This window comes from Alistipes sp. 56_sp_Nov_56_25 (assembly GCF_001915285.1).
GTDB classification, from domain to species: domain Bacteria; phylum Bacteroidota; class Bacteroidia; order Bacteroidales; family Rikenellaceae; genus Alistipes; species Alistipes shahii.
The window spans coordinates 1-57,671 of record NZ_MNQF01000001.1; the positions used below are offsets into that span (position 1 = coordinate 1).

The window sequence follows — 57,671 nt, forward strand, 5'->3', positions numbered from 1 at the left end:
TTTGCCGTCGAAGAGCAGCTGCCAGCCGTCGGCGATTTCGGCCTGGGTGAGGGTGTTGTGTTTGGGGCAGCAGGAGCAGAGGCCGGCTGCGAGGAGGCCCGTCGCGAAGAGCGTGCGGAACAGGGTGCGGCTTGGGTTCGATTTCATTAAGATAGAAATTTAAGTAGTAATTCTTTATCTCGTCTCGCGAAGTAAAAATAGATGAAAAGTTTTCCGCTGTACGATAAAATAGTACATATCGAGGCCAATAATCTGAATGGAAAGGAAAAATCGAATTGTCGCGTCATGAAACGTCGTCTTGCAACACCGAGATGTACGAAATTGGCCTTTTTCTGCATCATATTATCTTTGTAGAAAGTCCTGCATTTATTACATTTGTCAATAATCCAAATTTCTATGAAACGAATTTTCCGCTGTATTGCTGCATTTTTGTTTCTACTCTATATCTTGTTTCTGCCGGGGCGTGCCGAATCGGCGAACGCCTCTGTTTATCATAATCTGCGTAACTATACTGTGGATGACGGCCTGTCATCCAATCACGTCTATGGCATCGTTCAGGACTCGATAGGATTCATCTGGTTCGGAACCGACAACGGATTGTGCCGTTTCGACGGCTGTGAGTTCCGCAGTTACACCCATACCGATGGCGACCGGTCGAGCATTTCGAGCAACAATATCCGCCGGCTGATGCTCGACAGCCACGGGCAGATCTGGCTCGCACTTGATAACGGCGTGGACATTTACACACCCGCGACCGACCGTTTCCGACATTTCGATGTCAGAACTTCCGACGGAGCATGCGTTACGGGACAGACGACCGAAGTCATTGAGGACAGGGAAGGTGAAATTTGGATTGCGACTGTCAATTCGGGGCTTTTTCGCTGGAATCCTGTAACGGAATGCCTTACGGTTTACCGCCATGTTCCCGGTGATGACACCTCCATCGCGCAGGATTATATCTCTACCATTTACGAAAGCAAGGATGGAACCATATGGATTGGAACTTACAGCGAAGGGTTGTGCGCTTTTTCCAAGCAGACAGGATGCTTCACTCATTACCGGAAGGAAACAGACGGACGGAATTGCATTTCGGATAATTCGATCGATGCCATCACAGAAGATTCATACGGCACGTTGTGGCTCGGGACGGTAAGTTCCGGTCTTGATCGCTTCGACCGGAGCACAGGCCGTTTCACCAATTATGACGATAGGAATGGGGAGGGCCGATTGCAACGTATCCACTGCCTGGCAGAGCGGGCGCCGGGCGAATTGCTTGTCTGTGCGAACAGTGGTGCGACATTCTACCGTATTTCTGAATCGGAACTTCGTCCCATAGAGGACACTGAAGTTCCCTTCATGCGTACCAAGTGTTGCAACATCTTCTCTTTTCTATACGACCGCGAAGGAAATTTCTGGTTCGGATCTTGTTATGAGGGTGTAGAATTTCACCCGGCCCGTAACAGCTTCACTTGCTATGCCACACGAAAGAACGATAGTTCCGACCGGGGTAAGGTCGTCAGCGCGGTCTGTGAACTGAAAGACGGGCAGTATCTATTGGGAAACGAAAATGACGGCATCCTGCTCTTCGACAGACATGCCGGCATGGTCGTTCCGTACCGCACGGCTCAAAACGTTGGGACTGCCATTTACAACGTCTTTTCAATGCTTGTCGATGACCAAACGCTCTGGATCGCCGCTTTCCAACGGGGTATCGAAGCCGTGGACTTGAAAAGCCGAACCGTGAAATCCTATCTTGCAGATCCGTCGGATCCCAGTTCTCGTGTCTTCGTCCTATTCCGGAGCAGCAGCGGCCGCATTTGGGCCGGAACTTCCGTGGGGCTTTTTTATTACGACCGGTTTGAAGATCGTTTTGTGACACGCGACCCCAAGGTGCGTATTTCAGACATTACGGAGGATCATGCTGGCCGTCTTTGGATCGCGACGAACGAAGACGGCCTCTACTCCTACGATGCCCGTACCGACCTCCTGCAGCACTACCGGTACGATCCCGACGACCCTGCGACGATCAGCCGCAATGCGGTCAACACGCTTGCCGTCGACCGCACGAACCGGTTGTGGATCGGAACCAACGGTTACGGACTTTGCAGTTATAACGAAAAGGACGGTTTCGTTCGCCATGAAACCTTGCCTCTGCCCAGTAAGATCATTCAGCGGATCATCCCTGAAAACGACAGACTCTGGATCACGACGGACAGGGGGCTGATCGTCTTTTATCCCGCAACTGGACAATTGAAACGTTATTCGCGCGCCGACGGGCTTCACACCGAACAATTTATGTCCAATTCGGGTATCCTCACTTCCGACGGGCGCATCGTGCTGGGTACGACCGATGGTATATGTACGTTCACCCCCCCCCCATGACATCATGGGCAACTTGAACCTCTATCCGGTCATAATCACCCGATTTTCGCTTAACGGACTGCCTGTATCCCATGCGGAAGACGGAAGCTCGCCGCTTTCGGTTCCTGTCGAATACACCCGGAAGATCACGCTGTCGCACCGCCAGACCTCGGTGGGATTCCGTTTCGTTTCGCCAACCTACCTCTTTCCGGGAGATTGCCGCTACCGTTACCGACTCGACGGACTCGACGATCATTGGTCCATGACCGATAGCCGGAACGCTTCGGTCAACTACAATAACCTGCGTCCCGGAGAATATTGTTTTCGGGTGCAGGTTGGCAACGGCGACATGCAATGGAATTCTGATGAGACGAAACTCTGGATTCGTATCCAGCCGTCGTTTTTCCGGTCAAAAGGTGCTTTGGCAGGTTACGTGGTACTGACGCTTATCGTAATCGCTGTCGGTCTGTATTACTGGATGCGGCGTACCGAGCAACAGCAGCGAGAGAAGATCGAATCGGTCAAACGCGAGAACGAACGGAATCTCTACGAGCAACGCATCAGTTTCTTTACCAATATTACCCATGAGATCCGAACTCCTTTGAGCCTGATTATTGGGCCGCTGGAACAAGTCATGAAATCGCATCGGATTTCCGAGGAGGACGGAGAGTATCTGGCTGTTATCAAGCAAAATTACCACCGGCTTCATTCGCTGGTCAACCAACTGCTCGATTTCCGAAAGATCGATTCGAACAAATACAAACTCCGCTACGATATCTGCGATGTCGGCCGACTCGTCCGAGAACAATTGGCTATGTTTGGTCCCACGGCACAACAGCGGCGCATCCGTTTGATCGAAGAGATCCCTGATCGCCTGATGCAAATCACCGACCGAGAGGCGCTGACCAAAATCATAAGCAACCTGTTGTCTAACGCTCTGCGTTTCGCCGCAGAAGAAATCCACATTTGCATCGATCGCAGAGACGACGGTCTTGTGATGAAAGTGTGGGACGACGGTCCCGGTATCCCGGCTGAAGAGCGGGAAAAGGTTTTCGAAGCTTTTTACCAAACTCGGAACAACGGATTCGCGTCCGGAGTCGGAATTGGCTTGCATCTGTGCCGAATCTTCATCCGCCTGATGGGCGGAACAATTACGGCGACAGAACGTCCGGACGGCAAATCCGGAGCGCTGCTGACGGCATTCATCCCTGAACCTGCGAGCGAAAAGATGGATATTCGTGTGGAGACACGTCTCAATACGGAAACCGTCGGGCAATCGCAGCTTCAGAAAGAACCCGGAACGGACCTGGCGATACAACGGCCCTCCGATATGACGGTCCGCCATACAGTCATGGTTGTAGATGATGACAGCAATATCCTCGATTTTTTGGTCAAGGTGCTCGGAAACGATTATTTTGTTATCTCAACGGATAGCGGGAGCCAGGCGCTCAACCTGCTTCGAAACAACGATCCCGATTTGGTCGTAAGCGACATCATGATGGCCGATATCGATGGAATAGAGCTCTGTCGGCGTATCAAAAACGACATTTCCACAAGCCATATCCCTGTGATCTTACTCACGGCTCGGACTGGCATAAGCTCTAAAATCGAGGGTTTCGAATGCGGCGCTGACGCCTATATCGAGAAACCGTTCTCGCCTGACCAGCTCAAAGCGCAGATTTCCAGCCTGCTTCGTACGCGTGATGAAATCCGGCGCTTCTATGCAGGCAAATTCATGACCGAATTCGATACGGGTTCTCAACAGAACCGGTTGGACGAAGAGTTCATCCTTAAATGCCGCGACGTGATCATCGCCCATATGCGGAATCCGGATTTGTCCGTGGGACTTCTTGCTCGTGAGTTGGCGATGGGCCGCACGCTGATTTTCCGAAAACTGAAAGCCGTTACGGGCTTGACGCCAAACGATTTTATGAAACTCATTCGTTTGAACGAGGCGAAACGGATGATCATTGAAGGCCGATACCGCATTACCGAAATCGGATTTCTTACCGGTTTCAGTTCGTCGTCCTATTTCGCCAAATGTTTTGCCAAGCAGTTCGGGGTTCTTCCGACGGAATTCCTCGAAAAGCAGGACCCCGGAACGCAGTAGCCAGGGGCAGAATGAGCCATTTCTCAACTCCCGGGGCCTCCGAGCCGATTTTATCGTAAAAGTGAACGATATTTTTCAACACGGAATCCCGGATTCAGTAATTTTACATTGAATTCGGCAGGTCGCAGTATCAGCCGGCCAGGATTGACAATGCGGAATCAACCAACCCAAAATTACCCATATGAAACATTACTTACTTTTCTTGCTGGCTTCCTTGGCCTTGTTGACCGGATGCGAGAAGGATGACGATCCTACATCTGTTTCACTCCGAAGTATTACGCGTGAAAAATTCGACTACAAGGGCGGTCTTGCCAGTGCTATTGTAGATGCCGGTGGCCGGGATGTAACGGCGGAGTCGAGCGAATCGTGGTGTCGTACTGCAGTCATCGGCTCGATCGTCAATTTCAACGTTCTTGCGTATACGGGCTCAGAGGAGCGTTCAGCCACGGTCACCGTGAAGGCGGAAGGACTCAAGCCGTTGCTGATCAACGTTGTTCAGGATAAATTCAGGGGGCTTGTCGTTGTACCCTCGACGCTCATCTTCTCCGATACGGACCGCACGCTCTCCGTTGCGGTAACCTGCTCCGGAGTCTACGATGTAAAACTCACGGAGAACCCGAATAACGCATTCTCGTTCTCGAAGAGCGAAGACGGCGCGAGCGTCAGTTTCACATCGAACAAGGCGTCGAGCCGTGTCGAGGTGAAGGGGCGCGCGGAGTTTACACCTGAAGAAGGCGATCCGGTGATCGTTACGCTTATACAACCTAAAAAGAGCACCTATGATTTCCTGCTCGGCACGTGGAACGTAACCAAAACCGATATTTTTGCCGGGAGCATCCAGAATCTCTCGTCGGTCACATTCTCCGCCAAGGAAAATCAATATTCGTACAAGGTCACCATCAACGATCCCGCACTCAAGGATTATCCCTTTACGGCGGAGTTCGCCGATGGCAAAGTGGTCATTCAGACCGGTCAGGAACTGGGTTTTTCGGGAACAAAGTTCTACACCCTCCATTTCAATGGCCCGAATAACGGGCAAGGCAACTATATCTGGTCACAGGCGGGCGTGGTCGCCTGGGCGGCGGAACCTGTCTTCGATGAAAATGCAGGCACGATCCAGCTCGTGTTCAGCGATAACGGCCAGGGCAATGGCCGGGAGGCCAAGACGCTCTGTTTCTGGGAGAACAACGACCGGTATTGGTCGTTTACCGGGCAGCTCTGTTTAACCAACGCACTGGAACTTTCCAAAAACTACTAACCGACTCCGAATGCAGCGGGCAGGCCGCGACTTTTGCCGACCGCGGCCCTGCCTGCGCCCCGGAACCAAGAATTTCAATGACTGACCAATGAAAAAACTGACCATACTCATTCTGCTCGCCATGGCAGTGGTGTGCCGGGCTTCGGCACAGAACCGCGTGGTAACAGGCACGGTATCCGAAGAGGACGGTACGCCGCTGACGGGCGCCGTCGTCCAGGTCGTCGGCACGAACAATGCCGCCACGGCAGCGATCGACGGGCTTTATACACTCAAAAATGTCCCCTCCGGAGCCGTACTGCGTGTCTCCTTTCTGGGATACGATCCGGTCGAGAAGAAGGTCGATGCCGACCGCATGGATTTCATACTCAAAGCGAGCGCACAAGAAATCGCATCGGTCGTAGTGACCGGTATGCAAAAGATGGACAAGCGTATCTTCACCGGAGCCACGGACCAACTATTGGCCTCGGATGTCAAACTGGACGGCATCAGTGAAATCAGCCGCGGTCTTGAAGGCCGTTCTGCCGGCGTGTCCGTGCAAAACGTTTCCGGAACTTTCGGCGCCGCCCCGAAAATCCGCATTCGCGGCGCTACGTCGATCTTCGGAGACTCCAAGCCGTTGTGGGTGGTGGACGGTGTGATCATGGAGGATGTGATCAACGTCGACGCCAATTCCTTGTCGTCGGGCGACGCCACGACGCTCATCAGTTCGGCCATCGCCGGACTTAACGCCGATGACATCGAGAGTTTCCAGATTCTCAAGGATGGTTCGGCAACCTCGATCTACGGCGCCCGCGCCATGGCCGGAGTCATCGTCATCACCACGAAGAAAGGCACGCCCGGTATTACGAAAGTCAGTTACACCGGCGAATTCACGATGCGTATGGTTCCCAGCTACTCGAACTTCAACATCATGAATTCGCAAGAGCAGATGGCCGTCTACCAGGAGATGTACGACAAGGGATGGCTCAACTATGCCAATACCGTTTACCGCTCGGAAAGCGGCGTCTACGGCAAGTTGTCGCAACTGATCAACACCTACGACCCTGCCACGGGGCAGTTCGCCGTGCTGAACACCCCCGAAGGGCGCAACGCCTACCTGCGACAGGCGGAGTTTCGCAATACCGACTGGTTCAAGGAACTCTTCCGCAACAGCATTCAGCACAGCCACTCGGCCAGCATCTCCTCGGGCAGTGAAAAAGGCTCGTATTACGCTTCCGTCGGTGCGATGGTCGATCCGGGATGGAGCATCCAAAGCAAGGTGAACCGCTACACGCTTCTGGTCAATACCACGCAGCACATCCTCAAGGACAAGCTGACGCTGAACCTCATCGGCAACGCTTCGTACCGCGAACAGCGTGCACCGGGATCGCTCTCGTCGGAGGTAGACCCTGTGTTCGGAACCGTCAAACGCGATTTCGACATCAACCCCTACTCCTATGCATTGCGTTCGTCGCGCACGCTCGACCCTGATGAATTCTACACACGCAATTACACTCCGTTCAACATCAAGGACGAGTTGTCCAAGAACTATATGGACCTGAATGTGAGCGACGTGAAATTCCAGGCTGAACTCAAATGGAAGATCACTCCGAAAGTCGAAGTTTCGGCCCTTGGGGCAATCAAATATCAGGCTTCGAGCACCGAGCATCACATCGAGGACAGTTCGAACCAGGCGCAGGCCTACCGTTCGATGGCCACCTCGATCATTCAGAGCAACAATCCCTACCTCTACGACAATCCCGATGAGCCGAACCGTGACAAATACTCGATCCTTCCCCAGGGTGGTATCTACAAACGGAGCGACTTCCGCGCCAAGAGCCGCGATTTCCGGGCTTCGATCAGCTACAACGACACGTTCAACGACAAGCACATTCTGAATCTGTTCGGCATTGTGGAAGTCAATGCCATCGACCGCCGCGCCACCTCGTTCCAAGGCTGGGGCCTGCAATACGACATGGGCGAAACGCCGTTCTACATCCTGGATCTGTTTAAGAAACAACTGGAGGAAAACACCCAGTATTACAGCCTGTCCAATACACGGGAACGCAACGCCGCCTTCGCCGGCACATTCTCCTATTCCTACGACTACCGCTATACGATCAACGGTACGCTCCGTTACGAGGGTTCCAACCGGTTGGGCCGATCGCGTAAGGCGCGCTGGTTGCCGACCTGGAATATCGCCGGCAAGTGGAGCATCGACCAGGAGTCGTTCTTCGAACCATTGCGTCCGGCCTTCTCCAGCCTTGCGCTGCGACTCTCTTACAGCCTCACTGCCGACCGGGGCCCCACATGGGTCAATAACTCCACGGCTACGATCTATCCGCTGAACCCGTGGCGTGGTGCGACTGAAATCCGGGAACCTGCATTGAGTATTTCAGCTCCTGAGAATTCGGAACTGACCTATGAAAAAAAGCATGAGTTAAATGTCGGCCTCGACATGGGATTCCTCGACGACCGCATCACTCTTTCGATGGACGCCTACCGACGTAATAATTTCGACCTGATCGGCAACGTTGTAACAATGGGTTTGGGCGGTGCCGTGGATAAGCAGGGTAATGTCGCGGAGATGAAATCGCAGGGTGTGGAACTTTCGCTTTTCACCCGCAATATCGAACGTAAAAACTTCAAATGGCAGACCAATTTCATCTTTGCCTGGATGGACAACGAGGTAACCAAACTCAAAACCATGACGCGCATGATCGATTATATCACCGGCACAGGTTACTCGATGGAAGGTACGCCGCGCGGTTCGCTCTTTTCCTTGAAATTCAAGGGACTTAACGAGATGGGCATCCCGACGTTCCTCGCCGCTGACGGCAGCATTACCTCGACGAACATCCAGTTCCAGGAGACTGTGAATATGAGCAACCTCGTCTATGAAGGTCCTGTCGATCCTACCATCACGGGCAGCCTGGGTAATATCTTTAAGTGGAAGGGATTCACGCTCAACGTCTTCATGACCTATTCCTTTGGAAACGTCGTCCGTCTCGATCCGATTTTCTCGAACGGTTATTCCGATCTGACGGCCATGCCCCGGGAATTCGCCAATCGTTACCTCAATCCCGGCGACGAACGACGGACCAATGTCCCGGTTATCGCCAGCACGCGACAGAATAACGATATTTCCAATCTCTATGTCGCGTACAGCGCCTACAATTACTCTGATGTACGGGTCGCCAAAGGCGATTTCATCCGCATGAAAGAGATTTCGCTCTCGTACGATTTTCCGCAATCGGTCTCTTCGAAATTGCGCATGAGCGGATTGTCGCTCAAATTCCAGGCAACCAACCCGTTTTTGATCTATTCGGACAAAAAACTGCAAGGCCAGGATCCCGAGTTCTTCAATACGGGAGGTGTTGCAGTACCGATGCCCAAACAGTTCACGCTGACGCTTCGTGTCAGCTTCTAAACCCGCTCCGCCATGAAAATCAAACAACTGATATCACGCATAATGCTTCTCGGCGCCGGTTCGCTCATACTCGCTGCCTGCAACGATTTCCTCGACGAACTGCCCGACAACCGTACTGAGCTCGATACGCCGGACAAAATCAACCGGCTGCTCGTGTCGGCCTATCCTTCACGCAGTTTCACCCGCATGTGCGAAATCGCATCGGACAACTGCGACGACATGGGAGCGAACAATCCTAACACCAGCCTGCTGCTGGAGCACAACAGCTACTGGATGGACATGAACGAGGCCGAGAACGATAGCAACAAAAATACCTGGCAGGCCTACTACTCCGCGATTGCCGCAGCCAACACCGCTCTGGAAGCGATCGAAAAACAGGGTACGCCCAAAGAATTGCTTCCGGCCAAAGCCGAAGCCCTGCTTTGCCGGGCCTATTCGCATTTTTGCCTCACGATGCTCTATTGTCTCCCTTATCATCCTGAAAAAAGTGGCGAATACCTGGGAGTCCCTTACATGGAAGCTCCCGAAACGACGCTCAATCCGGTTTATCACCGGGACAATCTCAAGGAGGTATATGAGAAAATCGACCGGGATATCGAGGAGGCGCTTCCTCTGGTCAGCGATGTCAACTATGCGGTTCCGAAGTACCACTTCAACCGCAGCGCCGCCTATGCCTTTGCCACGCGCTTCAACCTCTATTATCTGAAGTGGGAAAAGGTGGTCGAATACGCCTCCGAGGTCCTCGGCAGTGCCCCTTCGACCGTCATGCGCGACTGGGCGGCAGTCAAGCAGCTGGCCTGGGACGGCTCGGTCCGTACCCTCGACTACATCAGCGTCGGACACTCGTTCAACCTGCTGATGATTCCCATGGTGACCGGTAACGGATCGCTTTTTAACGCCTGGAGCAACTCCGGCGCGCGCTTCACTCACAACTACCGCGTCGCCAAGAGGGAGACCTACCGCGCGAAGCGGCCGATGGGCGGTCCGTGGGACCGGTGGAAGGACAACTGCATCGAAAAGGTCTACCAGCATCCTCCTTTCATTTGGCAGGACAACGATGTCAACAAGATCTACATGCCCAAATGGCCCAACCAGTGGGAGGTAACCGACCCGGTAACCGGCGTAGGAATCGGTCGTTCGACGATGGTGGCGTTCACAACCAATGAAACGGTGTTGAGCCGTGCAGAGGCCTATGTCCATCTCAAGGAGTACGACAAGGCAGTTGCCGACCTCAATGCCTGGATCGGCTCTTTCTATCTGGTCGGACAGAACGGCATCGAATCTCTGACCCGCGAACGCATCGCCGAGGTCTACGGTGATCCGTCATCGAATCGATACATCGCCGAATACACCGCTTTGGAGCCGACATCGCGCAAGCCGCTCCATCCCCACGGCTTTACAGTCGAGGCTGGTGAACAGGAGCACCTTATTCAGACCACGCTCTTTTGCCGCCGCATTGAGACCATCGCCGACGGACTGCGTTGGGGGGACATCAAACGCTACGGCATCGTGATTGATCGTTTCGACGACTCGGCCTACAACGATGACAATACAACCGGATTCACTGTTGCGGCCACGCTCGGCGAGAAAGATCTTCGACGTGCGCTCCAACTGCCTCAAGAGGTTATCACAGCCGGATTGGAAGCGAATCCCCGCAATGAGAATCGTCCTGACCATCCGTTCTGCCAATAACCAATTCACTAAATATTTATATTGAATTATGAAACCGACAATCATATCCCTGTTCTTGCTTCTGCTTGTCTCAGGCGCTACGACCTCATGCGACAAGGACGAACCGGACGGCAAAAGCATCTTTGTCGATCCCGCCGAGGAAAAGACCGAGTTCGATTTCTGGCTCGACCGGCACTATACGGAACCTTACAACATTCGTTTCGAATACCGCATGCCTGACCGCGAAACCCACTTCAACTACTGGGTCTCGCCGCCGCCCGTGGACAAATCGATCGAGGTGGCCAAACTGATCAAATACTCGACGCTTGACGCCATGGCGGAACTGATGTCCGATCAGAAAGATCCATTGCTCTTCGCAAAGAGTTATTTCCCGCGGGTACTCTATTTGGTGGGCAGTTTTGAGATCAGCAGCACCGGGAACACCGTGCTGGCATCGGCTGAAAATGGCCTTCAAATCAATGTTCTCGGCGTAAAATTTTTCGACCGGGAAAAGGACAGCGAACGAATCGCCGGAACGATGCTTCACGAGTTCATGCATATCCTCGATGGTACATATCCCGTACCGAGCGACTACGATACCATTACGCAAAGCGATTACGTGGGTGACAAGTATGCCCAAAGCGGTAATGACTACATGGAGCTGGGCTTCGTTTCGAAGTATGCACGTTCGAGTCCCGCAGAGGACATCGCCGAAACGGGCGGACGCCTGATCAGCATGAGCGAGGAGGAGTGGGAGGCGATGCTCTCCTCGATCGAAAGCGCGGACGGCCGCGCCAAAATCGAGAAGAAGCGCTCGATTCTCATCGCATGGCTCCGCGACGATTTTGGCGTGGACGTTGCGAAGTGGAGCGACATCTACCTGCGCCGTCTTTCCGAACTCGGAGACATCGACTGGACGAATCTTGAAGATTAAACTGAATGTATGAAAAAGAGAATCAATATATTAATACTGGCTGGGCTGCTGTTCTCAGCCGTTGCATGCGACGATTCGGAAAATAACTTCAGCGAGTCGACCTCGACCCGGATCGAGCAGACGCTTGAACGCTACAAATTCGCATTGCAGGCCGGGAAGACATGGGTGATGGAGTATTTCCCTGACGAAAATCTCGGTTATGGCGGTTGGATTTATATCGTCGAATTCCAGGATGACCGTATGGTTAAGGCCTGGTTCGAGGGGAGCACTTTCGTCGAAGCCGATCCGCTGCGCACGGAATCGGAATATCGGATCGAATTCTCGACCGGTCCCATGCTGAAATTTGCAACCCATAACGATTATCTGCATTTCTTCTCGTTTCCCGGAGACAACGGCGCCGGCTACCAAGGATGGAAAGGAGATTACGAATTCACGTTCATGTCGCTCTCTCCGGCTTTCGACGAAATCATTCTGCGGGGCATTAAAACCGGCAACCGGATTCGCATGACGCCGCTTTCGGGACAATACACTCCGGAGAGTTACCTCGAAACCATCCGCAGCAGCCAATTGGCGATCACCGAGACCGAATTCAAGGTAATGGCCAATGGCGAACAAATCGGGACACTCACGCGGCCCAACGCGACGCTGACGACCAATTTCCGGCAATATGCCGCCAGCAAAGTTTGGTCGTTCCGCTACAGTTATCGCCAACAGGCCTTCGACGATTATGGACGACCGAAGGTGGACGAACATGGGAAACCGGTCTACGAAACGGTCGAAGCCAATGATCCCGTCAGCGTCATCTACCTGCCAGACGGCATCATGCAGTTTTATGCCCCCTACACGTTTCGGGGTGAATTGTTCGGACTTCCGAACCAGACGGTGCAAACCTTCAAATGGCAATTGGGGCCTACCTCGGCATCGGATTGTTACGTTTGCACCGACTCGTTTCTCGACATCAAATTGGTTCCGTGATCCTTAAGAAATGTTTATTCGGTCCGGATGCCGTCTGCCGGCTCCGGACCTTTTTCCTTTAAAACCGATGAAACACTTCTCTTTCTTTCTGACGCTCCTCCTGCTGACGGCCTGTACCAGAGACCCGGAATCCGGCCCGGCTCCCGGCGTCGGACAAACCCCGATGCAGGAGTTTTACATACCCGGCGTATTCCGTATTAAGCTGCGCGAAACAGCAGCCGAACTCGACACCCGTGCCTTTACCCGCAGCGGTTCCGGCTCGGGAATCGCTGCATTCGATGCCGCCGCCACCCGTGCCGGGGCAACTGCCGTACAGCGTGTCTTTTCCGATGGCGACCGTTTCCGCGAACGCCGCCGCAGGGCCGGACTTCATCTGTGGTACGACGTTCATTTCTCCGGGGCGATTTCTGTCGCCGAGGCCATGGAACGCTTCGGCCGGGTGGACGAAGTCGAGTGCATCGAACCTGTTCCGCGTATGGTTCCCGCCGGGGCGACGGTCTCGCAAGCTGATTTCAGCCGCACCTCAGGTTCGGACAATGTCGCAATCCCCGGATTCGATGATCCGCTGCTGGTCAATCAGTGGATTTACCACCGGGTGGGCGCTGCGGTCGGATCGACGGCCGTGGCCGACCTCAACATTTTTCCGGCATGGAGCGTCAGCACCGGACATAAAGACGTCGTCGTCGCCGTGGTGGACGGCGGCATCGACTATACGCATCCCGATCTGGCAGCGAATATCTGGCGCGACGGACAGGGCGCCTGCGGCTACAACTTCTGCCGCCATAATACGGAGATCACTCCCAGCAGCCACGGCACGCATGTCGCAGGTACGATCGGCGCCGTCAACAACAACGGCATCGGCGTCTGCGGCATCGCGGGGGGCGACGGAACGCCCGGAAGCGGTGTGCGGCTGATGAGTTGCCAGATTTTCGACGAACCGGGACGCGATGCCGCGACGATCGAGGAGATCATGGTCTGGACGGCCGACCATGGGGCCGTCATCAGCCAGAACAGCTGGACTTATGTCCCCGGTCTTCCGGACTTGTCGCAGTCGGGTAAAGCGGCCATCGACTATTTTATCGAGTATGCCGGGTGCGATGAGAACGGCAATCAGACAGGTCCCATGAAAGGCGGCATCGTCATTTTTGCCGCGGGCAACGACGGCATTTCCGACCCGGTGTTCCCGGGAGCCTACGAGAAAGTGGTGGCCGTAGCGTCGCTGGGCATCGACGGCCGTAAGGTCGCCGGGTCCAACTACGGTCCGTGGATCGACCTCGCGGCTTTGGGCGGCCATGCTACCGGTGACGAACGATTTCGCGTTTTCAGCACCACGACGAACGGCGGTTACGGTTACTCCGCAGGAACCTCGATGGCCGCGCCACAGGTTTCGGGCATTGCGGCCCTGGCCGTTGCCGCATTCGGTGTGCAAAGACCGGGGTTCACCAGCGAGAAATTGCGGGAAATACTCGTGGGTTCGGGGCGAAAGCAGTTTACGGAAACGATCAATCCCGAGTATGCCGGAATGCTCGGTAACGGACTGGTCGATGCCGAATACGTTCTTTTCCATGATACCCGGCCGGATCCGATTGACGAACGTACGATTGCGGTTTCGGGATACCGCACCCATGCGGAACTGTCGTGGCGTGTTCCGCGATGCTATCTGGAGCGTCCGGTCTCATCATTCGACGTTTACATCGACACCCGGACATTTTCGGCCGCTACGGTCGACGACATTCCTGCTACGGCCGTCAGACACACTTTTGCTTCCGATGCGGGTCTCGGTGAAACTTTTGCCTGCCGAATCGAGGGGCTGGAACCGCGGCAAATTTATTGCTTGGCAATCGTCGGCCGAAGTCCGTCGGGCGTTCCGTCCCGCCCGGCCGTCATCTCCGTTCGGACCGGAGAAAATACCCCGCCCGAGGCAACCGCTTCCATTCCGAACCTCTTTCTGCAAAGTGACGACAAAGCGGGCAGGAGCATCGATCTTCAACTTTATTTTGCCGATGCCGATGCTCCAGGCGATCGGCTCTCCTATTTCGTTTCGCCTTCCGCGGAAAAGGTCGTGGAGTGCCGCGTACAGAATTCGGAACTGCTTGTACGGCCCTGCGCCGCGGGCTGCACGACGCTGACCGTAACGGCAAGAGACCTCGACGGCGCCGCGGCGACTTCGGAATTCCAGGTGATTGTCGACGGTACGGGTGTTGCGATGGAACTTTTTCCCAATCCATGCCGCGATGTACTCAACGTACGCATTCCGGACGCCGAGGGCGATTTTTCCATTCGGTTCCACAATGCGGCGGGGCAGCAGGTGCTCGCTACGCAGGTTTCGATCCGCGCCAGCGACAACGGTAACACGGGGCGCATCGACGTATCCGGGCTTTCTCCCGGGACTTACAGCTGCACGGTCGAGTGCCGCGGCCGCAAACTCAACAGCCATATCATCAAACGATAACCGCAAGCACCATGTCTATCTGCCAATCAATCAGATACTTTTCCGCGACATTTCTTTTCGCGACAGGCGGTTATGCGGCGCAAGCCCAGACCACTGATGCCGGGATCATGCCGTTCCTCGGTCTGGAAACCAATGCCCGCACAGCCGGTATGGCAGGGGCCGCGACAGCAGTTACGGACAATCCGTTGGCCGTTTACACCAATGCCGCGTTAAGTCTCATCGGCGAACGACATGCCGGAGGCACTCTGTTCTCCGGACCTTGGAATACGGCTTTCGACAGCGCCAATGTGCTTTACGGCGTGGGGGGATTTTATACTCCCGACTCGCGGAACGCCCTGTTGGCCGGAGTGCGTTATTTCCGCGGACCTTCGGTCGGGTTGACCGACGAACAGGGATTTCCCGCCGGAACAGCCCGTCCGCAAGACCTTTCGGCAGAGGTCGGTTACGGCCGTCGGATCGGCCGGAATCTGGCGTTTTCGCTGACGGCCCGTTACGTCCGTTCCGATCAGGGATTCGGGGAGAAACCGATGCAAGGCGTCTCGTTCGATATCGGTGCGGCCTATCGCGGGACGCTCCGCGCTGTGGAGGGTGCCCGCTGGATCGTCGGGCTGCGGCTGGCCGACATCGGCCCCGATGTGAAAGCCTCCGACGGAGAGCGCTGTGGCCTGCCGATACGTGGGTCGCTCGGAGGTTCGCTCCATCTGCCTTTTCGCTCGAACCACATGCTCTGCGTCGCCCTCGATTTGAGCCACCAGTTCCGGGGAGGGATCACCGGTCTGGCTGCAGGAGCCGAATACACCTTTTTTCGGCACGGTGTCGTGCGTGGCGGATACCACTTCGGTCATAAGAACAAAGGAACAGGCAATTACGCTTCGTTGGGTTGCGGATTCATTGCAGGCCCCGTGCGGTGCGACGCCGCATGGCGCTTGGGCAGCGATAGATTCAACCCGCTCAACGACACGTTTCTCTTTTCGGTCGGATTTCTGTTGTAAACGGCGGTCGGCATCCATACGAAAGCAGCGGCATCTTCCGATGCCGCTGCTTTTTCCGTTGCAGGTCTGCTACTCGTCAATCCGGATGCAGCGGATCGCCGCACCTCGGTCGGAATAGGTGTTCTGCGATTTGCAGGTAACACTCCGTTTGGTCTCATCGCTCGGGAATCCGACATCCGTTACGAAAGCTCCGACGTGCCCCCATGGGTTATAATCCGGCCCATCGACATAATAGGTCGCACAGGAACCTCCCCACGTATTTCCGTTGCAGGAGCCGTCCGAATTGTGCCAGTGCTGCGCACCTCCCGTCAGTGGGAAGAACCACTTGCCATCCAGCCAGATACCGCGTCCGGTCTTCGAAACGTCGACCACAGCGTTAGGCTTTTCATTGTCGGTCAGCGCCATCCAGGCCTGCTTGCTCATCACCTTCCAGCCCCGGGGACACGGGTCGTAAATCGTCTTTACCCCGTGCGCATCCTTCGACGGATTACCCCAGGCAGCCAATCCGGCCTTATCGGTCAGGTAATTTTCATTCTTGTAAAGCCAGAGGTGGGGGTTGGCCCGGCCCAGGTCGAATGCATCCTGCGACACATAACCCGTTCCGAGCGCCGTGTTGATGTCGATGGCGACCGTCGCCTTCGTATTGCCGATAATCTGGTGATGCGCCTCTCGGCCCCATGCTTCAAAAGTACCTCTGTCCAGCGCGGGAATTGGCGTATAGGCCGGAGCGAACCACAATCCGGTCATGTAATAGGCATTGCCGCTCATATAATCCGGCAGACCCGGGAACGGATCTTTCCGGCCCCACTGGTAACAGTTGCCCGAGGTCCAGGCCAGGTTGACGGACTCCTGCTGCTGGTTAGGCTTGATGTCGGCCTGCGACCAATCGATCACGGCGCCCAAATTGCGGCCCATGAAGGTATAGCCGCCCTTTACGATGCAATTCTCCGCTGCATCGGGGTCATAGCCCTCTGAGAACACGATATTCCAGCTCCAAAGAACTTCTGCATTCAAGATGCGGTTATCCGCGTCGGCCTCGATCTGGTCGTAGTTAAGTTCTTTGTCAATGGCCACAATCACCACATTGCCGTTGACGAATGTTTCGGGCGTATCGAAATGGATATAGCCGTCCTTCTTGAGTTTCACACTGTTGAGCACCACGGGAGACGCCTGTATCCACGGCAGATAGCTCGTCTGCAAACAATTGTACCACAGTACGAGGGCGGCTTTCGGTTCGATTTTGAGATCCTCCTCCGTGTAGGAGAGGTCGCCGCAAGTCAGCGCCTTGCCGTTACCTTTCACGTCGGCACGGAAGCGATAGAACGTATTGGCCGCATTGACATAATAGGTGTTGGCTGTACCGTCTGCGCTCAAATCGATGACGGGAAGCGCATCCTCAGGGTCGAGCGTAGCTTCCCCTTCGACAACCACCGTTTTGCCTGCGGGAATACCTCCGTCGGACGGAGCCTTCACGGTGGCGAAGATGTACTCTTTGCCATTGACGAGAGCGACGGCTTCGAATGTTTCACCGGCATGTCCGGGTGTTACGACCAAATGCAGCACCAGTGCCTCGGTGTCGGACGTATTGCCTGAACAGTCGAGTCGCACGGCATTGGAAACCACAGCTTCGGAGACGTTCACTTCACCCGTGCGCAGATCGACCGTGGCGTTTTCCATCGATACGGCGGCATTTTCGTTCGAGACGCAACGGAAAATCACGCCCTCGAGTTTTGCCCGCAGGTCGGTCGTCAGCCGGATTTCGAGTGCTGAAAAAAGATGCTTGAATTGCAGGTTGACGGCGTTGTCACCCTTTTTGATCCCGCACGTAACGGCATAGAGAAAATCATGGGCTGCCAAAGTCGCCAACGGATCGCTTTCCGAACGAGTCTGCACAGCGGGCACCGACACCGGGATGGCCGTTACATCGACTGCGGCTCTGTCCGTATAGGGATAGCAGGCATAGAAATCGTGATCGGACGTTTCATCAGCCCAGCGAATCACATTGAGCCGGGAAGCAGCTGTAAAATCGCTCGTCGCTCCCGACACAGCCGCCTTGTAGGCGAAATTGGCTCCCAGGTTCTTGCCGCCGGACTCGGCGAAAAGGCCGATCAGATCGTTTTTGACCCAGTTCACCCGGAGCGCTGTTTCCGTATCCTCATAGGAGGTCCGGACTTTGGGACCGACAGTTGATCCCGAGAAAAGGATCTCGCCCTCCTGCGGTGTCGGCGACATGATGTCGCCGTTTCCGGCGCATGCGACCGTCAGCAAGGCGGCCAACAGAATTATATAGTTTCGTTTCATCGTGTTCTAAATATTTTAAGGTTACTCCCAGCCTTCCCATTTGTCGAGGTCATCAATTTGTCCGTCGCCGTCAGTTGCATTTGGATCGAAGAGTGCTTTGTCGACGGCTTTCTTAAGGATTTTCTCCATTACGGCATAACCTGCCGCACTGGGATGCACACGGTCGTCCGGTGTCCAGGAGTATTCGAGTTTCAGTCCGTTCTGATCGTCTTTGAGCGCAGAATGGTAGTCGGCATAAACGAAGCCCCTCTCTTCGGCATACTGTTTCAGCAGCCTGTTTAACTCGACAACACGCTGTCCAAGATCGGCATGAGCGGCATTCCACTCCTCGCTCTGCCACCAGATCCGGTTGGCCGGGGGCGTCGAGCCAATGACTACCTTGAAACCTCTTGCAGCGCCTGTTTCGGCCATCAGCCGGATGTCTGCGAAAACTCGTTCGATCGAGCAGGGCTGGCCGTCGTTCTCAGCCAGGTCGTTGACCCCGCAGGCGATGACCACGCACGCCGGATCGTTGACAATTACGTCGTTATAAAAACGCGCGCTGATCTGGAGCGAGGTCTGACCGCTGATGCCCTTGGGCAGGTAGTCGTTGTCGGAAAAGAAGGTCTTGTTGTCGGTACGTCCCTGCCATACTTCCGTAATGGAGTTGCCGATCAGTACGGCTCGCGGACCCTCCAGACGCCCTTTGGGCATTGCCGTCGTCTGCTCGCGAACGCAGCGCAGCTGGTAGCCGGCTCCCGTATATGAGTTGTAGGACGAATATCCGCCCAGACTACCCTGGACCGGGTAATAGTTGCCGCTGGCACTGGAACTGGTCAGCACGAGCATCTTGTTGGTGAGCGAACGGATATGGCTGCCGTTGAAGGCCGACTGCCGCTGTCCGGTATAGGGGAAATAGAGATCGTATGCACGAGAGTAACGCCCGAACGGTTTTTCATCGAGTTCCGCAACGCTGCCGAGGGCGAAATCGAGGGCTTCGGGCGGCGCCACTTTCCAGCCCGCGGGACACGGGTCGTAAATGCTCTTCAGATTGTCGCCAACGTATTCGCTTCCCCACAACCAGAACCATCCGGTCTGATTCTCGGCCGAACCTGTATTATTGAACCACGAATAAGAAGGGGTGTACCAGTTGTCGGCCTGAACACCGCTGACCTCTTTGGCCATCCAACGGTAGGGATATTTCACCGACAGGGCAACGGCGTCATCGACGGTCTTGTCACCCACGGCATAGGCGTTATTCGCACCGATCTTGCCGAACATCATGTTCCGGGCGCCCCAACTCTCGGAGGAATAATCCTGTTGCAATTCTTCGATAGGCGTATAAGTTGGAAGTCCCCAGTACATCTCGCTGCCGAATCCCGTGTCGTCGTACTCCGCAGCTGCCGGGAACGGGTCCTTGCGCCCCCACTGATAATAGTTGCCTAAAGCCCAAGCCGCAACGCGTTTATCCGAGGAGTTCATCGCCTCGCGTCCCGCCATGGCACCCAGATTACGGTCCATCATCATATAACGGCCGACCTGTCGCGCTTCGGCGTCGCAATCGTAATTCTCGACAGCCCAGATATTCCAGCTCCAAAGGACTTCGCCGCCGGCATCATAAGCTGCAATCAGGGCATTGCCGGGAACGAACTCGGCCGGGGTAGTGAAGTAGACGTTACCTTCCCAGTCGTCATACTCTACGGATTCGATAGTCACGGGGCTTTCGCGTACCCAGCCGTCGGCCGTTTTCGGCGAATTGTACCACACGAGTTTTGCCGCCATAGGCTTGATAGCCAGATCAGTCTCGGAGTAGGATTTGGTTACCGGATGGCCGTCTACCGAGTACGAGTAGGTGCGCGGCGCCCCGTTGCCCTTGGTCGTTGCACGGAACTTATAGGTCGTACCGGGTTTGGTTATCAGATAAGTGTTCGCCGTACCGTTAGCGCTCAAGTCCTCCGCGATGCGCTGTGGAAATTCGTAACCCAATGAGAATATGGTCAACCGTCCGGCAGGAATTCCGGTTTCGGGAACGGTCACCGATCCCAGCGACAGATGCTTTTCTCCGTAATCGACCAGCACTTCCAGCGTTTTTCCAGCTTCTACGGGATTCACAGCCAGGAAAAAGCTCGTCGGCGTGCGTGAAATCGTCGCTTGTCCTTCGATTTCATAGTTTATCTCGGCTGCCGTCTGCTCTCCGGGTGTTACCGCCCCGTTCCGCAGATTCAGCGACCCCGTTTCGAAAGCCAATATCCCGCCGTCGATACTGCGCAACGTTATGTTCTTGACATCCGATAATGTCCGGTCGGCGGCAAGTCGGAGTTCGATGACCGCAGCAACGCTTTCGAATGGCAAGGATACGGTTTCGACAGGATCTTTCACTCCCTTGCTCACGGCATATAAATTGACCAGTTTTTTCAGATGCTTCGTAGCGCCCGCCGCTCCTTTCTGTTTCGCAGCAATCGCCACCGGAACAGCCGTCAAATCATCGTATGTCGTACGATAAGGATAATAGGCGTAGAAATCGCGTGAGGCAGCACCGGCGCTCCACACGATTCGCCGGTCCTGCGAAGGACAGACGAACTGCGTATTTGCCGCCGATGAAAAGGCCGCATAATAAATATTGGCATGCTCGACGGTCTCGCCGTCTGCTGCAAACAGCCCGATCCGGTCTACATCGGCATTCCAGATCAGATCAAGCCCTTTTTCAGCCGGGTCCACAGTCTTGAATGAAGCCGATCCCTGGAATGAGACCACATCCGGATCAGACGATCCATTCTGCGTGGGATCTTTTTGACAGGCCGCGATAACCACCGTCAAAAATAAAAGTGTTAAGAGTCGCAGTTTCTCCATAATTTGAGGTTGAAATTTAAGGTTGGTGTCATTGGAACCCTCTCGACGTTCAAAAATACCAGATACGGCAAGTTCCAAATGATATTTCAAATATACGCAGACCTCATTCCTCACAGGGCGAAAATCGTACATAATAAGGCCAATTTTAGTTACCGGACTATAGGAGACACCTCGTCCGTATCCCGAATTGCTCTGTTTCATAGTCCTTAATACGGAAAAACTCCGTAAAATAATCCACTCTGAATATTTTGTCTCTGTGTAAAAGATCGAAATCTTAATTAATCAGAGCTGTATTTTTAGGGACCTGATTGGACCCTTTTTTGTTAATAGCAATATGAACAGAACGGAAGACTTTCCCAAATTATGGATCGGCTCTTTCATCAAGATATGTCTGGTTAATTTCCTCATTTTCGTTAACTTTCATGCACTGTTGTCCACGTTCCCCTTTTTTATCTCCTCTCTGGGCGGAGATATCGTGGCCATAGGTCTGGCAACAGCATTGTTCAGCATCGCGCCCATCCTGTCGAGACCCTTCGTGGGATGTCTCGTCGACACCCAAGGCCGTCGCCTCGTCCTTATATGCGGACTGGCAGGAATCGCGTTCGTCCCGATGGGGTATTTCATCTAGGCAGGCATCGCCACAGTCGACACGCCGTTAAAGCTCGGCGAATTGTTCGAACCGATGTCCGTACCGGCCGCTGTTACACAGCTCTCCTTCATGATGGTATACGGAGTAGTCGAGGTATATGTCGCGATCTATGCCATACTCCACTGTCTGCCCAGCGAAGGTATTTATTTCATCGGCATTGCCGTAGCCACGGTCGCCACTCGGATACTATTGGGGCGTGTGGTGGTAAGTCCGGTGAGGCGCGACTGGTGTACACAGGAAATGCAGCCATTATCACCGGGATACTTCTGCTGGTATTCGCGCACAACATACCGTGCTACCTGCTGTTGGCAGCACTGCTGGGATACAGTTTCGGAGCTGTGCAGCCTGCCCTGCAGACCATGGTCATGCCTGCCGAAAGACGAGGTGCCGCAAGCTCTACGTTTTTCGTGGCTTTCGATTTCGGGATTGCATTGGGAGGATTTTTCGCAGGATTACTCGTGAAATACCGGGAATATGACGACATGTTCCTCGGCATGCTCTTGGTATTGCTTCTTTCTATAGTATTACATTACTTGTTCGGGCGTCGACCCCCTTCGTCTTCCCCCCCCCCCAAAAAAAAAGAATACGGCATGAACCGGATAACGCGTAAGTCAGACATCTTCGGTCGAATATGTTTCAAACCGACATACTTGTTTTAATTTCAAGGATTTATACGATAAACAATATGTTATTGATGCGGTTTTCGTTTTTTCGCCTCTGTATTATCCTTTGCTGTTCCTCATACGCCTTCGTATCAGCCAAATCCAATAGGGTGTCGGCAGCTTCGGTCAGGGGATTGGTCGTATGACTTTGCGGGTCGAGTTTTCGTTCCGAATATCGCTGTTCTGCAACCTGACATCCCTCTTTCGGTGCCGGATACAAGTCGTTGAAGACATTGGCTGAAAACTCCTTTCCCAGTACCGATCCGTTGGCGACGATACCTGCATTGTGGTCGATAAACGTCACGCCGTAGATTCTGCCAATCGGATTGATGCGGAAGATTGCGTCGATGTTTTCCGTTTTGAGCAGCCGCCGGAACTCTTCCCGCGTGTTATGCGGGCTCATGGCATCTTTGACTGTTTGTCGCCGTTGGTCGAGCGCTCCCGGTTCTTTCAGTTTGTCTTTCGACATCCCGTAATACTTTGAAGGCCTTATAGCCGATATCCTTTCCGATACGACTCGACTTGAACGGCGTTCCGACACCATAGCCGTCATCGGTCAGGGCTCCATAGAGAATACCCGCCATGTGCGAAACTTTCCATAGGATGAGCATTTGTAGCTCCGCAGGCACGACCTGACGACAGGCGAAATTTGTAGTTTAACGTTCTCCGCCTTATAGTTCACCTTTCGATGTCCGGGGGTATCCGTCAGCTTCTGTCCCTTGACGCTCGGATGCAGGCCGTATTTCCACTCTAAGTCAGGCAAAATCTCCATCGAGCACCGGGCCTCGAAATCATGCGGGAGTTTGCAGTTCTGCTCATCGACCCGTAGCGACATGATATAGAGATGCTTTCTGGAAATGTTCTTGTGCTTAAAAACGATATAGGCTGTTCGCCGCAACCCATGTGCTCCATGTACTCGCAGGCGATTTCCCGGAGCTGTCCGTCTGATAGCAGGACGGGGTGAAATCCCGTCGAACGGGCAGGCTGATCGTGGCTGAACATCAGAACTGGATCGTCAGGAGCCGCAGAAGGCCGCCCATTCCGACGGTAGCGACCAGCAAAACGCCGGAGCTGAAAATACGCAAGGCTCACTCTTTAGTAGATTCGCATGGCCTTGCGTATTTTCAGCTCCGGCGTTTAATTCCCTGCCGGCGGGAAAACTTACATCGAAAATTACCCTGCTATTGACGAAGCAAGATCGGAAATTGAATTAGCTGTAAGATAGCAGGTCATTATTGTGCGACCTTGAAGATACCGTTCAACTTCTCGCTCAACGCCGCCATATCCTGCCCGATCTTGTCATTGGTGATTTTAGCATAGATTTGGGTCGTGGTGATCCGTTTATGTCCCAGCATCTTGCTGACGGTTTCCAGAGGTACGCCCTGCGCAAGCGTGACCGTCGTGGCGAAGGTATGCCGCGCGCAATGCATCGTGGGGTTGAACGACAGACCGGCATGTCTGGCAACATGACGTAACGACATGTTCAGCGTTTTATAAGTGCCTTTAAGCGGAAAAACCTTTTCCCCGGTGCGGTATGTATCCTTATAACGCTTGTAGAGCATTTCGGCTACGGGAAGGAGTTTGACACGGAATTGCGTACCCGTCTTCTGGCGTCTGTCGATAATCCACCGCTCTCCGTTGTCGTCCGTATGGATGTCCGCGTGGGTGAGTTTCACTACGTCCGCGTGGCTCAGGCCCGTAAAGGCGCAGAAGACGAAGGCATCCCGGTTAATGCTTGTTCGGTAATTGGGGAGCTTGACATTCATCACGGCCTGCAATTCCGATGCCGAGAGGTAGCGACGTTCCGAGTATTCCGCTTTGACATAGAACCCCGCGAAAGGATTGACGGCAATCCAGCCGTTTTTATACGCCGTGTAGGTCATCAGCTTCAGTTTCTTGACCGGAGTGGCAATGCTGCCCGGAAGCATATTTCGAACACAGGAAAGATAGGCAACGAAAATCCCGATTCAGTTTCTTGAAGAACATATTCTCTACCTTATATTCGTATTTCATATTTCAGGAAAGAGGCGAGGTAACGGCGGGTATTGTTGCAGTTCTCGAAGGTCGAAACACTACGATCCTTGCCCACACGTTTGAGAAAGCCTGCGAGGTATTCGTCGAAGGTCTGCAACAGCAGGCGACAATCATCACCCATACCCAGGAAGGCATTGCGGACCTTTTCGGCCGTGACATACGAATCCCGGTCGCAGAGCCGTTGGTACTGCTTGCCGATATTGGGTTTGATATTTTCCAGCTTCTCGTTGATGCGCAGCGATTAGAGGCTTTTGCCGGAGGCTTTGTTAGCTTTGGCATCCCAAAGAGATGAACGAACGGTGAGTTTGCAGCTGAACTGCGACATCGTGCCGTTGATTGTAATACGGCCCATGACGGGAACCTGACCATGTTTTTCCGACTGCCTTTTTACGTAGAAAAGGACTTTGAACGTGCTGCGTTGCATAATAACTTGAACTTGTTGGATGGGTTAAACGTTAAGTCAAGTTATTTGTTATGCGGAAATTCGATGCAACGGGCTGAAAACAAATATCTTAATGCAAATTAGAGCATTTCGGGCAGGTAACGGATAAGTAATGAAATTCTCCGTCAAACCTGCTCGATTTTGCTTTTTTATTGCTCGGAACATATGCAGAAGATAGAATTAAATACTTGAAAGCAAGATATTTACTCTTTTTCATACTTCACTTTACCTACAAATACCGAACCCGCAAGGATTCGGTATTTCCCGATAGCGCTATTGTCGTAGCTTATCAGGCGTTTCTGTTTGCCCCTCTCCGGGCGGCGGATCGGAGGCGGGACGTCCGGTCGTGGAGTTCCGGCTGCCGCTACCTGTTCGCTTCGCGGATCAGTTCGCCCAGCACTTCGATGCTGTCGGCCGTGATATGGGGCTGCGGGTCGGCCTTGTCGGCCACGTCGAGCGTCGTTTCGCCCGAGAGCACCAGCACGCCCATCGCCCCGGCGTTGTGGGCCATCTGGACGTCGGTGTAGATGCGGTCGCCGACCATGGCGATCTCGTAGGGCTGCAACCCGTGGCGCGAGAGGATGCCCGAAAGCATGTTCGGATCGGGTTTGCCCAGCGTGATGTCGGGGCGGCGTCCCGTGGCGTGTTCGAGGCAGGCGCAGATCGAGCCGCAGTCGACCAATACGGTCGGCTGATCGGTGGGGCACACCCGGTCGGGGTTGGTGGCGATATAAGGCACTCCCTGTTTGATCCACCAGGCCGCGCGGCAGAGCCGTTCGTAGCGGAGCGTCATGTCGAACGCCGCCACGATCACGTCGGGCACGTCGTCGGCCGAGTCGGCGCACGACTCGAAGCCCGCAGCCTCGAATTCCGAGATCATCGACGGCGTGCCGAGCAGGAACAGCCGCTTGGCCGCAGGGTGATGGGTCTTGATGTAGTCGATGGTGGCCAGCGCCGTGGTGTACATCTCGTCGCGCGAAGCCCTGATGCCCAGCGTGTCGAGTTTATGGAGGTAGTCCGCGATGCTTTTCGACGGGTTGTTCGTCAGGAACGAGTAGCCGATCCCCTGTTCCTTGAGTCCGTGCAGGAAGGCCTGCGTGTAGGGGAACAGCGACATCCCCATGTAGATCGTGCCGTCCATGTCGAGCGCCACGTGACGGATGCGGCACAGGCGTTCCATCAGTTCGGCGTCTTCCCAGACGGATCGGTACTTGTGAAAGGGTTTATTTTCCATCGTATCAGTCTTTTAAAGGTAAATCGTAGCGGAAAATGGTTTGCAGGCGGTCGTCGCCCGAGGTGTTTGCGTTGCGGGCCGTGAAACCCAGGTAGAGCTTGCCGTCGTGCCACTTGACGCCTTCGGCTTCCAGCGATCCCACCTGCGAGATCGAGTTCGATTGCAGGGCTTTGCGGTCGTCGAGCAGTCCGACACGGGTCCGGGCGCAGCGGATGCCGCCCTGAAAATCGAACACCGTGAGGTAAGCGTTCGACGGCAGGAATGTGTTCCCGAGGTTGTTCTCCCCTTCGTAGTAGAAGACCCTGCCGTTTTTAACGTCGAAGCCCTGGAAGGCGTATTTGCCGATCTGGTCGGGGTTGCTGCCTTCCGTCAGGCTGAAGCCTCCGAGCCGCGTGAGCCTGCCGAGGTTGCGCACCTGGACCGCGGGGCTTTCCGTGACCGGCGTTTTGTTCGGGTCGGTTGCGCCGCCGCCCCAGGTGCGCTGTTCGAGTTGTTCGGTCGTCGGAGCGAGGGCTTTGGCGTCGCTCAGGCGGTAAAAGGCGAAATGCCGGGTTCCGCCGCCCGAATAGGTGACGCCGAGCACGTCGTTTGCCGGGTCGAGAGCCGGGTGGATATGGCGTACGCCCGGCAGGAAGTAATGTTCCGTGCATTGTTCGGGCTTACAGTCCGTTCCCGGGACGAATTTCACGCGTGCGATGGTTTGCGAAAAGGAATAGCCGTCCGATCCCGATTCCTTCGAGCCGTAGCTTCCGGCCCAGATCCAGCGGTCGTCGCCCTCTTCCTCGACGGCCATGTTGGTTCCGTGTCCGAAGTAGGTGAGCGTCATCAGTGGTGCGGCGAGCTGCGTTTTCTCCGCGCCGGGGGCGGGAGCGCCGCGCAGCACGTTGAGCGAATGGGCGTCGGTTCCGGCGATCTGGATGTAGAAAATGTCGCCGCCGGAGTCGATGTCGAAACTCTGGAGTACGCTGTTGCGTGCCAGCCGGACGTTGCGGCTGTAGATAATCGCGGCGGAGAGCGGCCGGGCGAGCTGTTCGGTCAGCAGGTTTTCTTCGGGGCTGACGCCTCCGTCGACGACGATCGTCGCGGAAACCGGCGCGGTGTAATACGGCGTGGCGACGGTCACGGTGGCCGAGCCGCGTTTCAGGGCTGTCAGCATGCCGCCCTGCGTGATGCTGGCGACCGAGGGATCGTCGATGCCCCACGTCATGTCGTAGGGGTTGAGCTGGTTGTTGTAAACGCTCTCCGCCCCGCCTTCGGGTTTGATGAGCAGGTTAAGGCGTTTTACCGCGCCGCTGCCGACTTCGTAGGAGGTCTGCTCGAAGGTCAGGCTTTCGATTTTCGGCAACGGAGCTTCGGGTTTGTCGTCGCTGCCGCATCCGGGCAGTAGGAGCATGAGGGCTGCGGCGCAGCCGGCGCGGAACAGATGGGAAAGGAACATATTTAATTCGTGATTATTTTTTGTCGATGCGGTGTTGTTTGATCACGGCGCCCGCGGTGTTGACCACCTTCAGGTCGATGCCCTTCGCGTCGGCCGACACGCGGAGGCAGTCGTTGTTCGAGTTGACGAGGATCGGGAAGTCGACCCCGCGGCTGCCGTCGTCGATCCAGTGGTAGCGGTGGTAGTGGCCGCAGAGCATCAGGTCGATGCCTTTGCCGGCGAGTTCGGGTACGAACAGCCTGCGGATCTGCTGCTCGCCGTACCAGCTGTCCTCCTTGCCCGGGATCATGTGCATCAGCACGATGCGCACGGGGGCCGCCCGGAATTCGTCGCTGTTGACGACGCCTTTCAGCCATTCCGCCTGCTGCCGGCGGTATTCGTTCCAGTCGCCCATGCCGTAATAGCGGGGATCGTTGTCGGGCTTGTCTTCACAGCCGTCGAGCACGATGAAGAAGGCCGGGCCGCGGCGGAACGTGTAGTAGGTTTCGCCGGTCGGTGTGGGGAAATAGTCGAGCCAGTGCTGTGCATAGGCGCCGCGGTTCTCGTGGTTGCCGCGCGTCACGGCGAGGGGGATGCCCGCGGGCGTGAGTATCTTCGATGCCGACCCGAGGCAGGCGTCCCAGAGCGTCTGCTCGGTCTCGGTCTGGCTGGCCAGGTCGCCGTTCAGGCAGACGAAGTCCGGCTGGGCTTCGGGGGCCTCCTTGATCAGCAGCTGGAAAACGGAGTCGCGGGCGTGGATGTCGTTGACCATCCAGAAATCGACCTTTTCCTGTGCAGGGTCGAGGGTTCTGATGGTGTAGGGCTTGCGCCGGTACACTTCGCTGCCGTCCCCGTCGTCGAGGATGACGCGCCGGTTGCCCTCGTTCAGGACGATTCCCCGCTGCATGATGCGGTAGCGGTAGGTCGTGCCGGGTTGGAGCCCTTCGATCCGCACCCGGTGCATGCGTCCGACGCGACAAAGTCCGAGATGCGAGTCGTAATACCTGGGCCGTTCGGCCGAGTAGAAGTGCGATCCGTCCATCGGGGCGAGTTCGACCCAGCCGATGGCGTCGGCCTTCGCGTCCCAGACGACCGTGAAGCCGTCTTCGGTGACATTCAGTACATAGGGTCCGTGTGCGATGCGTACCGTAGGCGGCACGGCGGTTTGGGCGAGGGCGGCGGCCGTCAGCAGGAGCGCGCCCAGCAGTAGGGTAAGTCGTTTCATGGTGAAAGTTGTATCGGTTCGAAATCCAAAGGTATGTTTTTATTTTCTTTTATCCAATTTTTCGTTTTATTAATCCGAAAAGAAATAAAATGCATCGTGAAAGGAAAATTTTTTCGTCGCTTTTGGCTGTCGAAAGGAAAATAATATCTATATTTGCCTTTGTTTTGGGAAACCCGGGAGTTTTCCTGCGGGTTTCGTTTGTGAAAAATTGGAAACGGTAAAATCAAGCAGATATTCTATGAATAAGGTAGAGAGCGCCCTTCAGCGCACGACCGACACCAAAGCGCTGGTGATCGGCGTCGGAACCCTTCCGCGGACGGCGGAGATGTTCAACGAGTTGTTTCCCGGCTGCCGCGCCGTCGTGGTCGCCGACACCAATACGTGGCGCGTCGCCGGCGGCGAGGTGCACCGCATCCTCGCCGATGCGGGGATCGGGCAGGACGAACCGCACGTGTTCGCCGATCCGAAACTCTACGCCGAATGGTCGTTCGTCGAGGAGCTGGACGGTGTGCTGGCTGCGACCGATGCCGTTCCCGTGGCCGTCGGTTCGGGCGTGATCAACGACCTGACCAAACTCTGCTCCCACCACAACGGCCGCCGTTACATGGTGGTCGGCACGGCGGCTTCGATGGATGGTTACACGGCCTACGGAGCCTCGATCACCAAGGACGGCAACAAGCAGACCTTCGACTGTCCTGCGCCGCTGGGCATGGTTCTCGATCCGTCGATTTCGGCGGCTGCGCCCGCCAGAATGTCGGCTTCGGGCTACGCCGACCTGATCGCCAAGATCCCTGCCGGGGCCGACTGGATGCTTTCCGACGCCGTGGGGTCGGAGCCGATGGACGATTTCGCCTTCGGATTGGTGCAGGACGGGCTGAAAGAGGCTCTGTCCGATCCCGCAGGCGTGCATGCGGGCAATGTGGAGAAGGTCGAACAGCTGGCCGAAGGGCTGCTGTTGAGCGGTTTCGCCATGCAGGCCACGCAGTCGAGCCGCCCGGCTTCGGGCGCCGAACACCAGTTCAGCCATCTGTGGGACATGGAGCACCTGAAATACAACGGCGCTTCGGTGTCGCACGGCTTCAAGGTCGGTATCGGCACGCTGGCCTCGACGGCCTTTCTCGAAATGCTGCTCGACGCCCCCGTGGAGCAGCTGGACATCGAGAGGTGCGTCGCTGCGTGGAAATCGTGGGACGAGACCGAGCGGGACATCCGGGCCATTTTTAACGACGATCCCGAATTCGTGGCCCGCGGCCTGAAGGAGACCCGCGACAAATATGTCGACAGGGAGGGGCTGCGCGACCAGCTCACGCGGCTCAAAAAGGCGTGGCCCGAACTGCGCGAACGCATCCGCCGGCAGATCATTCCTTTCGACGAGGTGCGCCGCCGCCTGGAACTCGTCGGGGCGCCTTATGAGCCCGAACAGATCGGCGTTTCGCGCACCCGTTTCCGCGAGGCGTTCGGGAAGATTCCCTACATGCGCAGCCGCTATACGGTCATCGACACCGCCTTCCGCTGCGGCTGGATGGAGGAGTGGCTTGACCGGCTGTTCGGCAAGGGCGGCGTCTGGGAGGTCGGAAGCCCTGCGCCGGGTTCTGGCGAACCGGCTCGCTCCGCCGCGGCTCCGGTCCCGGGCGCATAGAGCCGTGTGCGGCTTCCGGGCGATAAAACGGAAAAATCACGAAAATAATTTAGAATATCGCTCCGAAAGTTGTATATTTGGCTTCTGAAACTACTAACTTTCATTTCGAAATGACATCTGAACAAACCAAGCGCTTCAAGTATTGGCAGATGCGTACGATCATCGCGACGATGGTCGGTTACGCGCTCTTCTACTTCGTGCGCAAGAATTTTTCGCTGGCCATGCCCGGCCTGGAAGCCGATCTCGGCATTTCGAAGACGAGCCTCGGCATCTTCCTCACCCTGAACGGCCTGATCTACGGCTTTTCGCGTTTCGCCAACGGCATTCTGGCCGACCGCATGAACGCCCGCTGGTACATGGCCGTCGGTCTGGCGCTGTGTGCGCTGGCCAACTTCGCGTTCGGATTCGGCGAGGACGTCTCCTACTGGATCACGGGCGAGCATTCGGGCGACCAGTTCGGCAACACGATGATCCTCTTCATGGGCGTCATGTGGGTCGTCAACGGGCTGTTGCAGGGTACGGGATTCCCGCCCTGCGCGCGTCTGCTGACCCACTGGATTCCGCCTACGGAGCTGGCGACGAAAATGTCGGTGTGGAATACCTCGCACTCGATCGGCGCGGGCCTCGTGGTGATCCTCTGCGGTTACATCATGGGTACGCTGGGCACGAACATGGCGGGCGATCCCGACGCCGTGGCTTCCATCGCCGCCAACCTGGGCGTTTCGCCCGACGATGCTGCGGGCATGGAGCGCGTGATGACCTCCGCGGCGCATGTCGGGGCGTGGAAATGGTGTTTCTGGATTCCGTCGGCGATCGCTTTCGCCGGAGCCATCGGGCTGGTGGTTTTCCTGCGCGACACCCCGACCTCGGTGGGGCTTCCCGAACTGGAAGGAACCGAGACCAGGCAGGTGAAGACCGAAAAGAAGGGCGCCGAGCACAAGGCGTTCCTAATGAAATACGTCTTCAAGAATCCGCTGATCTGGATTCTGGGCTTCGCCAACTTTTTCGTCTACATCGTCCGCTTCTCGGTGCTCGACTGGGGGCCTTCGCTGTTGAGCCAGTCGAAGGGCGTCTCGATGTCGCACGCCGGATGGCTCGTGGCGATGTTCGAGATTGCCGGCATCCTCGGCATGCTCTTCGCCGGCTGGGCGACGGACAAGTGGCTCAAGGGCCGTGCGCACCGCACCTGCGTCTTCTGCATGGCGGGCGCCGCGCTGTTCGTCTTCCTGTTCTGGCAGCTGCCTGCCGACGCTCCGATCTGGCTGCTGTTCACGACGCTCTGCGCCGCAGGGTTCTGCATCTACGGCCCGCAGGCGCTGATCGGCATTGCCGCCGCGAACCAGGCCACGAAGAAGGCCGCCGCCACGGCCAACGGCCTCACGGGGCTGTTCGGCTACGCTTCGACGCTCGTTTCGGGTGTGGGACTGGGCTTCGTGGCCCAGCACTACGGCTGGAATTGGGCCTATGTCGGCATCCTGGGCATGGCCGTCGTGGGCATGCTGGTCTTCCTCCTGATGTGGGGCGCCAAGGCCGACGGCTACGAACCCGAGGCGGAATAAGGGAATCGAAGGTTCTGTTTTAGATGATGATACGGACTTCGGTCCGGAAGGGTCCGGCCCGTCACGGGTTGCGGACCTTTTTTTGCGAAATACGGAATCTTTTTTTATCTTTGGTGGCGTAATGATACTTTTATCAGTCGGAAGGTTTTGCCGAACCGTTAGTTAATCCGGGTGTGCGCCCGTCCGACTTTTTTTGTATATTTGCTTTTGTAACACTTTAAATATCCGACCGATATGCTGAGCATTGCCGAACGGCACAAATACATTCTCGACAGTCTGAACAAGCACGGTTTCGTCCGGATTACCGACGTTGCCAACGAACTGGGCGTTACGAAGGTGACCATCCGCAAGGACATCAAGATTCTCGAAAGCAAAGGCCTGTTATATAAGGTGCACGGCAGCGCGCGTCCGGCCAATCCCCACGTTGCGGACCTCGACGTGCATGTGAAGGACAACATCAACCGCGACGCCAAGCGCCGCATCGCCCAGCGGGCGGCGGAGATGCTCGGCGAGACCGACTCGATCATCATGGCCTCCGGCTCGACCGTCTACGCCTTTGCCGAGGAGATCAAGATGCGCATGTGGCATCACCTGAACATCGTCACGCCGTTCCTGCGGCTGGGCGTGCTGCTGAACGAGTCGGAGAACGTCAACGTCGTGCAGCTGGGCGGCTCGGTGCACAAGAAGTCGCTGTCGGTGCTGGGCGAAGAGGCCGCGCGCGAACTGGACGACTGCATCTGCTCGAAGGTCTTCTTCGGGGTGGACGGCATCGACCCCGAGCACGGCATCACGACTTCGACGATCGACGAGGCGAAACTCACGCGGCGGATGATGCACGCCGCCTCGCAGGTCATCGTGCTGGCCGACTCGTCGAAATTCGGACAGCGCGGTTTCGGCCGCATCTGCGCGCTGGAGGACATCGACGTGATCGTCACCGACGAGCGGATTCCCGAACAGATGATCTCGATCATCGAGGAGGCGGGCGTCGATCTGATCATCGTCCGATAGTCCGCTCTCCGGGGCGGGCGGTTCCGGGAGCCGGGGCCTGCCGCGCCGGAAATCCGCGGACATGCGCCTTCCGGTCCGCCGCATGCGGAGTGCGTGCGGCAGGGCGTATACGGCATGTTGAAAAATTTTTCCGGAAAAAGTGTTGCAGAGGCGGCGAAAATGCCCTATCTTTGTGCACAATTATAGCGACACCTGAATCCTATGAATTGTAAACCCAACATAGCATCGGCGCAAGCGTTCTGGCAGCAGGATTACTGGTCGGGTTTCCAGTCTCCGACGGATTCGGGCATTATTGTTTTATTAGGGTAACTGTTTTGGTTGCCCTATTTTTTTGTGTCCAGCGACGAATGAAGACATTTTACACCAACGCGAAGATTTTCCGCAACGGTCGTTTCGAACCGGGGCTGATCGCCGTCGAAGGGGGCCGCATCGCGGCCGCCGGGGAACCGCGCCCGGGCGACCGGGTGGTGGACCTCGGGGGGCGGCACCTCGTGCCGGGGCTGGTCGACGTGCATGTGCACCTGCGCGAGCCGGGCTTCCCGCAGAAGGAGACCATTGCGACGGGTACGGCCGCCGCGGCCCGCGGGGGGTATACCACGGTCTGCTCGATGCCCAACCTGAACCCTGCGCCCGATACGCCGGCGACGCTCGGTGAGCAGCTGGAGATCATCCGCCGCGACGCCGTGGTGCGCGTGAAACCCTACGGTACGATCACGATGGGTCAGCGCGGATGCGGCGAACTGGTCGATTTCGCGGCCTTGGCCCCGCAGGTCGTCGGCTTCTCGGACGACGGCCGCGGCGTGCAGTCGGCGGAGCTGATGGAGGAGGCGATGCGCCGGGCCGCGGCTGTCGGTAAACCGATCGTGGCTCATTGCGAAGTCGATGAACTGCTGCGCGGGGGCTATATCCACGACGGGGTTTACTGCCGCGAGCACGGACACAAGGGCATCTGCTCCGAGAGCGAGTGGCGGCAGGTCGGGCGCGACATCGCGCTGGCGGAGAAGACCGGTTGCCGGTATCACGTCTGCCACGTCTCCACGAAGGAGAGCGTCGAACTGGTGCGCCGCGCCCGGGCGAAGGGGCTGCGCGTGAGCTGCGAGACGGCGCCGCACTACCTGCTGCTGTGCGACGAGGATTTGCAGGAGGAGGGTCGCTTCAAGATGAACCCGCCGCTGCGGAGCCGCGCCGACCGCGAAGCGCTCGTCGCGGGCATTCAGGACGGCACGATCGAGGTCATCGCCACGGACCATGCCCCCCACACCGCCGCCGAGAAGGCGCGCGGACTGGCCGGGAGCGCCATGGGCATCGTGGGGCTGGAGACCGCTTTTCCGCTGCTTTATAAATACCTGGTGCTGGAGGGGGTGATCACGCTCGAAAAGCTCGTCGCCCTGATGTCGGCGAATCCCCGCCGGATTTTCGCGCTCGAAGGAGGCGTGGAGGAGGGCGATGCCGCCGATTTTACGGTGCTGGACCTCGGGGCGGAGTATGCCGTGGACCCCGGGACGTTCCTTTCGAAGGGGCGGGCCACGCCCTTCGCCGGATGGAAGGTGCAGGGCCGCGCCGTGCTGACGGTGGTGGGCGGCAAAGAGGTTTATGACGATAACTACGAATCAAACAGATAAGGATGAAAGCTTTTACGAAAAAAATTGTCTTGGAGAACGGCCGCGAGTTCTACGGATACGGTTTCGGCGCCGACCGCGAGGCCATCAACGAGATCGTCTTCAATACCTCGATGGTGGGGTATCAGGAGATCATGTCCGATCCGTCGTATACGGATCAGATGGTCGTGATGACCTACCCGCTGATCGGCAACTACGGTATGGCCGACGAGGATTACGAGACCAAAACGCCGACCATCGGCGGCATGATCGTGCGTGAGTACAACGACTCGCCCTCGAACTTCCGCTATACGAAGACGCTGAACGAGGTCTTCGAGGAGCACGACATTCCGGCCATCTGGGGCGTGGACACCCGCGCCCTGACGCGCATCATCCGCGACGAGGGGTCCCAGAAGGTGCTCATCACCGACGTGGCGACGCCGCGCGACGAGGCCCTGCGCAAGCTCGGCGAATACGTCATGCCGCGCGACATGGTTTCGCGTGTGAGCTGCAAGAAGCGCTGGATGTCGCGTGTCCCCAACCACAAGTACGACGTCGTGGCCGTCGACTGCGGCATCAAGTACAACATCATCCGTCTGCTGAACCGCGTGGGGTGCAACGTGACCGTCATGCCCTACAACTCCACCGTGGAGGAGATCATGGCCTTCCATCCCGACGGGCTTGTGCTTTCGAACGGACCCGGCAATCCCGAGGACGTGACGCCGGTGATCGAACTGGTGAAGCAGCTCCGCGGCAGGCTGCCCATCTTCGGAATCTGCATGGGCCACCAGCTGATTTCGCTGGCCTACGGCGCCCGGACCTTCAAGATGAAGTTCGGCCACCGCGGCGCCAACCACCCGGTGAAGAATCTCGTGACGGGGAAACTCGAAATCACGAGCCAGAACCACAGCTACGCCGTGGATGTCGATTCGCTCGCCGGCACGGGGCTTACGCTGACGCACGTCAACCTGCTCGACGGCACGGCCGAGGGCGTGGAGTGCGCCGCCGACCGGGTTTTCTCGATGCAGTACCACCCCGAGAGCGCTTCGGGTCCGCAGGACAGCGCCTATTTGTTCAAGAAGTTCACAAAAATAATGGAGGAGCACAAAAATGCCTAGGAGAAAAGATATCAAGAAGGTTCTGGTCATCGGTTCGGGTCCCATCGTCATCGGACAGGCCGCCGAGTTCGACTATGCGGGTACGCAGGCGTGCCTCGCGCTCAAGGAGGAGGGTTACGAGGTGATCCTCGCCAACTCGAACCCCGCTACCATTATGACCGACACGCACATTGCGGACAAAGTCTACATGGAGCCGCTGACGCTGGAATACGTCGCCAAGATCATCCGCTTCGAGCGTCCCGACGCCATCGTCCCGGGGCTGGGCGGACAGACGGGTCTGAATCTCGCCGTGCAGCTGGCCAAGAAGGGCATTCTGAAAGAGTGCCAGGTCGAAATTCTGGGCACGTCGTTCGAGTCGATCGAGCGCGCCGAGGACCGCGAGCTGTTCAAGGAGCTGTGCGAGTCGCTGGGCGAGCCGGTGCTTCCTTCGCACATCGCCATGTCGATCGAGGAGGCCGTGGCGGTGGCCGAGGAGATCGGCTATCCGGTGGTGCTGCGCCCTGCCTTCACGCTGGGCGGCACGGGCGGCGGTTTCGCCGACGACGAGACCGAACTGCGCGAGATGATGCGCAACGCCCTTTCGCTCTCGCCCGTGCACCAGGTGCTCGTCGAGAAGAGCATCAAGGGCTATAAGGAGATCGAGTACGAGGTGATGCGCGACCGCAACGACACGGCCATCTGCATCTGCTGCATGGAGAACATCGACCCGGTGGGCATCCACACCGGCGACTCGATCGTCGTTGCCCCGAGCCAGACGCTCACCAACAAGGAGTTCCAGATGCTGCGCGACTCGGCGCTGAAGATCATCCGCGAACTGAAGATCGAGGGCGGCTGCAACGTGCAGTTCGCACTCGACCCGCTCTCGTTCAAATACTACCTGATCGAGGTCAATCCCCGCGTGTCGCGCTCCTCGGCCCTGGCGTCGAAGGCCTCGGGCTATCCCATCGCCCGCGTCAGCGCGAAGATCGCCGTGGGACTCACGCTCGACGAGATCCGGATCGCCAATACGCCGGCTTCGTTCGAACCGACGCTGGACTACATCGTGACGAAGGTCGCCCGCTTTCCCTTCGACAAGTTCTCCGACGCGTCGAACAAGCTCGGCACGCAGATGAAGGCCACGGGCGAGGTGATGTCCATCGGCCGCACGATGGAGGAGTCGCTGCTCAAGGCCGTGCGTTCGCTCGAAACGGGCGTCTGCCACATCTACCACAAGAAATTCGACAAGTGGTCGAACGACGACCTGCTCGCCTACATCAAGGGGGGAACCGACGACCGGCTCTATGCCATCGGCCAGCTGATCCGTAACGGCGTCGACCTGGCGCTGATCTACGACAAGACGAAGATCGACATGTTCTTCCTGGAGAAGTTCAAGAACATCGTCGAGTTCGAAAACGTCGTCCGCGCACACCCGATGGACGTCGAGACGCTCCGCGCTGCCAAGCGCATGGGTTTCAGCGACAAGTACATCGGTCAGCTGTGGGGCCTTTCGCAGAACGAAATGTACCGTCTGCGCGAGAAGAACAACGTCTTCCCGGTCTACAAGATGATCGACACCTGCGCCAGCGAATTCGCCTCCTACGTGCCCTATTTCTACTCGACCTACGAGGAGGAAAACGAGTCGATCGTCAGCGGGAAAGAGAAGATCATCGTGCTCGGTTCCGGCCCGATCCGCATCGGCCAGGGCGTCGAATTCGACTACTCGACCGTGCACGCCATCTGGTCGATCCGTGCGGCGGGCTACGAGGCCATCATCATCAACAACAACCCCGAGACCGTCTCGACCGATTACACCACCAGCGACAAGCTCTACTTCGAGCCGCTGACCGTGGAGGACGTGATGAACGTCATCCATCTCGAAAAACCGAAAGCCATCGTGGTGTCGCTCGGCGGACAGACGGCCATCAACCTCGCCGAACCGCTCGCCGAGCTGGGCGTGCCCATCATCGGCACGGACACGCAGGCGATCAAGAACGCCGAGGACCGCGGCTGCTTCGAGAGGATCATGGAGGAGCTGGGAATTCCGCAGCCCGAGGCCGAGGCCGTGACTGACATCGAGTCGGGCGTCCGGGCCGCGGCGCGCATCGGCTATCCGGTGCTGGTGCGTCCGAGCTACGTGCTGGGCGGCCGCGCCATGCAGATCGTCTCGAACGAGGAGCGCCTGCGCCACTACCTGCAAACCGCCGTGGAGATCGACGTGGACCAGCCGGTGCTGGTCGACCGCTATATCATGGGCAAGGAGCTGGAGGTGGACGCCATCTGCGACGGCAAGGAGGTCTTCATCCCCGGCATCATGGAGCATGTCGAGCATACGGGTATCCACTCGGGCGACTCGATCAGCGTCTATCCGACCTTCAGCGTGAGCCAGAAGGCCAAGGACAAGATCATCGACTATACGGTCAAGCTGGGCCTTCGGATCGGTATCGTCGGCCTGTACAACATCCAGTTCATCGTCGCCGGCGAGGACGACGTCTACGTCATCGAGGTCAACCCGCGCTCGTCGCGCACCGTGCCCTTCCTCTCGAAGTCCACGGGCGTGCCGATGGCCCACATCGCCACGCAGGTGATTCTGGGCAAGTCGCTCCGCGAGCAGGGCATCACGGAGGTCTACGGTCGTGAGAAGGAGCGCTGGTACGTCAAGGCCCCGGCCTTCTCGTTCGCCAAGATTCGCGGCATGGATTCGTACCTCTCGCCCGAAATGAAATCGACGGGCGAGGCCATCGGCTACGACGACAAACTGACGCGCGCGCTCTACAAGGCGTTGCAGGCCACGGGCATGCACGTCTCGAACTACGGAACGATCTTCGTGACGATCGCCGACCACGACAAGGAGCAGGCGCTTCCGCTGGTGAAGCGGTTCTACGACCTGGGCTTCAACATCGAGGCGACGACCGGGACCGCCGAGTTCCTGCGGGCGCACGGCATCCGCACCCGTACGCGCCGCAAGCTCAACGAGGGCAGCAACGAGATCATCGAGGCGCTGCGTCAGGGGCATGTCAGCTACGTGATCAACACCATCGACATCAACCAGCACAACACGCGCCTCGACGGTTACGAAATACGCCGCACGGCCGTCGAGAACAACGTGACGGTCTTCACGGCGCTGGAGACGGTGAAGGTGCTGCTGGATGTGCTGGAGGAGATCACGCTGCGCGTTTCGACTATTGATTCGAAATAAAATTCCGACAAGACGCCGGAGCCGTCAACGGAATGCGGACTAAAAGCGCGAGAAACGGGGCCGGTTTGCTTACAAACCCGCGAATAGGCGCCCGTTTCCAGCGTTAGGTCGCATGAAGTAGGCGAAGGCGATCGTCGGCCGGTTTTGTGGCACTTTTGCCGGATCAAAAGTGCTGAAAAAATTATGTATAAGAAAGGCATCTATAAGATTCTCACGAACGAGCCGCTGACCGACGCGGTGTGGCGCATGACCCTCGCGGGCGATACGCAGTGGATCTCGGCGCCGGGGCAGTTCGTCAATATTGCGCTGGAGGGCAAGTACTTACGCCGCCCTATCTCGATCTGCGATTACGATGATCGCTCGATTGCGCTGATCTACAAGGTCGTGGGCGGGGGAACGGAGCAGATGAGCCGCATGCTGCCGGGCGAAACGCTCGACCTGCTGACGGGTCTGGGCAACGGATTCTCGACGAAGAACGACGCGCGGAGACCCCTGCTCGTCGGGGGCGGCGTGGGCGTGCCGCCGCTCTACAACCTGGCGAAAAGACTCCTCGCCGAAGGAAAGCCCGTGCAGGTGGTGCTGGGCTTCAACACCGCGTCGGAGGTCTTCTACGAGGAGGAGTTCCGCGCGCTGGGCTGCGAGGTCACCGTCTCGACGGTCGACGGTTCGCGGGGCGTCGGGGGCTTCGTCACGACGGCCATCGCCGAACGGGGGCTGGATTTCGATTACTTTTACGCCTGCGGGCCGCTGCCGATGCTCCATGCGCTCTACAACGCCGTGGAGCAGGACGGCCAGCTGTCGTTCGAAGAGCGCATGGGGTGCGGATTCGGCGCCTGCATGGGCTGTTCGTGCAAAACCAAATACGGCTACAAACGTATCTGCAAGGAGGGGCCGGTCCTTACCAAGGATGAAATCATCTGGTAAGAACAATTCACAATTCATAATTCAAAATTCACAATTATGACAGATACTTCGGTTGAACTCTGCGGCCTCAAATTGGACAATCCGGTCGTGCCGGCCAGCGGAACCTTCGGCTACGGCAACGAGTTCCGCGAGTTCTACGACATCAACATCCTCGGGTCGTTCTCGTTCAAGGGTACGACGCGCGAGGCGCGTTTCGGCAATCCCACGCCGCGCATCGCCGAGTGCGGTGCGGGGATGATCAATGCCGTGGGGTTGCAGAACCCCGGCATCGACGCCGTGATCCGCGAGGAGCTGCCGCGGTTGAAAACCTTCTTCCGAAAACCCGTCATCGCCAATATTTCGGGTTTCTCGGTCGAAGAGTACGCCTATTGCTGCGAGCGCATCGACAGGCAGGAGCAGGTGGGGCTGATCGAGGTCAACGTCTCGTGCCCCAACGTGCGGCACGGCGGCATGTCGTTCGGGACCTGTCCGGACGCCGCCGCCGAGGTGACGCGCGCCGTGAAGGCCGTGACGACGAAGCCCGTCTTCATCAAACTTTCGCCCAACGTGACGGACATCGTCGCGATCGCCCGGGCGTGCGAGGAGGCGGGGGCCGACGGCATCTGCCTGATCAATACGCTGCTGGGCATGCGTATCGACATTGCGCGCCGCCGTCCGGTCATCGCCAACACGATGGGCGGATTCTCGGGCGCCGCGGTCTTCCCCGTTGCGCTGCGGATGGTCTACCAGGTGGCCCGGGCGTGCCGGATTCCCGTGATGGGGTGCGGCGGCGTCACGACGGCCCGCGACGTGATCGAGATGATGATGGCCGGAGCCTCGGCCGTGCAGGTCGGGGCTGCGAACCTCGTGAATCCCTATGCCTCGAAGGAGATCGTCGAGGCGCTGCCCGGCGAAATGGAGCGGCTGGGCATTGAAAAGTTGAGCGACATAATCGGCTGCATCGAGTGATCGCGCGGCACCTTCGGCGTTTCCCTCGTCGGCTCCGACAGCCACATGCGTCGAATATGTTCTGCGAAACTCCGAATTTGCCGCACGCTGACCCGATGTGAAAAATAAATGCTAAATTTGTATATTATGCAACACGATGTAATCATAGCCTGCGACTTCAAGTCGGCGGAAGACACCTTCCGGTTCCTCGACCTCTTTAAGGACGAGGAGCGCAAACCCTTTCTGAAAATCGGCATGGAGCTGTTCTACGCCGAGGGACCCGCCATCGTGCGGGAGATCAAGCGCCGGGGACACCGGATTTTCCTCGATCTGAAACTCCACGACATTCCCAACACCGTGAAAAAGGCGATGGCCGTGCTGTCGCGGTTGGACGTGGACATGTGCAACGTCCATGCGGCCGGGACGATCGAGATGATGCGAGCCGCGCGCGAAGGCCTTACGCGCGAAGACGGCACGCGGCCCCTGCTGATCGCCGTGACGCAGCTCACCTCGACCAGCGAGGAGCGCATGCGGGAGGAACTTCTGATCGACGCCTCGATCAACGACACGATCGTGAAATACGCGCAGAACACCCGGGCCGCAGGGCTGGACGGCGTGGTCTGCTCGCCGCTGGAAGCCGGCATGGTGCACGGGGCGTGCGGCGAGGAGTTTCTGACGGTCACGCCCGGCGTGCGTTTTGCAGATGGCGACGTGGCGGACCAGGTGCGCGTCACCACGCCCGCCCGCGCCCGGGAGATCGGTTCCGACCTGATCGTCGTGGGACGCCCGATCACCGCGGCGGAGGACCCTGTGGCGGCTTACCGCCGGTGCGTCGCCGAGTTCGTCGGATAGACCGTGTTCTGGTTGCCTTGTGGTCGCGATGCGACAAGCCCCTGCTTGAGGCGGGGGATCGGATTTGTAAACGCCGCCATAGGCGGCGAATACGGCATTCGGCTGCGTGAGATGGAACGATATTACAAAAATTGTTAATTCTATGAAACCGGTAAAACTTTTCTACCTGCGCTCGTGCCCCTTCTGCAAGAAGGCGCTGCGTTACATCGACGAGGCGCGTGCCGCCCATCCGGAGCTGGCCGCCGTCGGGATCGAGATGATCGAGGAGTCGGAGCAGCCCGAAGTGGCCGACGCGTTCGACTACTATTACGTGCCCACGTTTTACGTCGACGGCGTGAAGGTCCACGAGGGCGGCATTTATCCCGAGGAGGTGGAGAAGATTTTACGTTCGGCGCTGGAATAAATGAGTGTCTTGCTGCGTGTTCTGCCGCTTGTCGCGGCCGTTGCCGGGCTGTTGTTGCCTGCCGGGGCGCAAGTCCCGGTGAAAGGCGGCGAAGTCTCCGATTTCGACTTCGCCGTCGGCGTCGTGGAGCGCGCCTATGCGGGCTATCCGGACAAGACGGCGAACCGCGCGGCGGAATACGGGGCGCTGAAAGAGCGGCTGCGGAGCGGGATCGCTTCGGGGCGCGACACGTATGACGCCGTTGCCGAGTATCTCGGCTGGTTCGACGATTCGCACCTCGGAACGGAGGGCGTGAGGGCTTACCGGCCCAAATCAATCCGCCGACCTTCGGATTACGCGGCACGGATGGAGCGTTATGACCCGCAGTTCACCCATTGTCGGGTGGACGGCGAAACGTATCTGATCCGTTTCCCGTCGTGCGACCTGAATGAAGAACAGACCGCTTGGGTGCGGACTGCCGTGCGGGCTTATCTGGCTTCGGGGTGTGAAAACCTGATCCTCGACATCCGCGGCAACGGCGGCGGGAGCGACAGCGCCTATGAACCGCTGCTCCGGCTGCTCTACGACCACGAAGGGGCGGAGGATGCCATGGAGTACCGCGTTTCGGACCTGGCCGTCGCCCACGTGCGGGAGTTTGCCGGAGATACGGAGCGTGGACGCGGGAAGATCGCACGGATGGAACGCACTCCGGCCGGGGAGTTCCTGACGGACGGACCGAAAACCTACCGGATACACTACGATTCCGTCTCGCCGCGGCCTCGCCGGGCGGGGCTGCTGATTGATGGGAAAGTCGGCTCCTCGGGTGAACAGCTGGTGCTCGAAGTCAGGGCCAGCAGTCGCCGCACGACCGTTTACGGGCAGGATAACACGCTCGGGTGCCTCGATTTCTCGAACTGCGAAATACTTTATTTTCCGCAGGACCCGACCCGGTGGATGATGCTCCCCACGACCCGTTCCTGCCGGGTTCCGGAAGGCCGCGGGATCGACTCCGCGGGCATCGCGCCCGATGTGCGCATTCCGCTGCCGCTGCCTGAAGTCCTGACCGACAACGTCGATACATGGACGTTGTGGGTCGCCGAAGATATGAAAACTGAAAAACGAAAAGAATAAATGGGTTTCCGCCCCGAAGTCTCCCTTTGCCAAAGGGAGATTTAGTGGGAATGTCAATATGAAATCGGCATCGCAGATGCCGTTAACGCAGGTTCGGCGGATTTCATGGTTGACACTCTTCCCATGGGGAGGGGAAAGAATGAAGAATTTTGCCGAACCTGCGTTCAAGTAAGATGGAGAAGAAAATTGCTAAAGACCTGCTGTCGATCGGCGCGGTGTTCCTGCGCCCCGAACAGCCTTTCACCTGGGCGAGCGGCATCAAAAGCCCGATCTACTGCGACAACCGGCTGACCCTGACGGCTCCTGTCGTCCGCGGCCATGTCGAGGCGGGCCTCGCCGAAATCGTCCGCACGAAATTCCCCGAAGCCGAGGTGCTGATGGGAACCTCGACCGCCGGAATCGCCCATGCGGCCATCACGGCCACGATCCTCGACCTGCCGATGGGCTATGTGCGCAGCGGCTCGAAGGACCACGGCCGCGGCAACCGGATCGAGGGCCGGCTCGAAAAGGGCCAGAAGGTCGTCGTGATCGAGGACCTCATCTCGACGGGCGGTTCGTGCATCGAGGTGGTCGAGGCTCTGCGCGAAGCCGGCGCCGAGGTGCTGGGCGTGGCTTCGATCTTCACCTATGGGATGCAGAAGGGGCTTGACCGCATGCGGGAGGCGAACGTTACGAATTACAGCCTTTCGAACCTCGACGCGCTGGTCGAAGTGGCCGCCGAGGAGGGGTATATCAAGCCTGAGGACAAGGCGCGGCTGATCGCCTTCCGCAACAATCCGTCGGACGAGAGCTGGATGCAATAATTCCGATTTTAGCGGGCGATTTTCGTCCTTCCCCGCTCGTCCCGAATGGGCAGTGCCTCATGTACAGCCCATCCGTGCCGATCACCGGGCAGGCTAAAAATCGCTCCCCTAAAATCAGAATCAGGGTTTGCCGCGATCGCCCGGCGCCTTCCGCCGATCCGTTGCGTGCCGCGAGCGGGAAATACCGACGGCGCAATGAAAGCGGAACAATGCGGATACCCGCGCAGCCAAAGTCTCCGCCGAGGCGGGGATTTAGGGGCGGGTCCGGTTTGCAAACACGGCGGAAGGCCGTGAATCGGGACCGACCGAAAAGAGGGACCGTTGAAGAATTTAAAATCCGAACTTCTATAAATAACTTATGCGACATTTGATTGATCCCACAGACCTCACGGTTGCCGAAACCGAGCAGATCGTAGCTCTGGCCGAGGACATTATCGCCAACCGCGTCAAGTACAGCGAGGCGTGCAGGGGCAAGAAACTGGCCACGCTCTTCTACGAGCCTTCGACCCGCACGCGGTTGAGTTTCACGGCGGCGATGCTCGAACTGGGCGGGCAGGTCATCGGCTTCTCCGACGCCAACTCCTCGTCGGTGTCGAAGGGCGAGACGGTGGCCGACACCGTGCGCGTGATCCGCTGCTTCGCCGACATCATCGCCATGCGTCACTTCAAGGAGGGTGCGCCGTTGGTGGCCTCGCAGTATGCGGGCATCCCGGTCATCAACGCCGGCGACGGCAGCCACGCCCATCCCACGCAGACGCTTACCGACCTCTTGACGATCAAGCGCGAGAAGGGCCGTTTCGACAACATGACGATCGGTTTCTGCGGCGACCTGAAATTCGGCCGCACGGTCCACTCGCTGATCAAGGCGCTGTCGCGCTATTCGAATATCAAGGTGATCCTGATCGCTCCGCAGGAGCTGCGCCTTCCGGACTACATGCTCGCCGAGATGGCCGAGAACTCGCGTCTGGAGTTTCGCGAGGTTGAGACCATGGAGGAGGTGATGCCCGAACTGGACATCCTCTACATGACCCGCGTGCAGAAGGAGCGGTTCCTCGACGAGGAGGAGTTCGACCGCGTGAAGAACAGCTTCGTGCTCAACCCCGAGAAACTGAAGACCGCCAAGGAGGATATGATCATTCTCCACCCGCTGCCGCGCGTCAACGAGATCACGCGCGCCGTGGACAACGATCCCCGCGCGGCTTACTTCCGCCAGGTCGAGAACGGAAAGTTCGTGCGCATGGCGCTGATCTATACGCTGCTGCGCTGGGCCGACGAGAACAGGCCCTTCGAACGCACCCCGGTCTTCAGCGAACGGTATGTCGTGAACGAATACGAGTGCCCGAACCGCCGCTGCATCTCCGCCACGGAGGATGTCGACCGGCTGTTCCATCGTCAGGCGGACGGGACCTGCCGCTGTGCCTACTGCGAGGCGAAAGCCCGGTAGCTTGTCTTTTTACTCAATCCGGTAATTTGGAATAAAAAAAATGAAGAACCTCATACTGTTGTTTTTTTCGGCTTTGGCCTGGGGCTGTTGCGAAACCCCGAAATACGAAATTTCGCTGCGCCCTTCTGAATACGTCACGACGCTCGTGGGCACACAGTCCGACTACTCGCTTTCGACGGGCAATACCTATCCGGCCGTGGCCCTGCCGTGGGGCATGAACTTCTGGACGCCCCAGACGGGCAAGATGGGCGACGGCTGGGCCTACACCTACGGATCGCACACGATCCGGGGCCTGAAGCAGACGCACCAGCCCTCGCCGTGGATCAACGATTACGGACAGTTTTCCATCATGCCCGTGCGCGGCAAAGACAAGGTTGATGAAAATGCGCGCCAGAGCTGGTTCTCCCACCAGTCGGAGACGGCGAAGCCCTATTATTACTCGGTCTATCTGGCCGACCACGATGTCGTGGCCGAAATGGCTCCGACGGATCGCGCCGCCGTGCTGCGCTTCACCTTTCCCGAGTCGGACGAATCGGGCGTGGTGATCGACGCCTTCGACCGGGGTTCCTCGGTGAAGGTCCTCGACGAGCATACCGTTGCGGGCTATACCACGCGCAACAGCGGCGGCGTGCCCGACAATTTCCGCAACTGGTTCGTCATCCGCTTCGACAAGCCGTTCAGCGGCTTTCGGGTATTCAACGGAAAGAACGAACTGAAAGGTTTCGAGGCCGAAGGCGAACATGCCCTTGCGGCGGTCTATTTCACCACCCGCCGCGGCGAGCAGGTGACGGCGCGCGTGGCCTCGTCGTTCATCTCCGGAGAGCAGGCTTTGCGCAACCTCGAAACCGAGGTCGGCGATGCCGATTTCGAGACGGTGAAAGCCCGTGCGCAGGAGCGCTGGGACGAGGTGCTGGGGCGGATCGAGGTCTCGGGCGGCACCGAAGAGCAGTACCGGACCTTCTATTCGTGTCTCTACCGCTCGACCCTGTTCCCTCGCAAATTCTACGAGATCGACGCCAAAGGCAATCCGGTGCATTACAGCCCCTACAACGGCGAGGAGCTGCCGGGCTATATGTATACCGACACGGGTTTCTGGGATACGTTCCGGTGTCTGTTCCCGCTGCTGAACCTGGTCTACCCGTCGGTCAACGCCGAGATTCAGGCCGGGTTGGCCAACACCTACCGCGAGAGCGGCTTCCTGCCCGAATGGGCCTCGCCGGGCCACCGCGGCTGCATGGTGGGCAACAATTCGGCATCCGTAGTCGCAGATGCGATCCTGAAAGGAGTGACGCCCGCAGAGGATGTCGCCACGCTCTACGAGGCGATGCTTGCGGGACGCGACAAGGTGCATCCCACGGTAAGCTCCACCGGTCGCCTCGGACACGAATATTACAACACGCTGGGCTACGTGCCCTATAACGTGGGCATCAACGAAAATGCCGCCCGGACGCTCGAATACGCCTACGACGACTGGTGTATCGCACAGGTGGCGAAAAAACTGGGAAAAACGGACGACGCTGCGATGCTGGAAAAGGCTTCGCAGAACTATAAAAACCTGTTCGATCCCGAAACGCGCCTGATGCGGGGCCGCAACGAGGACGGCACGTTCCAGTCGCCGTTCAGCCCCTACAAGTGGGGCGACGCCTTCACCGAGGGCAACTCGTGGCACTACACCTGGTCGGTGTTCCACGATCCGGAGGGCCTTGCAACCCTAATGGGAGGCAAAACCGAATTCGGAAAAATGCTCGATTCGGTGTTCGTCGTGCCGCCGATCTACGACGACAGCTACTACGGGTTTCGCATCCACGAGATCACCGAGATGCAGGTGGCCAACATGGGCAACTACGCCCACGGCAACCAGCCGGCGCAGCACATGATCTACCTCTACAACTACGTCGGCCAGCCGTGGAAGGCGCAGTGGTGGACGCGCGAGGTGATGGACCGCCTCTATTCGTCGAAGCCCGACGGCTACTGCGGCGACGAGGACAACGGACAGACCTCGGCGTGGTATGTCTTCTCGGCTCTGGGATTCTATCCCGTGTGCCCGGGATCGGACGAGTATGCGGTCGGCTCCCCGCTGTTCCGGAAAGCGGCGATCCATCTGGAGAACGGCCAGACCGTGGAGATCGACGCCCCGCAGAACTGCGCTGAAAACCGTTATGTGGGACGGATGACCGTCGACGGCAAGGTCACCGGGAAGACGTTCCTCGAATACGGCGAGTTGCTCGGCGGCGCCAAGATCGCCTTCGGGATGCAGCCGGAGCCAGACAAAGACCGGGGCGCGAAGCCCGGGGATGCGCCCTATTCGATGAGCCGGGAGGATTGTCGATAAATTGTCGATAGAATCTGTCCGGGAATTTTGAAAGTATGTCGAAAAGCGCTATTTTTGTAACGTTGTTTTTACAACTGTTAGGTTAATTCTCATGAATTCAGGTTGCAATATCGACCAACGCGAACGAAAGAAACAGCAGGGCCAGGCCGCTGCCTTCTATTCGCGGGCGTGTCAGCAGCAGATGCGACGTGCAGCGTCCCTGGGGCAGCAGATGCCTGCTCGTGGGGTGCTCGGATAGATACCAGACCGCCATGACATGCGATGTCGTGGCGGTCTGCTTTTTTCACCCGTCCGAAAGACGGGATTCAGGGGCGGTGGCAGGTCGGGGCGTTCCGGCGCCGGTTCTCCGTCCGCTCAAGAGACGGGTTTTAAGTGATATAAAAAAACGAATTCATATGAAAGTAGGCGTGATTATGGGCTCTGTGAGCGACTACGAGGTGATGGCCGAAGCCGTCGCCATGCTCGAAGCGTTCGGTGTCGATTTCGAAAAACGGGTGGTCAGCGCTCACCGCACGCCCGATCTGCTGTGCGAATACGCCAAGACGGCCAGGGAGCGCGGTATCGGCGTGATCATCGCCGGGGCCGGCGGCGCGGCGCACCTGCCGGGCATGGTGGCCTCGATGACTCCGCTGCCCGTGGTGGGCGTTCCCGTGAAGTCGCGCGCCCTGAACGGGCTGGACTCGCTGCTGTCGATCGTGCAGATGCCCGCGGGCGTTCCCGTGGCCACGACGGCCATCAACGGGGCGAAGAACGCCGCGCTGATCGCCGTGTCGATCCTCGCTTTGCAGGATGCCGCTCTGGCGGCGAAACTCGACGCCTTCCGCACCAAACAGACCGCGGATGTGCTGAAGGCTGAAATATAGTTGGGAAATTTCCAACCGCGTGCGACAAACTCCTCCCGAGGGAGGGGGTTGGGATGGGGCAGACTGGTAAACGCGGCGGCACGCCGCGAATGACAACGGTCGAAAGTAAAACAACGAATGACGAATAAACAACATAAAGCCGGATTAATGAAGACCATCGGTATCATAGGTGGCGGCCAGCTGGGGCTGATGATCGCCGAGCAGGCGCGGGAACTGGGCGTGCGCACCGTGTGCCTCGACCCGGCGGCCGACGCTCCGGCGTTCAACGTTTGCGACGATCATATCGTCGCGGCCTACGACGATCCCGCGGCGCTCGAGGAACTGTGCCGCCGCAGCGACGCGGTGACCTATGAATTCGAAAACGTACCGGGGGATATTCTGATTCCGCTGTGCGGGAAATACAACATCCCGCAGGGCTACAAACCCCTTTACGATTCGCAGGACCGCCTGCGCGAGAAGTCGAACGCCCGCGACCACGGGCTGCGCACGCCCGGTTTCGAGGCCGTGGACGACGAAGCGTCGCTGCGCGAAGCCGTGCGGCGGCTGGGGCTTCCCGCCGTGCTGAAAACCCGCACGCTGGGCTACGACGGCCACGGGCAGCGGGTGCTGAAGACGGAGGCCGACATCGCCGGGGCGCTGCCCCTGCTCGCGGTTCCCTGCATCCTGGAGGAGTTCGTGCCGTTCGATTCCGAGGCCAGCATCGTGATGGTGGCGGACGGCGAGCGGGTCGTGAGTTTTCCCGTGGGGCGCAATGTCCACCGCGACGGGATTCTGGATTTGTGTATCGTACCTGCCGAAGTCGACTCCGGGGTGCTGGCGCGGATGAAGGCCCAGAGCGAGCGTTTCATGCGCGATTGCGGCTATCGGGGCATCCTGGCCATCGAGTATTTCATCAAGGGCGGTGAAATCTACTTCAACGAGATGGCCCCGCGCCCGCATAACTCGGGTCACTACACCATCGAAGGCGCGACCACGAACCAGTTCCGCGAACTGGTCCGCTATCTGGTCGGGGAGCCTTTGCAGGAGCCGCAGCCGGTGGCTCCCACGGTGATGAAAAACATTCTGGGACAGGATCTCGAAGCCGCGGAGCGAATCGCCGCGGAGAACCTCCCGGGCGTATATGTCCACCTCTACGGCAAGACGGAGAGCCGTCCCAAGCGCAAGATGGGCCACATCACGTTCGTGGGGATGGATGCCGCACGGTTCGAGGCCGAATGGGCCGGACGTTTTGTGAAATAACCGATCGAGCCGTCCCGCAGGCAGGTCCCCTCCGGGGGGCGCTTACGTACACGGCCGAAGGACGTGATAACGGCGTATTGAGCCGCTGAACGATGAATGAAATACAAACAGAGATAAATGAATAATACGACCAATTACCGCATTTTTGTCGAGAAATTACCCCGCTTCCGGGTCGAGGCCGAGAGCCTGCGCCGCGAGCTGAACACCAATCTGAACCTGTCGCTGGGCGAGGTGCGCCTGCTCTGCGTCTACGACCTTTTCGGCTTCAGCGAAGAGCTGCTGGAAAAGAGCCGCTATACGGTTTTCGGCGAGGTGGTGACCGACTCGGTGACCGACACGTTCGACCTCGCGGGGCGCAAGTATATCGCCGTGGAGTATCTGCCCGGGCAGTTCGACCAGCGCGCCGCTTCGGCCGTCGACTGCGTGCGGCTGATCGATCCCGAGGCCCGGGTCGACATCCGCTCGTCGAGGCTGCTCGTTTTCGATGACAAGGCGACCGACGGGGAGCTGGCGAAGATCCGGCATTACTACATCAACGCCGTCGAATCGCGTGAGAAGGACCTCTCGGTGCTCAGCGACATGGAGCAGGCCGAAGTGAAGCCCGTCGGGGTGCTCGAAGGGTTCCGGGAGATGGCGGATTCCGAACTGGAGCCTTACTGCAAGACGATGGGTCTGGCGATGAACGCCGACGACCTGCGCGAGGTGGTGAAATACTTCCGTTCGGAGGGGCGCGATCCCTACGAAACCGAGCTGCGCATCCTCGACACTTACTGGAGCGACCACTGCCGCCACACGACCTTCACGACTGAGTTGGAGGGCATCACCGTCGAGGAGTCGTTCGTCAAGGAGGAGATCGAAGATTCGCTGGCGCTGTACCTGCGTATCCGCCGCGAACTGGGCCGTGAGCACAAGAGCCTCTGCCTGATGGATATGGCGACCATCGGCGCGCGCTACCTCCGGCAGAAAGGCCTGTTGGACGATCTGGAGGTCTCGGAGGAGAACAACGCCTGCTCGGTCTACATCGACGTCGATGTAGACGGGCGGACCGAGAAGTGGCTGTTGCAGTTCAAGAACGAAACCCACAACCATCCGACCGAGATCGAACCTTTCGGCGGGGCTTCGACCTGTCTGGGCGGCGCCATCCGCGACCCGCTGTCGGGCCGCAGCTACGTCTATCAGGCGATGCGCGTGACGGGCGCGGGAAACATTTACCTGCCTGTGTCGGAGACCCTTTCCGGAAAACTGCCCCAGAGCGTCATTTCGAAGAAGGCCGCGGCGGGCTATTCGAGCTACGGCAATCAGATCGGACTGGCTACGACCCATGTCCGCGAGATTTATCACGACGACTATGTCGCCAAACGCCTCGAAGTGGGGGCTGTGGTGGGGGCCGTGAAGGCTGCGAACGTCCGCCGCGAGCGTCCCGCACCGGGCGATAAAATCATCATGTTCGGCGGCCGCACGGGCCGCGACGGCATCGGCGGTGCGACCGGCTCTTCGAAGGAGCACGACGCCAAGTCGCTCGAAACCTGCGGCAGCGAGGTGCAGAAGGGCAACGCCCCCGAGGAGCGCAAGCTCGAGAGGCTGTTCCGCCGTCCGGAGGTGACGCGCCTCGTCAAGAAATCGAACGATTTCGGAGCGGGCGGCGTCAGCGTCGCCATCGGCGAACTGGCCGACGGGCTGGACATCTACCTCGACCGCGTGAAGACCAAGTACAGCGGTCTGAACTCCACGGAACTCGCTATCAGCGAATCGCAGGAACGCATGTCGGTGGTGGTCGAGGCGAAGGACATGGAGGAGTTCATGGGATACTGCCGCGAGGAGAACATCGAGGCGGTGCACGTGGCCGACGTGACGGACACGGCGCGCATGCGGATGTTCAACGGGGACAGGAAGGTCGTGGACCTCAAGCGCGAATTCATCGACAGCGCCGGGGCGAAGCATTATGCCGAGGCGCGGATCGGCGCGGTGGAAAACCGCGATCCCTTTGCCCGTGAAGTGGCGGGGGAGACCCTCGCCGAGCGTTTTACGAACAACCTCAAGGATAACAATGTCGTCTCGCAGCGGGGCCTCGTGGAGATGTTCGACGCGACGATCGGCCGCTCGACGGTGCTGATGCCCTTCGGCGGCCGCATGCAGCGCAGCGAGACGCAGGTCTCGGTGCAGAAACTCCCCACGGACGGCTATACCGACACGGCCAGCATCATGGCCTTCGGCTACAACCCCTACGTGGCTTCGTGGAGTCCCTACCACGGCGCGGCCTATGCCGTCGTGGAAGCTGCGGCGAAGGTCGTGGCCGCGGGTGCGCGTTACGAGAGGATGCGCTACTCCTATCAGGAGTATTTCGAGCGTATGACCCGGAATCCCGAGTCGTGGGGCAAGCCGCTCGGCGCGCTGCTCGGTGCGCTGAAGATGCAGGTCGAACTGGGCCTGCCTTCGATCGGCGGCAAGGACTCGATGTCGGGCACGTTCCAGGACATCAACGTTCCGCCGATGCTGATGGCCTTCGGCATCACGACGGTCGACGCTTCGAAGGTCATTTCCACCGACCTCAAAGGCGCAGGACATCGCATTTACCTCGTCCGCCATACTCCGCTGGAGAACCGGATGCCCGACACGGCGCAGCTGAAGGAGAACTTTGCGTTCGTCAGCGGGCGGATCGAGTCCGGGAAAATCCTCTCGGCGTGGTCCGTGGGCTTCGGCGGCGTCGGAGAGGGCCTTGCCAAGATGGCTTTCGGCAACGGCGTCGGCGCGGAGATCACCCTCGACGAGCCGAAATTGTATGAATACGCCTACGGCTCGATCCTCGTCGAGTGCGAGGGCACGTTGGAATATCCGCATGCCGAACTGCTGGGCTTCACCGTCGCCGAGGAGGCGCTGACGGTCAACGGGGTGAAGATGCCGCTCGAAGAGCTTTACAAGGCCAATACGGAGAAATTTGCGGCCGTTTACCCCGACAAGGGCCGGAACTCGGCGGAGGTGATGACTTCCGCACCCGCCCCGAAAACGTTCGTTTATCCCGGCGAGGCGGTCGAGACCCCGGTGGTCTATATTCCGGTGTTCCCCGGCACGAACTGCGACTACGACACCGCCAAGGCGTTCCGCGCGGCGGGGGCCGAGGTCCGGACGAGCGTCTTGTGCAACATCGCCGGCGACGACGTTCTGCGCTCGATCGCCGAAATGAAGGAGCATATCCGCCGGGCGCACATCTTCGTGCTCGCAGGCGGCTTCTCGGCGGGCGACGAACCCGACGGAAGCGCCAAATTCATTGTCAATGTGTTGAACAATAAGGATATTCGCGACGAAATCCACGCTTTGACCGACCGCGGAGGCCTGATCCTGGGCATCTGCAACGGTTTCCAGGCGTTGGTCAAGTCGGGCCTTTTGCCTTACGGACGTCTGGGCATGGTCACCAAGGAGTCGCCGACGCTGTTCCGCAACGACGTCAACCGTCATATTTCGCAGATCGTCTCGACGCGCGTCGCGACGACCGCTTCCCCGTGGCTCCGCGGCTTCCGTCCGGGTGAACTGCATTCGATTGCCGTCAGCCACGGCGAGGGTAAGTTCGTGGTGAGCGAGGAGCTTGCCCGCGAGCTGTTCGCCAACGGGCAGGTGGCCTTCCAGTACGCCGATGCCGCAGGGAACCCCACGGCAGAGGCTCCCTGGAACCCCAACGGATCGTCGTACGCCATCGAGGGCATCATCTCGCAGAACGGGTTGATTCTTGGAAAAATGGGCCACACGGAGCGTTACGAAAACAACCTGTTCAAGAACATCGCCGGCAACAAGCAGCAGTCGTTGTTCGCCAATGCCGTGGCCTATTTCCGCAAAGTGCAATAACCTTAAAAAAACGATAACCGATGAAAACCTCCCTGTTCCGATTTTGCGGCGTGCTGCTTCTTGCGGCGATGCTCGCTCCGGTCTGCGTTCATGCCCGGAAAAACCCGAAGAACCCGAAAAACAACATGCGCCTGCTGTACTGGAACATTCAGAACGGAATGTGGTCCGGGCAGGGCGACAACTACGACAAGTTCGTGGAGTGGGTCAGGGCGTACGATCCGGACGTCTGCGTCTGGTGCGAGGCGCAGTCGATCTACAAGACCGGCACGGCCGACAAGATGGATGTCGCCGACCGTTATCTGGTCGGGAACTGGGGCGAACTGGCCGCCCGTTACGGCCACAAATACTGGTATGTGGGCGGACACCGCGACAATTACCCGCAGGTGATCACGTCGAAATACCCGATCGAGAACGTCGAACGTATCGTCGGCTCGAAACCCGACAGCGTGGTGACGCACGGAGCGGGCTGGGCGCGCATCGAGAAGAACGGCAAGACGGTCAACATCGTAACGCTTCACACCTGGCCGCAGGGGTATGCCTTCCAGGCTAAGGACCGCGATGCGAGCCGTGCCGAGAACGGCGGCGACAAATACCGCCGCATGGAGATGGAATACATCTGCAACCATACGATCCATTCGGTTCCGGGCGCCGAAAAGCAGTTCTGGATGATGATGGGCGACTTCAACGCGCGTTCGTCGCGCGACAACTGGTTCTACAAATATCCGGCGGGCGACACGCGTTTCCTGGTGCACGACTACATTCTCCGGCACACGCCTTATGTGGACGTGATCGCCGGGAAATATCCCGGGGAGTTCAAGACCACGACGGGCGGCAAGTCGCGCATCGACTTCGTTTACTGCACGCCGCCGCTCTACGAGCGCATCACGCATGCCGACGTGGTGACCGACGCCTACACCGAGCCGGTCCGCGATCCGGCCAAACTTTCGAATTTCTGGCACCCCTCGGACCACCGTCCGATCGTGGTGGACTTCAATATGAAATGAGACAACGAATCAAATAATCAAAAAACACCCAAACAACATGAAACAGCTCGAAATGCTCTACGAGGGCAAGGCAAAACAGGTTTTTCGCACGGACGATCCCGATAAGATCATCATCCACTACAAGGATGCCGCTACGGCTTTCAACAACATCAAGAAAGCTACGATCGAGAACAAGGGCGTGCTGAACAACGCCATTTCGACCCTGATCTTCAAGGAGCTGCATAAGGCCGGCGTGAAGACCCACTATATCGAGACGATCAACGACCGCGATCAGGTCTGCCGCCGGGTGACGATCATTCCGCTGGAGGTGATCGTGCGCAACGTCATCGCCGGTTCGATGGCCCAGCGTCTCGGCATCGAGGAGGGCACGCAGCCCTCGAACGTCATTTTCGACATTTGCTACAAGAAGGACGAGCTGGGCGACCCGCTGATCAACGACCATCACGCCGTTGCGCTGGGCGCCGCTACGTACGAGGAGCTGAACGAGATGTACGCCATGACGGCCAAGATCAACGAGGTGCTCAAGGAGCTGTTCCTGAAGATGAACATCAAGTTGGTGGACTTCAAGATCGAGTTCGGCAAGACGTCGGACGGCGAGATCGTGCTGGCCGACGAGGTGTCGCCCGACACCTGCCGTCTGTGGGATGCCACGACCAACGAGAAACTCGACAAGGACCGTTTCCGCCGCGACCTGGGCAAGGTCCGCGAGGCTTACGAGGAGATTCTGGCGCGCCTGCAAAAAATCGTCGGGTAGTATGATGGAAGTGATCCGCGACCGTGAATTGCACGAGGAGTGCGGGGTGTTCGGCATCTACGGAGTGCCGAACGCCGCGTCGCTGACCTATTACGGTCTCCACGCCTTGCAGCACCGCGGGCAGGAGGGGGCCGGCATCGTCTCGGTGGACGAGAGCGGCACGTTCCGCCGCATCAAGGGCGGAGGGCTGGTGACGGAGGTTTTCGACGAGGCGAAACTCGCCACGCTGAAAGGTTCCACGGCCATCGGCCATGTGCGTTACACCACGGCCGGAGGCGGCGGCATGGAGAATGTCCAGCCGTTCCTCTTCCGCCACAACACGGGCGACTTCGCGCTGGCGCATAACGGCAATATCGTCAATTCGGAGTTGCTGCGCCGCCACCTCGAAAACAAGGGCAGCCTGTTTCAGTCGACTTCCGACAGCGAGATCCTGGCCCACCTGATCAAGAAGGAGACGCGCTACCACGACCGGCCGCGCATCTTCTCGATCATCGACGCGCTGAACATGCTCGAAGGCGCTTTCGCCTTCCTGATTATGACGGCCAACCGCATCTACGCCTGCCGCGACAAGTACGGCCTGCGTCCGCTGTCGATCGGCAAGCTGGGCGACGGATGGGTGGTGTCGAGCGAAACGTGCGCGTTCGACGTGCTGGGCGCGGAGTTCGTGCGCGACGTCGAGCCGGGCGAGATCGTGACGATTGACAGGCAGGGCATCCGCAGCCGCGACTACTCGATGTACAAGCGTCACGAAATGTGTTCGATGGAGTACATCTACTTCGCACGCCCGGACAGCGACATCGACGGCTGCAACGTCCACGCCTACCGCAAGGAGTCGGGACGCCTGCTCTGGAAGGAGGCTCCCGCCGAGGCGGACATCGTGGTCGGCGTGCCCGATTCGAGCCTCAGCGCCGCGATGGGTTACGCCGAGGCGAGCGGACTGCCGTATGAAATGGGACTTATCAAGAACAAGTATATCGGCCGCACCTTCATCCAGCCCTCGCAGGAGCTGCGCGAGAAGGGCGTGAGGATGAAACTTTCGGCCGTGCGTTCGATTGTCAGGGGCAAGCGCGTGGTGCTGGTCGACGACTCGATCGTGCGCGGCACGACCTCGCGGCGCATCGTCACGATGCTCAAGGAGGCGGGAGCCACCGAAGTGCACGTGCGCATCGCCAGTCCCCCGATGACCGATCCCTGCTTCTACGGCGTGGACACCTCGACACGCGAGGAGCTGATCTCGGCCCGCAAGAACACGGCGGGGGTCTGCGAGGAGATCGGCGCCGATTCGCTGGTGTTCCTCTCGCCCGAGTCGCTGTTGAAGGCGGGCAGCCGCAAGGAACTTTGCATGGCCTGCTTCACGGGGCAGTATCCCACGGCGCTCTACCAGTCGCCCGAGGAGGCCAACAAGGACGTAAAATGTTAGCGGACGCGAAGCGGTCATTGCGAGGAGGACGCAGGTCCGACGCGGCAATCTGAACCGGTGTTGTGACGTTACGGCATTTTTCCCGGATTGCCACGGCATCTGGCGATGCCTCCCAATGACGGGCCCGGAGAATGGGGATAAAAACAGGGAATTTAAATTATTTAAACCATATATTGCTATGGCTCAAAGTTATGAAAAGGCCGGCGTGAATCTCGAAGCCGGATACGAAGTGGTGCGGCGCATCAAAAAGCATGTGGCCTCGACCTCGCGTCTGGGTGTGATGGGCAACATCGGCGCCTTCGGCGGTATGTTCGATCTTTCGGCCCTCAAGGTGAAGGAACCGGTGCTCGTGAGCGGGACCGACGGCGTGGGAACCAAACTCAAGCTGGCCTTCGAGATGGACAAGCACGACACGATCGGCATTGATGCCGTGGCCATGTGCGTCAACGACGTGCTGGCGCAGGGCGCCGAACCGCTGGTGTTCCTCGACTACGTGGCCGTGGGGCGCAATGAACCCCAGAAGATCGAGGCCATCGTCGCGGGTGTCGCCGACGGCTGCCGTCAGGCCGGCTGTGCGCTGGTGGGCGGCGAGACCGCCGAGATGCCGGGCATGTACGCCGAGGGCGAATACGACATCGCCGGATTCACGGTGGGCGTTGTGGAGAAGTCGCAGCTGATCGACGGTTCGAAGGTCAGGGCGGGCGACG

Annotated in this window: 38 protein-coding genes and 1 pseudogene (1 of these 39 running past the window's edge); 32 read left to right on the forward strand and 7 right to left on the reverse strand. The window is 58.2% G+C overall.

The genetic code is table 11. From position 1 onward, the window contains the following. Positions 1–396 precede the first annotated feature (396 nt). The 9 genes from BHV64_RS00005 to BHV64_RS00045 all read left to right on the forward strand — a co-directional run bounded on the left by BHV64_RS00005 (position 397) and on the right by BHV64_RS00045 (position 16,162). Positions 397–2,382: a ligand-binding sensor domain-containing protein gene (locus BHV64_RS00005; RefSeq protein ID WP_288115419.1), complete on the forward strand. Its 1,986-nt coding sequence runs from the start codon at positions 397–399 to the stop codon at positions 2,380–2,382. 4 nt (positions 2,383–2,386) lie between these two features. Further along, on the forward strand, positions 2,387–4,471 hold the full coding sequence (locus BHV64_RS00010; protein ID WP_217727208.1) for a hybrid sensor histidine kinase/response regulator transcription factor: 2,085 nt from the start codon (positions 2,387–2,389) through the stop codon (positions 4,469–4,471). Positions 4,472–4,652: 181 nt separating this feature from the next. Further along, positions 4,653–5,729: a BACON domain-containing protein gene (locus BHV64_RS00015; RefSeq protein ID WP_022062470.1), complete on the forward strand. Its 1,077-nt coding sequence runs from the start codon at positions 4,653–4,655 to the stop codon at positions 5,727–5,729. A gap of 88 nt (positions 5,730–5,817) precedes the next feature. Then, positions 5,818–9,138: a SusC/RagA family TonB-linked outer membrane protein gene (locus BHV64_RS00020; RefSeq protein ID WP_217727216.1), complete on the forward strand. Its 3,321-nt coding sequence runs from the start codon at positions 5,818–5,820 to the stop codon at positions 9,136–9,138. Positions 9,139–9,150: 12 nt separating this feature from the next. After that, positions 9,151–10,830, forward strand: a complete 1,680-nt coding sequence (locus BHV64_RS00025) for a RagB/SusD family nutrient uptake outer membrane protein (protein ID WP_195637484.1) — start codon at positions 9,151–9,153, stop codon at positions 10,828–10,830. Between the two features lie 28 nt (positions 10,831–10,858). Continuing rightward, positions 10,859–11,743 carry a putative zinc-binding metallopeptidase gene (locus BHV64_RS00030; protein ID WP_149886930.1) on the forward strand — a complete coding sequence of 295 codons (885 nt, stop codon included), beginning with the start codon at positions 10,859–10,861 and terminating at the stop codon, positions 11,741–11,743. A gap of 9 nt (positions 11,744–11,752) precedes the next feature. Further along, the gene (locus BHV64_RS00035; protein WP_217727217.1) at positions 11,753–12,718 is read left to right on the forward strand and encodes a DUF4302 domain-containing protein; all 966 of its coding nucleotides are present in this window, start codon (positions 11,753–11,755) and stop codon (positions 12,716–12,718) included. A 67-nt stretch (positions 12,719–12,785) separates the two neighbouring features. Then, entirely contained in the window at positions 12,786–15,170 is a 2,385-nt protein-coding gene (locus BHV64_RS00040) for a S8 family serine peptidase (protein ID WP_217727218.1), read from the forward strand. An 11-nt stretch (positions 15,171–15,181) separates the two neighbouring features. Then, positions 15,182–16,162, forward strand: coding sequence for a PorV/PorQ family protein (locus BHV64_RS00045; protein ID WP_195580322.1), 981 nt, complete (start codon positions 15,182–15,184; stop codon positions 16,160–16,162). Positions 16,163–16,231: 69 nt separating this feature from the next. Here BHV64_RS00045 and BHV64_RS00050 read toward each other — a convergent pair whose 3' ends face one another. Together BHV64_RS00050 and BHV64_RS00055 are read right to left on the reverse strand one after the other, a co-directional pair. Next, positions 16,232–18,463, reverse strand: coding sequence for a fimbrillin family protein (locus BHV64_RS00050; RefSeq protein ID WP_288115422.1), 2,232 nt, complete (start codon positions 18,461–18,463; stop codon positions 16,232–16,234). Positions 18,464–18,484: 21 nt separating this feature from the next. Beyond that, on the reverse strand, positions 18,485–21,160 hold the full coding sequence (locus BHV64_RS00055; RefSeq protein WP_288115424.1) for a GDSL-type esterase/lipase family protein: 2,676 nt from the start codon (positions 21,158–21,160) through the stop codon (positions 18,485–18,487). Between the two features lie 466 nt (positions 21,161–21,626). On the opposite strand from BHV64_RS00055, the gene BHV64_RS13225 reads away from it, so the two are divergent. Together BHV64_RS13225 and BHV64_RS13230 are read left to right on the forward strand one after the other, a co-directional pair. Further along, positions 21,627–21,920 (forward strand): MFS transporter, encoded by a 294-nt coding sequence (locus BHV64_RS13225; protein ID WP_353744036.1) that lies wholly within the window; start codon positions 21,627–21,629, stop codon positions 21,918–21,920. Continuing rightward, entirely contained in the window at positions 21,872–22,600 is a 729-nt protein-coding gene (locus BHV64_RS13230) for an MFS transporter (protein WP_353744037.1), read from the forward strand. The genes BHV64_RS13225 and BHV64_RS13230 overlap by 49 nt, the downstream gene beginning before the upstream one ends. Positions 22,601–22,610: 10 nt before the next feature. Here the strand turns inward: BHV64_RS13230 and BHV64_RS00060 are convergent, their stop codons facing one another. The 5 genes and pseudogenes from BHV64_RS00060 to BHV64_RS00080 form a co-directional block, all read right to left on the reverse strand. Continuing rightward, a complete protein-coding gene (locus BHV64_RS00060; protein WP_288115425.1) occupies positions 22,611–23,072 on the reverse strand; it encodes a hypothetical protein in 462 nt (153 codons plus the stop codon). Positions 23,073–23,835: 763 nt separating this feature from the next. Then, positions 23,836–25,061: pseudogene (locus BHV64_RS00065) on the reverse strand (tyrosine-type recombinase/integrase). Positions 25,062–25,443: 382 nt separating this feature from the next. Next, entirely contained in the window at positions 25,444–26,313 is an 870-nt protein-coding gene (locus BHV64_RS00070; protein WP_217727230.1) for an HAD-IIA family hydrolase, read from the reverse strand. A 4-nt stretch (positions 26,314–26,317) separates the two neighbouring features. After that, complete coding sequence (locus BHV64_RS00075) at positions 26,318–27,751, reverse strand: Ig-like domain-containing protein (protein WP_217727232.1); 1,434 nt, start codon at positions 27,749–27,751, stop codon at positions 26,318–26,320. Positions 27,752–27,764: 13 nt separating this feature from the next. Continuing rightward, positions 27,765–28,955 (reverse strand): FN3 domain-containing metallophosphoesterase family protein, encoded by a 1,191-nt coding sequence (locus BHV64_RS00080; protein WP_217727238.1) that lies wholly within the window; start codon positions 28,953–28,955, stop codon positions 27,765–27,767. A gap of 238 nt (positions 28,956–29,193) precedes the next feature. Between BHV64_RS00080 and BHV64_RS00085 the strand changes: the two genes are divergently transcribed. The 21 genes from BHV64_RS00085 to purM form a co-directional block, all read left to right on the forward strand. Continuing rightward, entirely contained in the window at positions 29,194–30,594 is a 1,401-nt protein-coding gene (locus tag BHV64_RS00085) for a sn-glycerol-1-phosphate dehydrogenase (RefSeq protein ID WP_015547986.1), read from the forward strand. 110 nt (positions 30,595–30,704) lie between these two features. Beyond that, entirely contained in the window at positions 30,705–32,153 is a 1,449-nt protein-coding gene (locus BHV64_RS00090; RefSeq protein WP_044054598.1) for an MFS transporter, read from the forward strand. 234 nt (positions 32,154–32,387) lie between these two features. After that, a complete protein-coding gene (locus tag BHV64_RS00095; RefSeq protein WP_015547984.1) occupies positions 32,388–33,161 on the forward strand; it encodes a DeoR/GlpR family DNA-binding transcription regulator in 774 nt (257 codons plus the stop codon). Positions 33,162–33,508: 347 nt separating this feature from the next. Next, a complete protein-coding gene (locus tag BHV64_RS00100) occupies positions 33,509–34,783 on the forward strand; it encodes a dihydroorotase (RefSeq protein ID WP_015547983.1) in 1,275 nt (424 codons plus the stop codon). Between the two features lie 2 nt (positions 34,784–34,785). Continuing rightward, positions 34,786–35,877: a glutamine-hydrolyzing carbamoyl-phosphate synthase small subunit gene (gene carA, locus BHV64_RS00105; protein ID WP_022061321.1), complete on the forward strand. Its 1,092-nt coding sequence runs from the start codon at positions 34,786–34,788 to the stop codon at positions 35,875–35,877. Further along, positions 35,870–39,052 (forward strand): carbamoyl-phosphate synthase large subunit, encoded by a 3,183-nt coding sequence (carB, locus tag BHV64_RS00110; protein WP_022061320.1) that lies wholly within the window; start codon positions 35,870–35,872, stop codon positions 39,050–39,052. The genes carA and carB overlap by 8 nt, the downstream gene beginning before the upstream one ends. 183 nt (positions 39,053–39,235) lie before the next feature. Then, on the forward strand, positions 39,236–39,976 hold the full coding sequence (locus tag BHV64_RS00115; RefSeq protein ID WP_217727242.1) for a dihydroorotate dehydrogenase electron transfer subunit: 741 nt from the start codon (positions 39,236–39,238) through the stop codon (positions 39,974–39,976). Between the two features lie 36 nt (positions 39,977–40,012). Beyond that, on the forward strand, positions 40,013–40,924 hold the full coding sequence (locus BHV64_RS00120) for a dihydroorotate dehydrogenase (protein WP_015547979.1): 912 nt from the start codon (positions 40,013–40,015) through the stop codon (positions 40,922–40,924). Positions 40,925–41,050: 126 nt separating this feature from the next. Next, complete coding sequence (gene pyrF / locus BHV64_RS00125; protein ID WP_015547978.1) at positions 41,051–41,755, forward strand: orotidine-5'-phosphate decarboxylase; 705 nt, start codon at positions 41,051–41,053, stop codon at positions 41,753–41,755. A gap of 142 nt (positions 41,756–41,897) precedes the next feature. Next, the gene (locus tag BHV64_RS00130) at positions 41,898–42,158 is read left to right on the forward strand and encodes a glutaredoxin family protein (protein ID WP_022061318.1); all 261 of its coding nucleotides are present in this window, start codon (positions 41,898–41,900) and stop codon (positions 42,156–42,158) included. Beyond that, positions 42,159–43,268 (forward strand): S41 family peptidase, encoded by a 1,110-nt coding sequence (locus tag BHV64_RS00135; RefSeq protein WP_118406551.1) that lies wholly within the window; start codon positions 42,159–42,161, stop codon positions 43,266–43,268. It abuts the gene before it with no gap. A gap of 173 nt (positions 43,269–43,441) precedes the next feature. After that, positions 43,442–44,071 carry an orotate phosphoribosyltransferase gene (gene pyrE / locus BHV64_RS00140; RefSeq protein ID WP_015547975.1) on the forward strand — a complete coding sequence of 210 codons (630 nt, stop codon included), beginning with the start codon at positions 43,442–43,444 and terminating at the stop codon, positions 44,069–44,071. 358 nt (positions 44,072–44,429) lie between these two features. Further along, positions 44,430–45,515 (forward strand): aspartate carbamoyltransferase, encoded by a 1,086-nt coding sequence (gene pyrB / locus BHV64_RS00145; protein WP_288115429.1) that lies wholly within the window; start codon positions 44,430–44,432, stop codon positions 45,513–45,515. Between the two features lie 40 nt (positions 45,516–45,555). After that, positions 45,556–47,847, forward strand: a complete 2,292-nt coding sequence (locus BHV64_RS00150; RefSeq protein WP_288115430.1) for a GH92 family glycosyl hydrolase — start codon at positions 45,556–45,558, stop codon at positions 47,845–47,847. Positions 47,848–48,242: 395 nt separating this feature from the next. Further along, positions 48,243–48,710: a 5-(carboxyamino)imidazole ribonucleotide mutase gene (gene purE, locus BHV64_RS00155; RefSeq protein ID WP_217727248.1), complete on the forward strand. Its 468-nt coding sequence runs from the start codon at positions 48,243–48,245 to the stop codon at positions 48,708–48,710. Between the two features lie 147 nt (positions 48,711–48,857). Then, positions 48,858–49,949 (forward strand): 5-(carboxyamino)imidazole ribonucleotide synthase, encoded by a 1,092-nt coding sequence (gene purK, locus BHV64_RS00160; RefSeq protein WP_217727249.1) that lies wholly within the window; start codon positions 48,858–48,860, stop codon positions 49,947–49,949. A gap of 117 nt (positions 49,950–50,066) precedes the next feature. Next, positions 50,067–53,786, forward strand: coding sequence for a phosphoribosylformylglycinamidine synthase (locus BHV64_RS00165; protein WP_217727250.1), 3,720 nt, complete (start codon positions 50,067–50,069; stop codon positions 53,784–53,786). A 20-nt stretch (positions 53,787–53,806) separates the two neighbouring features. After that, positions 53,807–54,790: an endonuclease/exonuclease/phosphatase family protein gene (locus tag BHV64_RS00170; protein ID WP_118406554.1), complete on the forward strand. Its 984-nt coding sequence runs from the start codon at positions 53,807–53,809 to the stop codon at positions 54,788–54,790. 37 nt (positions 54,791–54,827) lie between these two features. Next, positions 54,828–55,544 (forward strand): phosphoribosylaminoimidazolesuccinocarboxamide synthase, encoded by a 717-nt coding sequence (purC, locus tag BHV64_RS00175; RefSeq protein ID WP_015547969.1) that lies wholly within the window; start codon positions 54,828–54,830, stop codon positions 55,542–55,544. 1 nt (position 55,545) lies between these two features. Continuing rightward, entirely contained in the window at positions 55,546–56,964 is a 1,419-nt protein-coding gene (purF, locus tag BHV64_RS00180; protein ID WP_138265965.1) for an amidophosphoribosyltransferase, read from the forward strand. 178 nt (positions 56,965–57,142) lie between these two features. Next, positions 57,143–57,671: the 5' portion of a phosphoribosylformylglycinamidine cyclo-ligase gene (purM, locus tag BHV64_RS00185; protein WP_015547967.1), read on the forward strand. 497 nt of this gene lie beyond the right edge of the window; 529 of the gene's 1,026 nt are visible here — the first part of the coding sequence; it begins with the start codon at positions 57,143–57,145; its stop codon lies off the right edge, out of view.

Bases quoted from the DNA above. Each gene is read 5' to 3' on its own strand.
- BHV64_RS00005 (WP_288115419.1), top strand. From the start codon at position 397: ATGAAACGAATTTTCCGCTGTATTGCTGCATTTTTGTTTCTACTCTAT.
- BHV64_RS00010 (WP_217727208.1), top strand. From the start codon at position 2,387: ATGGGCAACTTGAACCTCTATCCGGTCATAATCACCCGATTTTCGCTT.
- BHV64_RS00015 (WP_022062470.1), top strand. From the start codon at position 4,653: ATGAAACATTACTTACTTTTCTTGCTGGCTTCCTTGGCCTTGTTGACC.
- BHV64_RS00020 (WP_217727216.1), top strand. From the start codon at position 5,818: ATGAAAAAACTGACCATACTCATTCTGCTCGCCATGGCAGTGGTGTGC.
- BHV64_RS00025 (WP_195637484.1), top strand. From the start codon at position 9,151: ATGAAAATCAAACAACTGATATCACGCATAATGCTTCTCGGCGCCGGT.
- BHV64_RS00030 (WP_149886930.1), top strand. From the start codon at position 10,859: ATGAAACCGACAATCATATCCCTGTTCTTGCTTCTGCTTGTCTCAGGC.
- BHV64_RS00035 (WP_217727217.1), top strand. From the start codon at position 11,753: ATGAAAAAGAGAATCAATATATTAATACTGGCTGGGCTGCTGTTCTCA.
- BHV64_RS00040 (WP_217727218.1), top strand. From the start codon at position 12,786: ATGAAACACTTCTCTTTCTTTCTGACGCTCCTCCTGCTGACGGCCTGT.
- BHV64_RS00045 (WP_195580322.1), top strand. From the start codon at position 15,182: ATGTCTATCTGCCAATCAATCAGATACTTTTCCGCGACATTTCTTTTC.
- BHV64_RS00050 (WP_288115422.1), bottom strand. From the start codon at position 18,463: ATGAAACGAAACTATATAATTCTGTTGGCCGCCTTGCTGACGGTCGCA.
- BHV64_RS13225 (WP_353744036.1), top strand. From the start codon at position 21,627: ATGAACAGAACGGAAGACTTTCCCAAATTATGGATCGGCTCTTTCATC.
- BHV64_RS13230 (WP_353744037.1), top strand. From the start codon at position 21,872: ATGCGGACTGGCAGGAATCGCGTTCGTCCCGATGGGGTATTTCATCTA.
- BHV64_RS00060 (WP_288115425.1), bottom strand. From the start codon at position 23,072: ATGTCGAAAGACAAACTGAAAGAACCGGGAGCGCTCGACCAACGGCGA.
- BHV64_RS00070 (WP_217727230.1), bottom strand. From the start codon at position 26,313: ATGGAAAATAAACCCTTTCACAAGTACCGATCCGTCTGGGAAGACGCC.
- BHV64_RS00075 (WP_217727232.1), bottom strand. From the start codon at position 27,751: ATGTTCCTTTCCCATCTGTTCCGCGCCGGCTGCGCCGCAGCCCTCATG.
- BHV64_RS00080 (WP_217727238.1), bottom strand. From the start codon at position 28,955: ATGAAACGACTTACCCTACTGCTGGGCGCGCTCCTGCTGACGGCCGCC.
- BHV64_RS00085 (WP_015547986.1), top strand. From the start codon at position 29,194: ATGAATAAGGTAGAGAGCGCCCTTCAGCGCACGACCGACACCAAAGCG.
- BHV64_RS00090 (WP_044054598.1), top strand. From the start codon at position 30,705: ATGACATCTGAACAAACCAAGCGCTTCAAGTATTGGCAGATGCGTACG.
- BHV64_RS00095 (WP_015547984.1), top strand. From the start codon at position 32,388: ATGCTGAGCATTGCCGAACGGCACAAATACATTCTCGACAGTCTGAAC.
- BHV64_RS00100 (WP_015547983.1), top strand. From the start codon at position 33,509: ATGAAGACATTTTACACCAACGCGAAGATTTTCCGCAACGGTCGTTTC.
- carA (WP_022061321.1), top strand. From the start codon at position 34,786: ATGAAAGCTTTTACGAAAAAAATTGTCTTGGAGAACGGCCGCGAGTTC.
- carB (WP_022061320.1), top strand. From the start codon at position 35,870: ATGCCTAGGAGAAAAGATATCAAGAAGGTTCTGGTCATCGGTTCGGGT.
- BHV64_RS00115 (WP_217727242.1), top strand. From the start codon at position 39,236: ATGTATAAGAAAGGCATCTATAAGATTCTCACGAACGAGCCGCTGACC.
- BHV64_RS00120 (WP_015547979.1), top strand. From the start codon at position 40,013: ATGACAGATACTTCGGTTGAACTCTGCGGCCTCAAATTGGACAATCCG.
- pyrF (WP_015547978.1), top strand. From the start codon at position 41,051: ATGCAACACGATGTAATCATAGCCTGCGACTTCAAGTCGGCGGAAGAC.
- BHV64_RS00130 (WP_022061318.1), top strand. From the start codon at position 41,898: ATGAAACCGGTAAAACTTTTCTACCTGCGCTCGTGCCCCTTCTGCAAG.
- BHV64_RS00135 (WP_118406551.1), top strand. From the start codon at position 42,159: ATGAGTGTCTTGCTGCGTGTTCTGCCGCTTGTCGCGGCCGTTGCCGGG.
- pyrE (WP_015547975.1), top strand. From the start codon at position 43,442: ATGGAGAAGAAAATTGCTAAAGACCTGCTGTCGATCGGCGCGGTGTTC.
- pyrB (WP_288115429.1), top strand. From the start codon at position 44,430: ATGCGACATTTGATTGATCCCACAGACCTCACGGTTGCCGAAACCGAG.
- BHV64_RS00150 (WP_288115430.1), top strand. From the start codon at position 45,556: ATGAAGAACCTCATACTGTTGTTTTTTTCGGCTTTGGCCTGGGGCTGT.
- purE (WP_217727248.1), top strand. From the start codon at position 48,243: ATGAAAGTAGGCGTGATTATGGGCTCTGTGAGCGACTACGAGGTGATG.
- purK (WP_217727249.1), top strand. From the start codon at position 48,858: ATGAAGACCATCGGTATCATAGGTGGCGGCCAGCTGGGGCTGATGATC.
- BHV64_RS00165 (WP_217727250.1), top strand. From the start codon at position 50,067: ATGAATAATACGACCAATTACCGCATTTTTGTCGAGAAATTACCCCGC.
- BHV64_RS00170 (WP_118406554.1), top strand. From the start codon at position 53,807: ATGAAAACCTCCCTGTTCCGATTTTGCGGCGTGCTGCTTCTTGCGGCG.
- purC (WP_015547969.1), top strand. From the start codon at position 54,828: ATGAAACAGCTCGAAATGCTCTACGAGGGCAAGGCAAAACAGGTTTTT.
- purF (WP_138265965.1), top strand. From the start codon at position 55,546: ATGATGGAAGTGATCCGCGACCGTGAATTGCACGAGGAGTGCGGGGTG.